The sequence below is a fragment of the Nocardia sp. NPDC049149 genome, assembly GCF_043197455.1.
GTDB lineage: Bacteria > Actinomycetota > Actinomycetes > Mycobacteriales > Mycobacteriaceae > Nocardia.
The window spans coordinates 1-46517 of the sequence record NZ_JBICTD010000002.1 but is presented as its reverse complement, the minus strand read 5'-3'; the positions used below and the strand labels follow the sequence as shown (position 1 = coordinate 46517).

The window sequence follows — 46517 nt, the reverse complement described above, 5'->3', positions numbered from 1 at the left end:
TTTTTTTTGTTTTTTTTTGGTGTTCTGTTTTTTTCTTTATTTTTTTTATTAATTATTTTATGTAAAGCGCCGGCGCGGGGGGGGGGCGCGGCCCCGCCCCCCCCCCCCCCCCACGCCGAGCAGCGATCGGTCTTGGCGACTCGTCACCTGTCACCGCCTGGCGGGGCGGCTGTCGCCGTCGTGTCCTACTCGCCGTTGGATGCGCCCTCGCCGTTGGATGCGCCCTCGCCGGGCGTGCCCTTCTTGTCGCCGGGCGTGGCCTTCTTGTCGGGCGTGCCCTTCTTCTCGGCCTGGTCGCCGGACTTGGGCGTCGTGCTGTCGTCGCACTTCTCGTCCGGTTTAGCCTTGGCGGCTCCGGGGTTCGCGCTGCCGGTATCCAGGCCATCCATCCCCGGCACCTTCGGCATCCCAGGCAGGAGGCCATTGCCACCCGCGGTGCCTTCGGTCTTCGCGCAGTCGGCCGGTGCCTTGACCATCGTCAGGTCGGTCTGTGCCGCGCCTGCGACGCCGGCGAACAACAATGCGGCGGTCAGCCCTGCGGCCGCCGCGGTTCCTATCTTGCCAATCATGTGTGTAGCCCCTTCTTTCATTGAAGTGGTACATGCTGATCAAACGTTCAACACGTTAATGCTGAACTGGGGGAATAGGCGGAACCTGCCGGTAGCGCAGGCAAGTCCACCGCCGGCCGCCGCGGCAGGATGTCACAGTCGCGCGGCCCGCGTCGTCTTGTGAGTGAAGAGCTGTCGAGACGCCGGGGCTGCGAACCCCGGTCCGTGGGAGAGGCGAAAACATGACTGCGACGATTCTGGTCACCGGCGGTACCGGCACCCTTGGCAAGCAGGTGGTGCCCTTGCTGGTGAACGCGGGCGCCAAGGTGCGCCTGCTGAGCCGCAACACGCACGAATCGGCCGATGGCATCGACTACGTGACCGGTGATCTGCTGAAGGGCGATGGCGTGGCCGCCGCGGTCGACGGGGCCGAGCTCGTGCTGCACCTCGCGGGCGGCCCGAAAGGCGACGACGTGGCCACCGGACACCTCGCCGATGCGGCCGCACGGGCCGGGGTGCGGCACCTCGTCTACATCTCGGTGATCGCGGCCGAAAGGATCCCGCTCGGGTATTTCAAGGCCAAGGCCGATTCGGAGCGGATCATCGCCGAGTCGGGCATCCCGTACACGACGCTGCGGGCGGCGCAGTTCCACGATCTCGCGTTCACCGCGGTGCGCACGCTGGCGAAGCTGCCGGTGGTCCCGAACCCCGGCGGCGTGCGTTTGCAACCGGTCGATGTGCGCGACGTCGCGGCCCGGCTCGTCGAACTGACGCTGGACGCGCCGGCCGGGCAGGTGCCCGACCTGGCCGGGCCGATGGTGTACCGGCTCGATGAGCTGGTCCGCAGCTACCTGCAGGCGACCGGGAAGCGGCGGCCGCTGCTGCCGGTGCGGCTGCCGGGCAAGGTGGGCAAGCTGTATCGCGCAGGCGCGAACCTGGCCTTCGACGGCGCCCAGCTCGGCACACGGACCTGGGAGCAGTACCTCGCCGAACGGCTCGGCTGACTCTTCCGTGAGCACCGCTGGATTCGACGGGCGATCTCATGCGCAGGAGTGAGGCGCGGATCAGCCCGGAGAGTGAGGCCACGGTGGCAGCGGGCGGCCCACACTGACTCCTCGTGAGGCTTATCAGTGCGGCCGCCCCGGCCTGGCGAGCCGTCGACGACGCGACCCGGCGGGTGATCGAACGGTTCGAACGCATCCCGCCCGGCGCGGTCGATCTCGTGCTGACCGCCGCGATCACCGTCGCCAGCGTCGGCCCTGCCGTGCTGGCAGGTCACCCGTGGTGGGTGGTGTTGCTCTCGGTCGTCGCGTCGGCGCCGGTGCTGTGGCGCCGGCGCGCACCGGTCGCGACGTTCCTGGTGGTGGGCCCGGCGCTCACCCTGCTCGCCTGTGTGCACGCCATGCCCGCGCTGCCCTACGGCACCGTGGTCTGCGCGTACACCATTGCCGCGTACAGCCCGCCGGTGCGGCGCCGATTCGCCTTCCTGGCAGGTGCTTTCGGCATTCTGCTTTCGTTGGTCATCCCCAACGAGAGCCCCGACTCCTATGGGTACGCTGCCATGTCCTTTCTCACCGCATGGGCACTGGGGACCGGTGTCCGGGCGCGGCGGGCCCAGATCGAGATGCTCCAGGAACGTGCCCGCAGGCTCGACGAAGAGCGGGTCGCCGCCCTGGATCGGGAACGGCTGCGGATCGCCAGGGACATGCACGACATCGTCACCCACTCGATCGGCGCGATGATCGTGCAGGCCGAGGCGGGGCCGCTGCTCATCCGCGCCGACCCGGATCGCGCGGACGCCACCTTCGCGAGCATTGCCGACACCGGTCGCGGTGCGGTGCAACAACTTCGGCGCAGCGTCGGCACGTTGCGCGACGGAGCCGCCGAACCGAGGCACCAGCCGGGCATCGAGGCGATCGCCGACCTGGTCGACCTCGCGCGTCGCGGCGGGCTCGCCGCGACGCTGCACGAGGACGGCCAGCGACGCGCGGTCTCCGACCAGGTGGCGGTCACGGCGTACCGGGTGGTGCAAGAGGCACTGACGAATACCGGCAAGCACGCGTGCGCCACGGGCGTACGGGTTTCGCTTCGTTGGTCGGATCAGGCACTGACGGTGCGAGTTTCGGACGACGGCGGCGGTCCGGCCACCCCACCGCGAGCGCGGATGGCAGGCTGCGCGGGGTATGGGCTGCTCGGCATGCGCGAGCGGGTCACCGCCAGCGGCGGCAGCCTCCAGCACGGTCCCTCGGCGCACGGCTTCGACGTGGCGGCCGAACTTCCACTCGGACAACGGAGTTGAGCGTGCGCGTGCTCGTGGTGGACGACCAGGACCTGTTCCGTGCCGGATTCGGCATGATCCTCGACGCGCAACCGGACCTCGCCGTGGTCGGCGAGGCCGCCGACGGGCTGGAGGCGATCGACAAGGCCGTCGCGCTCGCCCCCGACGTGGTGGTGATGGACGTCAGGATGCCACGCCTCGACGGCGTGGCGGCCACTCGGCGGATCTGCGCCGAAACCTCAGCGAAAGTGTTGGTGCTCACCATGTTCGACCTCGACGAGTATGTCTACGACGCTTTGCGGGCCGGCGCGAGCGGGTTCCTGCTCAAGGACGCGCGCCGCGAAGAACTGGCCGAAGCGGTCCGCGTCGTCGCTGCGGGCGAGGCGCAGCTCGCCCCGACGGTGACCCGTCGCCTGATCGCCGATCTCGCCGACCGCGGCAGGCCGCGGCCCGAGCTGGCCCGTCGCCTCGGCGAGCTCACCGAGCGGGAACGCGACACGTTGCGTCAGCTGGCGCGCGGGTGTTCGAACGCGGAGATCGCCGCGGCCATGACGGTCAGCGAGCACACCGTGAAAACCCATGTCAGCGCGGTTCTTTCGAAGCTCGGCCTGCGGGATCGGGTGCAAGCGGTGGTGTTCGCGTACGAGGCGGGTTTGGTGGTACCGGGCGGCCTCGCCTGACTCGCTCCTGCGGGGGAGTTGCGGTTCCCTCGTTTCGGCGATGTGCTCGGGTGGTCGAGAGTCGAACATCGAAGTGGTGAAACGCTTTGTCCTCGCCGCATCGGTGATCGTGCTCTCTGCTCTGCTGTGGTATTTCGGTACCGGGTTGCGCCCGGTACCCGGGTTGGCCTTACTCGCACCGCTACCGGTGTTGCTGCTCGTTCCACGGGTGTCCGCGCGGACCGCGTTTCTCGCCGGTGCGCTGTCCTGGTCGGTCGGTGAGGTGCGCCTCTGGTTCTACCTCACCGACACCGTGGCACAACCTGTCCCCGTTGCGGTCTCGCTGCTCGGTGGCAGCGCCGTGCTGTTCGGGATGATCGCTGTGCTGATGCGTGCGTTGCTCGCGCGGGGGCGGCCAGGCCTCGCGGTGCTCGCGTTGCCGGTCGGCTGGGTGAGCGCGGAATTCTTGATGTCGGTGGCTGGTCCGTTCGGTGCGTGGTGGAGCATCGCCTACAGCCAGGCGGACGTGCTGCCGCTGATTCAGACGGCTTCGCTCACCGGGGTATGGGGGATTACGTTCGTGCTGATGCTGGTGCCCGCGGCGATCGCGGCGCTGTGTGCACCGGAAGTGACTCGGGTGCAACGCCTTCGGGTAGGTGCGGCGGCCGCCGCGGTGCTGGTCGTGGTCGGTGCGTACGGCGGGTGGCGGCTGACGGTCGGGCCGAAGCGCGAAGCGGTGGCGGTCGGGCTCGTCGCGGTCGCGCAACCGCCGCAGTACGTTCCGGTGGATTCGGCCGAGGGACGGGACATGATCGCGCGGGTCGTCGTCGAGATCGACCGGCTCGCCGACCAGGGCGCGCAGGTGGTGGTGTTGCCGGAAAAGGCATGGCGCGCCGACGATTCCACCTTGTCACTGCTGTCCGGGCCACTGATGGAGATCGCGACGCGACGCGCCGTCCATGTGGTCGCCGGACTGGTCCTCACCACGGGCGGCATCAGCTACAACGCCGCGCTCGACTATCCGTCCGGGGTGCGCTACGCCAAGCACCATCTGATCCCTGGGTTGGAGGACGAGCATCAGCCTGGCACCCAGTGGCAGAACGTCCCCGATCATCCTTGGGCATTGGCGGTCTGCTTCGACCTGGACTTCCCTGACCTGGTCCGGGCGAACCAGCGCAGTGGCGCGACCCTGCTCCTGGTCCCCGCCCTCGATTTCACCGTCGATCGCTGGTTGCACAGTCGGATGGCGGTGCTGCGCGGCGTCGAATTCGGGATGGGCGTCGCGCGGGCGCCGCAACTCGGCGAGCTGGTTGCCAGCGATGCCCGCGGGCGGGTGCTCGCCGCGGCGGTCACCGATTCGACGGTGACGCGGTCGGTGCTCGCCCGAATCCCACTGACGTCAGGCGACACGGTCTATGTCCGATTCGGGAACTGGTTCGGCTGGACCTGCCTGCTGCTGTTCGGCGTCGTGCTCGTCGGATCGGTATGGCGCCGCAGGGATTGACGGACGGCGTTCGTGGCGCAGGAACCGTGGATTCGCGGGGCCGTTACCTAACCGTGACACTCTTCACATTCGCCTACTCCGGTGCAGGTCGCGCCGTATGCCCGGCCGTCTCCCGACCCAGGGGTGGGGTTTGCGCCGCGAGAAACGTGGGTATCGGTCTATTTCGTGCCCGGTCTCTGGTGTCAGGACCCGGAGGAGGCACGAAACATGGTCCGTCCGACGGGCTGGAGAGGAACGTGCACGTGACTGCCGAGGACTCCGAGAGTTTTCCACTACGGCGATCGGTCGCCGCTTCCGCGATGGGCAATGCCACCGAATGGTTCGACTACGGCGTCTACGCGGCGACGGCCACCTACCTGACCGACGCCTTCTTTCCCGGCGACCTCGGCACGCTCGGCACCATGCTCGGCTTTGCTGTCTCGTTCGTGTTGCGCCCGCTCGGCGGCATGGTGTGGGGTCCGCTCGGTGACCGGATCGGCCGGAAAGCGGTGCTGGCCACCACGATTCTGTTGATGGCCGCCGCCACCGGCGCGATCGGCCTGTTGCCGACACACGCCCAGGTCGGGGTGCTCGCGCCGATCCTGCTCATTACTCTGCGTGTCGTGCAGGGCTTTTCGACCGGCGGTGAATACGGCGGCGCCGCAACCTATCTGGCCGAATGCGCGTCCGACAAGAAACGCGGATTCCTCGGCAGTTTCCTCGAATTCGGCACGCTCGCAGGGTTTGTCGGTGGTTCGGCGACCGTGCTCGCCTGTCAGCTGGCGATCGGGTCCGACGCGATGCACGACTGGGGCTGGCGGATCCCGTTCCTGCTCGCGGTCCCGCTCGGCCTGATCGGCTGGTACCTGCGCTCGGCCCTCGACGAGAGTCCGGTGTTCAGCGAGGTCGCCGAGGAGAAGCATCCGCCGGGTGGCCTGCGCGAGCTGGTGACCACCTACCGGCGTGAGCTGCTCACCATGGCCGGGCTGGTTGTCGCCCTCAACGTGGTGAACTACACGCTGCTCACCTATCAGCCGACCTACCTGCAGAAGACCATCGGCTTGGGGGAGTCGGACGCGACCGCGATGATGCTGATCGGCCAGCTGGCGATGATGGTGGTGCTGCCCTTCTTCGGCCGCCTGTCCGACCGGGTCGGGCGCAGGCCGATGTGGCTGTTCTCGCTGGTCGGTCTCGCGGTCCTGGCCATCCCGATGTACTGGCTGATGGGGCAGGGCACCGCATGGGCCATCTTCGGATTCGTCGTGCTCGGCCTGCTGTATGTCCCGCAGTTGTCGACCATCAGCTCCACCTTCCCGGCGATCTTCCCGACGCACGTCCGCTATGCGGGATTCGCCCTCGCCTACAACGTGTCCACCGCGGCCTTCGGCGGCACCGCGCCCCTGGTCAACGAGGCCGCCATCGAATCGACCGGCTGGTCCCTGTTTCCCGCGGCCTATATGGTCGGCGCCAGCCTGATCGGCCTCGTCGCCTGGTGCTTCCTGCGGGAGACCGCGGGCACCTCACTGCGCGGCACCGAGGTCCCCGAGGCAGGCGACGACGCGCCGAACCTCGTCCCCGCCGGAGCGGCGATCGCGCCCTAGCCCGGCGGTTCGGAAAATCTCTTTGCGGACTGCGATGAGTTCTGTGCGGGTGCTCCGTCCTATCTGGTGAACGCGCTACCAACCCGGCGCGACCGACCAGAAGGATCAGAAGATGACCACCGCCAACCCCGCCGCCCACTTCGCCGACGACGCCACCTACCGCCCGGGCAAGATCCGCAACCGCGTCCTGTGGACCCTGCAGATCGTGCTCGGCCTGTTCTTCATCATCGCCTCCGGCGGGCCCAAGCTCGTCATCCCGAACACCTTGATGGACAACGCCCCCGAGAACCTGACCATCCCCTTCGGACTGCTCATCTTCATCGGAATCGTCGAAGTCGCCGGCGGTATCGGGCTGATGGTGCCACGGCTGAGCGCCCTGGCCGCAGCAGGCCTGTCGGTGCTCACCGTGCTCGCCGCAGCCACCCAAGCCTTCATCGCCGACAAGCCCGCAATGGGAATCTTCCCACTGGTGCTGGCCGCGATCTTCGTCTGGATCGCCTACGAACGCCGCGCCACCCTCACCGACCTGCGCAACACACTGACGCGATGACACACCGCTGAGCACGACCGGCGATCGGTGGCCTGGCCGCCGATCGCCCTTCGTGCGTCCCCGGATCGGTCGCCCGTCGGGGTTGGCGGCGACCGATCCCAGCGGCTACCTGGTTCGCGCCAGCCGGGCGTGGACCAGGTAGCCGCAGTTGCGTCCGCCTACCTCTCAATCGGCGGTGCGGCGCGTATCGCAATGCGGTACTGCTGTTTTCGAACGACTATTCGCCCGGCTCGAGGAGCTTGGCCAGCACCATGGTGTCGTGCAGGTAGCGTTCGTACGGGAAGTCGGCTTCGAGCAGGGCGTTGCGTAGCTCGTCGTAGAGCGGTTTGCCGGTGGTGTGGAAGGCGTTGCGGCCGGCTTCGGTGGTGCTGACCAGTCGTCGTCGTCCGTGCGCTGGGTCGGGGTCGACCTGAACCAGTCCGGCTTCTTCCAGCGGGCGCAGCGCCCGGCTGATCGCCGGATCGGACACCGAAAGCGCCTGCGCCAGTTGGTGTTGGGTCACCGGTTGAATGTCCTCCAGCGTCCCGAGCAGCCGCATCTGGCTGTAACTGAGCCCGCCTGCGCTGTCCACGCGCCGCCGTGTTGCTTCCCCGAGCAGGTACACCACCCGATGCAGCAAGTCCGCCAGTCCATCGTCCACCCGTCGAGCATACCCAAGTCTTACCTGGTTAAGACTGCGGGCTAACCGTCGGTGTGCTGGGGCCAGGTCTCCTCGATGATCAGGGTGCCGGTGCGCAACGCCTCCGCGTGGTGCTCGGCGACCACGTCGGGCGGATAGGTGGGCCACAGCGTGATGGCGCCGGTGGCTTTGTCGATGGTGCTCACCGTGCCACCGATGGGTAGTGGGCTTGGGGGAGTGCGGGATTCGGTGGGCGGCGGCGGCACGAAGATGGCGACGACGACGAAACAGCTGTCGAACTCGGTGATCCGGTTGGCGATGCCACGTCCGGCGTCGTCGTCGAAGGAGAGGTAGCGCTCGGCGAGACGCTCCGCTTCGGCGAGGGTCACCGGTGTGGTGCACTCGGTCGGGTAGGCATGGATGTCCATCGTGTCGACGGCGGCCACCGGTGGTGGCGCCAGCTCCTTTCCGCAATCCTGGTGCCCCACTGTGCCGTACGCGCCCGGCGGTTGTTCGCGTTGTCCGGGATTTGCTGTCGGACGGCGGGGTTTGCCGGTTGATCGAAACCTGTCGGATGGTCGTTATTCATGAATTGGTCGACAACACAGGTCGAGCATTCACTGGTTGGTAGACAACACTGGTCAGTCGAACCGGACCGTGGCGAGCATGCGCCTGGCCAGCGTCTCCGGGTCGGCGCCTGCGGCCAGGCTCGAATTGTCCAGTGCGCCTTCCCGCCACAGCGCGGCGAAGCCGTGCACCAGCGACCAGGCGGCCAGCTGGGTGGCCTGCTGCTGTGCGAGATCGCCGGGACGGATGGCGGTCACGCCGGAGCGCAGCGCCGCCGCCGAGGCGAGCCTGGCCGCGTGCAGGCGTGGGTCGTCGGCGCGTAACAGTGTGTGCCGGAACATCACATCGAAATGGCCGGGGTGTTCGCGCGCGAATTGGATGTAGGCGACGGCGACTTCGCGGAAGTCGGGCCCTGCCGCCGTGAGCGCGGCGGCGAGCAGTTCGTATCCCTCGACGGCCAGCGCGGTCAGCACGCCGGCCCGGTCGCCGAAGTGATGGGCCGGTGCCGCGTGCGAGACACCTGCCCTGCGGGCCAGCTCGCGCAGGGACACCGAGTCCACGCCGTCGGTCGCGATCTGGTCGGCGGCCGCGGCCAGGATGGTGGCCCGCAGATCGCCGTGGTGGTAACCGCTTTTCGCCATGCTTCGATGGTGCCCGAGAATCTAGCCATTGACAAGTTGCCGCCACCGGCGCTAATCTTTCCACTGTCAAGATTGCTCGAAACACAGTAGGAGACCCTGATGGCACCGCTGGTTGTACTCACTGTCATCGCCGCTCTGGCCAGGCTCATCGGCTGGCTCGCCGGACCCGAATGGCTCGACTCGTGGCCACACGCCGTCGCGATCGGCCTCGCGGCGATGTTCGTGCTGACCGCGAGCGCACACTTCCTCTCGCCGCGCCGCGAGGCACTGGTGGCGATGGTGCCGCCGAAACTGCCCAACCCGGCCGCGCTGGTCACCCTCACCGGCGTGCTCGAACTGGCAGGCGCCGCCGGACTGCTCATCCCGGCGACCTCGGCCATCGCGGCCGCGGCGCTGATCGCGATGATGGTCTTCATGTTCCCGGCCAATATCCGTGCGGCCAAGGCGGATCTCGGCATCAAGACCATGCCGCTGCCGCTGCGCACCGTCGTCCAGCTGATCTTCATCGGAGCACTCGCTCTTGTGCTCTTCGGCTGACGGCATCCACGGGGTCTGCGACAAAGCCCGCCCGCGCAACGATTTACGTTGCCAGGGCGGGCTTTGTCGGGTGCGCTCAGGCTCCAGCGCGCGCCTTCGCGATGGTGCGCCGCATGAACGGCCGCGCCATGTCCTCCGGCAGGTTCGCCCACGCGAGGAAGAACCTGGTCAGCGGATCCAGCGCGAGGTGATGCCGCCCGCGCTCCAGCCCGCGCACGGCGGCCTCGGCGACGCGCTCGGCCGACATCGGCTCGATCGATCCGGTAATCGCCTTGGTCTCCACCGGTTTACGGACGTTCTCCTTGGCCAGCCCCGGTGTGTCGGTGTCGGCCGGATAGATCACCGTCACCCCGATGCCCGCGGGTTCGGCCTCGTAGCGCAGGCACAGCGCGAACTGCCGAACGCCCGCCTTGGTCGGTCCGTAGCCGCTGTATCCGACGATGCCGAGGAACGCGCTGGTGGAGCTCACGAGAAGGACCTTGCCGCGCGACCTTTCGACCATCCCGGGCAGCACGCAGCGCACCGCGTGCACCGCGCCGAGATAATTGGCGCTCATCTGCATCTCGAACTCGCCCGCCGCGACGTCGAGGAACCGGCCGGGCAGCGTGAGCCCCGCGCAGCAGGCGAGTGCCTCGCACGGCCCGTGCTTGCCCTCCAATTCCGCGATGGCCGAGGCGAGTTGGTCCGGATGCGTGACATCGGCGACGGCCCAGTCGCCGCCGATCCGCTTGGCCGCGTCCCGCAGCGGCACCTTGCGCCGCGCGATCACCGAAACCTGCGCGCCACGCCTGGCGAACGCGGCCGCGACGGCCGCACCGATCCCCTCCGAACCGCCGGTCACGATGACATGCTTACCGACCCACTGCGTTCCGTTGCGACCGGTCATCGCGCAACCCTCAGGTCCGGCTCGCGGTGACGATCTCCGCGATCCGATCGCGCCACCGCAGATAGGTCGCCGAACTGCCGTCGGTGGGCAGGTCGAGCAGCGAATCGTCGATCAGCGCATCGGTTTCCGCGACCGAGTGCCCGCAGAACACCCGTGCCGCCGCCTCGCTGTGCTCGTTGCTGCTTTTGGTCTGCTGCCTGATCTTGGTCACCATCGCGCAGCCCAGCGAGACCTGCGGCCGGTATTGCCCGGCGACCTCCCAGAGTTCCTCCATGTCAACGGGTTCCACGCCGCCGGCGAAGGTCACCGCGATGCCGACCCCGCTCCACAGATCGGCGTGGCGCTGTTCGGCGAAGCCGCCGATGCGTTCGGCCACCGCCTTCGGCGTGCCGCCGCCGATGAACCACAGCGCCCGGCCGAGGCCGTTGTCCGCGATGCGCTGCAAGTTGGCTCGATCACCCATCCACCGCGGGTACCTGGTGTCGACGTGCTGCCGGTCCACATAGCGCGGCTTCTGGAAGAACGCCTTGTAGAAGCCGTACCCGTCCACCGCGAGCCACTTGAACAGCGGATGTTGCGGAAAGAGCTTCTTCCAGCGCTGCTTCGGGATCTTCGCGAGCGCGAGCCCGACCCCGACGACCATGGTGAGGTCGTGCACCTTCGACTCGGGCCCGACGATCAGATCGTGCGCCCGGTGCCCCGGCGAGAGCGAGTCGATGGCGGTGAGTCCGACGGCCGCACCCTCATAGGCGAATCCGCGATACTTCGGCGGCACCTGCGCGAGCTGGGCGACCAGTTCGGCGTTGTTCGAACTGCGCACCGCCTTGTCGATCCCGCCGACCAGGTTCATCGTCACCTGCTCCAGCTCGAGCGCGGCATGCGGGTTCGACTGTTCGAAGCTCTGCATCACCGTGCGCACGCTGGCCGGGCTCGGAACGAATAAGGCCGCGCGCAGCGGGCCCAAAGGTGAAGGCATGACAGGGTTCTCCGTTTCTTCATGGGATGAAGGGCCGATAGCCGCCGTCGTAGAAGGCGAGTGCCCCCGCGGCGGCCAGTGCGGGATCTCGTTCGGCGTGCACGACCTCGCCGATGACGATGCTGTGGTCACCGCAGTCGTGAATCGTGTCGAGCTTGCATTCCAGGCCTGCCACCGTCCGCGCCAGCATCGGCGCGCCGGTGTGCGGCCCCTCGTGCCAGTCCACCTGCCGGAATTGGGCGGAGCCATCGGGTCTCGTCGAATCGGCGAAGTAGCGGGCCAGTGCCTCCTGCTGCGCCGTGAGCACCGAGATGGCGAACGCGCCCGCCTCCTGGATCGCCCGGTGCAGCCTGGCGGTGTGCGCGACGCACACCAGGATCAGCGGGGGATCGAGCGAGACGGACGTGAACGCGTTGGCGGTCATCCCGTGTGGCCGTGGCCATCCGGTGGTGATCACCGTGACACCGGTGGTGAAGGCGCCGAGCACGCGGCGCAGCTCGGCGCTGTCGGTCATGGGCGTGCCGCCTCCTTTTCGAGGTCGGCCGCAGTCGGCGTCGGCTTCGCCGCGACCGCCACCGGCTCGGCAGGCGTACTCGGCGTTGCCGAGCGTTGCTGCCACCATTCGGCGATTCCCCGTGCCCACCAGTACATTCCGCGGGCGCCGCAGACGATGACGAGCGCGAAGAACAGGCCGTAGGAGATGTGCAGCGCGGTGACGATGCCGTACACGATGCCGACCGAGGCGCCGAACATCATCTGCTGCTTCTTGCCCATCGGCGTCGTGCCGGGGTCGGTGACCATGTAGTTGGAGAACAGGACGAAGGCGAGACCGGTGATCACCGAGAACGAGGCGAACATCGAGACTCCCGGCTCGAACAGCCCACGCACCACCGCCTGCAACACGAATGCGCCCACCCAGGCGAAGATCAGCGGCATCTTCAACGTCAGCTTGGCGTTCAGCATGGTGCCGGTGAAGAGCAACACCATGATGATGAGCGCGTCTGCCGGGCCGGTGATGTTCTCCACGAAGTGATAGGGCGGCGCGACCGCGATCATCGGGAAGACCAGGATGGCCACCACGATGCCGAAGTTCGACGGGTTCATGAAGTGCCGCATCTTGCCGTTGATCTTGGCGCGCAACACCCACTTCGCGCCGACGGCGACCGTGACGCCGAAGATGACCGGCCACAACTGATCATGCGCGAAGGTCAGGAAGTTGAATGCGAGACCGGTGATGTGCGCGGGCAGCAGGAACTCGAACATGCCGCGCGGGCCACGCCCCATGAACGCGGGCTTGCGCTGATATGCCCAGGACGCAAGGACTTCCAGCCCGATCTCCACGGTGTACGCGGTGGCCAGCGCGATGAACGGCCACAGGAACGGCTGTTCGAAACCGAGCAGCGGGAAACCGATGAGATTGAAGATGGTGATCGAGATGGCGAAGTTGCGCAGCGCCAGGTAGCGCTTGTCCTTCACGGGCGCAGGCGTTTCCACCCACTCCTTGGCGAACTCGGTGCCCGAGCGCTGCAAGGCGACGATGCGCTCGGTGGTGCTCGGCCCGTGCCCGTCGCCGTTGCCGTCGGAGGCGACTTTGCCTTCGGCACTGCCGTTTCCGGCGGCAGCGACGCTCGGCGGTGATCCGTCGGGTTGTCCGTTGGTCGCGCCGGGATTCGGCTTGTCGTTGTCGCTCATCACTTGACCTCCTGAGCACTGGAAGTGAGGCTCATCGTGTGCCAGCCCGGTGTGAGCTGGATCGTCTGCTCGTGTGGTCCGCCCTTGCTGTCGCGCCAGCACAGCTTGACCTCGAGCGGCGCTTTCGGATCGACGTTGCCGAGGCCGAGATGTACTTCGGTGGCACGCTTTCCGGTGTGGCCGCTGCCGCCGTCGAGATGCGCGGTGTGCACCTTGCCGTCCGGGGTCCGCACCTGCACCTGCGCGTCGATGGCGGGCACGCCGAGCGTGGGCAGTCCGGCGATCGTGGTGGGCGCCGAGCCTTCCTTGGCGGGCTTGACCAGCTTCAGCCCGAGGAACTGACCGTCCTTCGCCCGGTTGTTGTGGTAGAAAACCGGGTCCGCCCACTGCCTCGCGACGGCGAAGCTGAGCGCGCCGCTGCCGGTGCTGTCGCCGACCGCGATGCCGCGCGAGGGGATCGGGGCGTCCATGCCGAGCGCGTGGGTGAGGTTGGCGAACTTGCCGTCGTCACCCTGGCTGAAGAAGCCCATGGGATCGCTGCCGGACAGGTCGGCGCCCTTGGCGATAACCGGCCATGCCACTGGGTATTTCACCAGATCGTCGTTGATGGTGCCGGCTTCCTGGATCTGTGGCCACCGGTTGGTGTCGCCCTTGATCATCCCGGTCGCCTGGATCACCTCGTTGCGGCCGTCGTTGTCGAAGTCGTCGATCTTGGCGTCCCAGCCCCAGGTCTGCCACGCCAATCCGACCTCGGGGGCCCGGTTCTTGAACGGTGCGACGCCGTCGTTGAGCTCGGCGGCGGCATCCGCAGTGTCCTTGGCCGTGTTGTACCAGGCGAAGTGCCCTTCCATCAGCGCGAATCGGGCGGCGATATTGCTGACGAACAGGTCGGGCATGCCGTCGCCGTTGAGGTCGCCGAAGTCGGCGGCCATGCCCTTGTACGAATCATGGCCCATGACATAGGACTTCGGGTCGGTGAGGCCGCGCTCGCCTTCGGCGAAGCCGAAGCGGATGTCACCGGGCTTGGACTTGTTGACGAACATCCGGTCCTTGCCGAAGTCGTTGGACACGTACAGCTCTGGGAGCTGATCGCCGGTGAGATCGGTGGCGGCCGCGGCAAGCACCCACCCGGAGGATTTGCCGATCGGGAACGGCTGGGCCACTTCTCGGTAGTCGACCGTCGGTTCGGGGCCCGCGGTGGCGCCGTTCAGCGTGAAGATGCGGTTACCACCGCCGTTGGCGGCGTTGGAGAACGAGTCGGTCATCCACAGCGCGAGGCGACCGTCCTGCTTCAACGCGTCCATGTCCGGGAAGTAGTTGCCGATGAAGATGTCGGTGGTGCCGTTGCCGTCGAAGTCGGCGATGGCGACGGCGGCGGTGATCCAGCGCTGCCCGTGATAGGTTCCGTCCTCGGTGTCGGGTACCGGAACCAGGTCGACCGGGCGGAATGCCTTGGCGTCCAATGTCTTTGCGTCGGACTTTTGCAGATAAACGATCGGCGTGCGGCCGTAGAAGTGCACGAGCAGATCGGTCCGGCCGTCACTGTTGTAGTCGCCGGGTACGCACCCGGCCGGCACGGCGGCCTCGTCCATCCGCAGCGGCGCCGGGTCGAGGATGAACGGCGCGTACCGGCTGGTGTTGCTGTCCGGGGTGGGGGTGACGTACACCTTGTCCGCCCGGACATCGACCATGCACAGATCGTCGGAGAGCCGGTTGCCGTCGATGTCGTTCATCGCGGCGGCCGCGCCGATCGAGGAGATCCATGCCGCAAGGTGCTCGTACGGGTACCGCACGTCGCGGATCGTGCGATCGCTGCGGACGCCGTCGGGCATGGCGATCGGCATCGGCGTGAAATCGAACCGGCTGGCGATCGGGCCGCCCGCGTTGTCGAAGGTGGGCAGCAGCGAGCTGCGCGCCGGGATGAACAAGGCGCCCATGATCAACAGGGCTACCGCAGGCACCACAGCTTTCCGGAGAACTGATCGACTGAGGGGGATTTTCACGAGTTCTCCTCCTGGAAGAAAGTGGATTGCTGTCCTGCCGTATCGGCGAGTCCGTCGAGCACCTCGCGCAGCGCCTCCAGCGCTTGGTCCAGTTGTTGTTCGGTGTGGCGGCAGTTGATGAAGAAGCGCAACCGCGCCGCACCGGCGGGCACCGTGGGATGGGAGATGGCGTTGACGCTGAAGTCGCGCTGCAACATGGCGACCGCGCCGAGCACCGCGGGTTCGTCGGCGCCGGTGATGATCGGGGTGATCGGGGTGCCTTCCGAAGTGCCGGTGTCGAAGCCGCATTCGTTGGCCCTGCGATGGAAGTACGCGGCGTTGTGGCGCAGCGTGGCGACGCGGTCCGGCTCTTCCCGAAGCACGGCAAGACTTTCCAGCGCCGCTGCGATGGCCGAGGGCGCAGGCGAGGCCGTGTACATGCTCAACCCGCCGGCCACATACTTGAAACCGTCGATCAGCTCCCGATTTCCGGCGAGGTAGCCGCCGACGCTGCCGATCGCCTTGGACAGCGTGCCCATCCAGACATCAACGGCGTCGCCGGGGAGGTCGAACAGCTCGCGCACGCCGAGCCCGTTCGCGCCGAGCACGCCGAACGAATGCGCCTCATCGATCATGATCGAGCAGTTGTATTTGCGGGCCACCTCGATGATTTCGGGCAGCCGGACCACATCGCCGTCCATGCTGTAGAGGCCCTCGATGAGCACGAGCGCCCGGTCGAAGCTGCGCCGCGACATCTTCAGGATCGCCTCGAGCGATTCGGGGTCGTTGTGCCGGAAGTTGACCCGCTTGCACCTGGCCCACTCGGTGCCCGCCACCATGCTGTTGTGGATCAGCGAGTCGCAGACCGCGAGATCGCGCTTGCCGAGCAGGAACCCGATCGCGGCGGCGTTGGTGAGGTAGCCGCTCGCGGTCACGATCGCGGCGTCGGTGTCGTAGAGGCCTGCGATCTCATGCTCGAGCTGGCCGTAGATCGGGAGCTCACCGGCGACGATGCGGACCGCGGCGGCGGAAGTGCCGTATTCGTCGATGGCGTCCTTGGCGGCCTGCTGCACGCGCGGTGACGCGGCCAGGTCCAGGTAGCCGAAGCTGCTGAAGTTGACCACTTCTCGACCTGCCATCCGGGTGACGGCTCCGCTGACACCCTCATGCGGCAGGTAATACGGGTTCTCCAGACCCATCTGGGTGACGAACTCGTCGAAGCGGCCGAAGCGCCGCGCGGCCTCGAGGACGCCGGGGTGGTCCTGGAAGGAGGTCGTCACCCGGTCTGCGGCGGCCTTGCCGTTGCTGCCGACTTCCGTGGTATTCGCTTGTCCGGCAACGGCATTCCCGTCACCGTTGGGGCTCGCGCCGCTGTCCGCGCCGCCGTCGCCGTGTTTGGCCAGCAACGCGCGCGCCAGTTCGCGCGAATCGTTCTGATCGATGGTCATTCCGTCTCGCTCCTCGCCATTCGGTCTTCTTCCTGCGCAATCTGATCGGCGAGCCGGGCGCCGAGCCCGCGCAGCGTCATGCCGATCGCGGCGAGCACCGACATCTGCACGCCGAGTACCTTCGCCACCCTGGCGCCGAATTCCATGCCCATCAGCGAGTCCATGCCGAGCTCGGGCAGCGGGATATCCAGGTCGACCGTCTCCGCGGCGACGCCGAGGACCGAGACGAGCTGCTCGACAAGCAGATACGCCACGACCTCACCGCGCTGCTCGGGCCCGAGCGCCAGAATCTCGGCCCGCAGCGCACCCACCCCCGAGGTGCCGCCCGCCGCGCTGACGAGCTCGCCGAATCGCGGCGTGCGGGCCGAAGGGCGGTGCACAGTGGCCCATTTGCCCCAGTCCACGTCGATCAGCGCGATCTGGGGCAGGCCGATGCGCAGGCATTCGCGCAGGTGCTCGGTCGCGATGTCCATCGGCACCGACCGGTAGCCGGTGAGCTCGGCATAGCGCGCGATGGCATCGAAGTCGGCCATGCCGCCGCCGCGCATGAAGCCCCAGTTCACCGCGAGTGCCGCCGCGCCGCGGGCGCGCCGGGCGCCTGCCAGCGCGTCGAGCACCGAATTGGCTGCGGCATACCCTGTTTGGGGCGTGATGCCGACGAGGCTGCTCGCCGAGGAATACAGCACGAAGTGGTCGAGGTCGATTCCGGCCGCGGTGAGGGCGTTGTCCAGGTGCATGGCCCCCGCGACCTTCGGCCCGAAGATCGCTGCCAGCGATTCGGCGGTGATCTGTGGAACCTCCAGATTGTTGACCACGCCGGCTGCGTGGAAGACGCCGCGCAAGGGGTCGTCCTCGGTGCCACTGCGCTCGATCAGCGCCGCCACCGCGTCGTAATCGGACACGTCGACGCGTTCCTCGACCACGACGACGCCCGCTTCGGTGAAGTCCGCCAGGGCCTCTCGGGCTTCGTCGGTGGTGGCGCCCTGCCTGCCGACCAGCACCAGCCTGCGCGCGCCCTCGCGCACCAGCCAGCGCGCGGTGGCGAGGCCGAAGGCGCCGAAGCCGCCGGTCACCAGGTAGGACCCGGTTGACTTGATCGGCGCCGCAGGCAGTTTCGCCCGCACCATCGGCGCTTCCTGACCCAGATCGAGCACGATTCGGCCGGTGTGGGTGGAGCGGACCACCGTCTCGAAGGCCTTGCTCGCCTCGTCCGGGCCGAATGCCGTGTAGGGCAAGGCCTTATAGATCTCCCTGTCGAGGGCGTCGATCACCTTCCGCGCGGTGGCGCGCACCAGCTCCGGCCGGTTGGCCAGCGCTCGGTCGACATCGACGGCGAAGAACGACAGGTTGCGGTCGAACGGGCGCAGATCGATCGCGCCGCCGCTGTAGATGTCGGCCTTGCCGAGCTCGATGATCCGGCCGAATTCGGCGACCACCCTGAGGTTTTGGTGCAGGATCTCGCCGGGCGATGAGCTGTACACCACGTCGACGCCGCGGCCGCCGGTCACCCGGAGCACGTCGTCGACGAAGCTCACCGACCGTGAGTGGAACACGTCGTGCGCACCGAGGTCGCGTGCGATCGCCCGGCGCTCTTCGGTGCTTGCGGTGGCGATCACCCTGGCGCCCATCCGCCGCGCCACCTGGATCGCCGCCATGCCCATGCCGCCGGCAGCGCCGTGGATGAGCACGGTCTCGCCAGACCGCACCCTCGCCAGCTCCGCCAGCGTGAATTCGGCGGTGAGCAGTGGCAATGCCGAGCTGCAATGGCAGGGATCGAACTCGGTGGTCATCGTCAGGTGCATCGGCTGCGTCGCGCCGTCACCGATCGGGATGGTGAGGAACCGGCTCAGCAGGCCGCGGCTGCACAGTGACATCAGGTCGCCGGGCACCACCTCGGTGACGCCTGCGCCGACCCGCTCGACGACACCGGAGCCCTCCATCCCGAGCTCGGTGCCGAAATAGGTTCCTGTCAGCTCTTTTTCGGTGAGCACGCCGAGGATCTTGAGCGGATCCTTGTAGTTCAAGCCGACCGCGTCCACCCGGATCTCGATTTCGCCAGGACCGGGCGCGACCCGCTCGACCTCGCGCCAGGACAGTTCGGACAGCAGCCGGGAACGCGGAATCTCCAGGCGGAACGACGCTTCGGTGTCGGTGAGTGGTGCGGCGGCATCCCAGGTCGCCAGCTGGTCGCGCAGCGTGTGCCGCAGCTGCATCGCCCAGCACGCTCCCGCGCGCAGTGCGACCTCGTCGGTGCGTCCGGCGACGGCGTCGTCGGCGAGCACCTGCGCGACGACGTCTTCGGCCGGGGTGCCTGCCTCGGCGTCGATCAGTCGCCAACGCGCGTTGGGTAGTTCGTTGAGCAGGGTCCGGCGTGCGCCGGTCAGCGCCGCGTGCGGAATATTGACGAACCGGTCGACCGGCAGGCAGAACGCGTGCTCGGTCACCACGACGGCGCGCACCACAGGTGGGTTGTCGATGTACTCGCCGAGCAGCCTGCTGATCGCCTTGGCGACGAGCACGAGCCCGTACACGTTGTGCACGGCGTCGAGCTCCGAATTCGCCACCAGCACAACCCGGCTGCGCTCGTCGCGTTCGTGGGCTGCGCACAGCAGCTCGAACAACCGGTCCGCCTCGGTGCTGTCCTGGGCGTCGAGGGTGCGTAGCTCGCTGGCGGCGCGCACGGCCGCCAGCTCCTTGGCCCGCTGCGACACCGTGCTGCCGAGGCCGATCACCATGAGGAACTCCGGTGCCGCGCCGTCGTCGATCTCGACCGTCGGCTCGACGTCGTCGACGATCGACCACACCGGCTCGTAGAACACCTGATCCAGCTGGTCGAAGATGTCCTGTCGCCCCGAGATCTCGGCGAAGCGCACGCCGGACATCGTCAGCGCGACATGACCATCCGAGTCGGCGAGGTGGATGTCGGCGAGCAACGGGTCGCCGGACCTCCGCGAAACATGAACCCATGCTTCGTCTTCCGGCAGCGGTCCGACCCAGCGCACCGCCGCCACCGCGGCGGGCACCACGACAACGGGCACATCGCCGGCCGACTGGGCGGACAGGGCCGCGAAACATTGCAGTGCGGCGTCGATGACGGCCGGATGCGCCAGGTGCGGCAGGGCGGGGGCGACGGCAGGCGGCAGGGCCGACAGATCGAGCCGGGCCAGCACCCCGTCCGCTCCGACCCGTGCGACGTCCACCAGCCGGAACGCCGGTCCGTACGCCAGCCCGTGCGCGGCGAGGCCGTCGTACAGCATGGCCGCGGGGATCTCGACCGCATCGGGTGGCGGCGTGATGTCGATGGTCCGTGCGTCCACCTCCGCCTCGATCAGGCGGCCGTAAGCATTGAGGGTCCAGGTGGTTTCGGTCGCCGCTCTGGAGCGCACGGTGAACCGGTGGGTGGTCTCCTCCACGGAGATGCGCACCACCGGCACGTCGTGTTGCCCGACGATCAGCGGCGTCGCGAACTCGACCGCCTCCAGACCGAAGGCGGTACGGCCGGTGCGCACCGCGATGGCGCTGAGCGCGGCGTCCAGGTAGGCGGCGCCCGGCAGCACCACCGACCCCTCCACCACATGGTCGCGCAGCCACGGCAGCGCGGTGATCGACAGCTGCACATCCCATTCGGGCGCGGTGGCGTCGGTACGTTCACCGAGCATGGCGTAACCCGCGGTGGCGCCTGCTCGGTCACGCGCGGTAGCCGGATCCTCGGTCCACAGCACCCGGCGCTGCCACGGGTACGGCGGCAGGTCCAGATGGCCGACCGCGGCAGGCCCTGCCCCTGGTGCCCGCGAAACATCCAACGCGCCTGCGCGATACAGGTCCGCGACGGTCCTGCGCAGGTTGTCCTCGTCCTCGGCGTCGCGCGACAGGGTGCTGATCGCCGCGCCGGAGACCCCGCGCTGCACGAGCGCCTCGCGGATGTTGCCGCTCAGCACCGGGTGCGGACCGACCTCGAGGAAGGCGACGTGCTCCGCGTCGAGCAGGCCGCCGATCGCGGCGGCGAAACGCACCGGCTGGCGCACGTTGCGGCACCAGTACTCGCGCCCCCATTCGGTGCCGTCCAGTTCGGTGCCGGTCACCGTGGACCACAACGGGATTCGGGTTGCACCGGGACGCAGACCGGCCAGCACCGACCGGAGCTCGTCGAGGATCGGGTCCATCAGATGGCTGTGATAAGGCACTTCGACGCGCAGTGGCTTCGCGAAAACACCGTCCTCGGTGAGGGTTTCGCGCAGCGTGCCGAGCACGGCGAGATCACCGGCCAGCGTGACGGCGGACGCGGAGTTGACCGCGGCGACGCAGACGCCCTCGATTCCGGCCAGTCGCTCCAGCACCTGCTCCTCGGGCAGGCCGACCGCGAGCATGCCGCCGCTGCCCGCGGTGGTGGCCTGCAGCCGGGATCGGTGGTAGCTGACCAGCAGCGCGTCGTGCAGCGACAGTGCACCGGAGATGTAGGCCGCGGTCACCTCGCCGACGCTGTGGCCGACCACCGCGGTCGGCAGGATGCCGAGCTCGGCCAGCTCTGCGGTGAGCGCTGCCTGCACCAGGAAGTTCGCCGGCTGGGCGATCGCGGTGCCGGTGATCCGCGAATCCGCCTCGTCGCGAAGCAGTTCCGCCACGATCGACCATTCCGCGATCGGCCGGAACACCGCATCGATCTCGTGCGCGACCGCCGCGAAACGGCCGCCTGCCTGCAGCAGGCCGCGGCCCATGCCCCACCATTGCGGGCCCATGCCGCTGTAGACGAAGACCGGCTTCGGCCCGGCCTCGGACAGGGCGCGCGCCGGGTTCTGGCCACGCCCTTCGGCGAATTCGGCCAGCTGGGCGCGCAGATCGTCGCCGTCGCGGTAGGCGAAGGCGGCCCGCAGCGGATGGTGCGCGCGCCGTGCCCAGACCGACTCGGTCACCGTCGACGGGTCGACCGTCTCGGCGAGGGTACACACGGACGTGGCGAGTTCGCGCAACGCGACCTCGCTGCGTGCGGACAGGGCGAGCACCGGAAATGGTTGCGGCCGTGCGCCATCGACCGAGTCGACGGTGGGCGCCTGCTCCATGATCACGTGCGCGTTGGTGCCGCCGTAGCCGAAGCTGTTGACCGCGATGGCAGTTCGTCCGTCGATGGTCGGCATCGGCTCCGGCGCCAGCGGAACCCGCAGGCGCAGTTCGTCGAAGTGGATCTCCGGGTTCGGGTTGTCCAGCCGCAGCTGCGGCGCGATGGTGCCGTGGTGCAGCGTCAACGCGGCCTTGATGACGCCTGCGACGCCTGCGGCGGCCTCGGTGTGGCCGATGTTGTTCTTCACCGAGCCGACCGGCAGCGTGTCCGTCCTGCCCGCGACGGCGCCGTAAACCGTGCCGAGCGCGTTCATTTCGAGCGGATCACCCACGGCGGTGCCGGTGCCGTGCGCCTCCACGTAGCCGATCTGATACGGCTCGATGCCCGCGATGCGCTGCACCCGGCGCGCGAGTGCCTGCTGAGCGGCCGGGTTCGGCACCGGGATGGCGAGCGTGCGCCCGTCCTGGTTGACGCCGCTGCCGCGCACGACCGCATAGATCCGGTCGCCGGCGCGCTGGGCGGCCTCGAGCGGTTTGACGATGATCGCGCCTGCGCCTTCGCCGCGTCCGTAGCCGTCGGCCGTCACGTCGAAGGTCTTGCACCGGCCGTCGAAGGACAGGAAGCGGCCCTTGCACATCGAGATGAAGGCCTCGGGCCGCAGGATCGCGTTCGCGCCGCCGACGATGGCGGCCTCGCATTCGCCCGCCTCCAGCGCGAGCACCGCCTGATGCAGCGCGACAAGGGACGACGAGCAGGCCGTGTCGATGGTCATGGTCGGGCCGAGCAGGTCGAGCAGGAACGCGATGCGGGCCGAGAGCAGGGTGTGCGACGCGCTGGTCGGGCTGTGGCTGTTGATCGAGGCCCTGGCCAGGGAGCCACTGCGCACCAAGGCGTTGTCGTTCATGAAGCCGCCGACGAACACGCCGACCTCGCGGCCGCTCACCGTGCCCGCCATGCCCGCGTCGTCGAGCGCCTCCCAGGCCACCTCGAGCAGCAGTCGCTGCTGTGGGTCCATGATGGATGCCTCGCGCTGGGAGATACCGAAGAACTCGGCGTCGAACTCCCACAGCGACTGGGTCAGGAATCCGCCGTGCCGCGTGTACATCCGGCCTGGCGCGTCCGGGTCGGGATCGTAGAACTTGGCGACGTTCCATCGGTCGGCAGGTACCTCGATGATGCCGTCGCCCTTGTGCAGGACGAGATCCCAGAAACTGGCGGTATTGTCGATTCCGCCGGGAAATCGGCATCCGATACCGACAATTGCTATTGCAGGCATGCAGAGTCCTCTGGATGTCAGGACATCGAAATCAATGCGCGGGTAGGCTGTTTCGTCGCCGCGCGTTCGAATTGTCTTGGAGAGCACCGTAACCGTGCGCCTGCCGCGTGTGTGATGTGGCCGCGTCGTCCGGTGTGAATTTGGTTCCGTGGTAGGAGGTCTTCGTCCAACCATGGTAGGAGAAAGCTGTGATCAGGGTCAATACGGTTTCCCGAAACCGGTACGTAATCCCTTGTCGCAGCCACCTATTGGTTTGGTATCTGTGCTGCATGACGGCATTATTCTGCTGTTATTACAGGGTTATTGGATTGCGCGCGGGTGGCATCACAGCGTTATTCGTCCGCCATCACAGTGTTATTCACGTCGAATGACATTGTTATACCGGATCGCTGACACGGTTATTGTCGAGATGGTTCGACCCTCAACGATTTTCGCGGCTAGAATCACGTGGCGAATGTTTCCGGCGAAAGGCGTTGGTCGTGGATCCGTACAGCACCGGGCAGTTCCGTATCGAGCCGGAAGCCGAAGTGATCGAGAGCGCGGCGTGGCTCGCCGAGTTCACCGAACGATATATCGCGGGGTGGAACACCGGCGACGGCGCCGCCGTCGCGAAATGTGCTGCCGAGGACACCATCTGGTACGACCCGTCGCTCGGGAAACAAGCGGTCGGGCGGTCCGGCGTCGAGGAGTTCGTCTCCGATACCGTGCGGTCTTTCCCGGATGTGGCCTACACCAACCCTTTTCCGCCACTGCTCGCCGCGGAGGCCAAGGCCGCGGTGGTGCCGTGGCGGATGACCGGCACCCACCTCGGCCTGATCGACCCGCCCGGATTCGCGGCCACCGGCAAGAAGATCGACCTGCTGGTGATCGACATCTGGCAGTTCAAGGGCGGTCTCATCTGGCGCAGCCAGGCGACCTGGGATCTGCAGGAGATGCTGTTGCAGCTCGGGTTGATGCCGCCGCGCGGTAGCACCGCCGAGCGCGCGATGGCGCGGGCTCAGCGGGTGCGTTCCCGGCTGCCGTTCTAGTCGGCCTGCTCGCGGTCGGCGTCCTCGGCCGCGAGCTCCTCGTCCTCGTCGGCGGTGTACCGCTCCATCGCCTGGATCACCGCGACGCCGATGTCGTCGAGCGTGGCCCCCATGCCGACGAGCAGGTTGACGATCGCGGGCACCAGCACCTCGAAGAGGCCGTCGTCACCGAGGTGCCCGGCCATCTCCAGCTGGACGAAGCCGAACAGGCCCATCCAGAGCTGGGCGGCGGCCGAGCGGACATCCGGTGTGTCGATCAGCGCCGCCGCCTGTGCCCTTTGCACCGCGTCCACCACGTGGTCGAAGGTCTCCTGATAGTGCTCGAACTCCGAGTTGTTCTCGGCGGCAAGCACATTGCCGCGATTGATTTTCATGTCGATGCGCTGGGATCCGGTGCCGAACATCAACTGGAACAGCTCGGGTCTGCGCTGCGCTTCGGCGCGGAACACCAACCCGAGCACGAGCAGGTCGGTGATCGGTTCTGCGGTCGGCCCGAATTCGTCCATCCGCGCGGCGAGCAGGGCGAAACCCGCCGAGCCCGCCGCGCGGATGAGACCGGGCATGCCGCCGAAGTTCGAGTAGACGGCCATCGTCGACACCCCGCACATGCTGGACACACGGCGCACCGTCAGTGCGTGCAGGCCCTCGGTCGACACGACCTGGACGGTCGCGTCGATCAGCCGGTCGCGCAGTGCAATGGCCATGGCATCTGCTGATGCCGGCTGCGGCGCGGTTAGTTCGGTGATCCCCCCGGTGGTGCTTTCGCTCATCGCTTCCGTTCGGCAGGTCGCGGATCAGGCGGCCACGCGTAGTTTCTCGGCGGTGCTTTCCTGGAATGGGCGGCACTGGGGCTGAGCCAGGGCAGCGCTGCCCGCGACGGTCGTGCGACTGGTGCCGATGCTGCCAGTCCGGTGCATGACGGTCGCCAATCCTGTACCCCGAGAAAGGATTCGCGTTGGATGGACGATCACGCGCTGACCGTGCCTCGTCCGGTATATCGGGAAGTGTGTGGTGGTGTCGAGAACGGCGGCGGAAAATTCACGCCAGGCGTGCAGGCGATGTCTGCTGACGGTCGAGCGAGATTCGCTGTCGGATTGCTCGATCGATCTATCGAGATGTCGTTCGTCACGCACAGTCATCTCCGGTCCTTGCCGTACCAACAGCGGACGTTACGGGAAGAGTGGAGCCGCGTTCGCAGGCTACGAAGAGGAGTAGCACCCGGTGGGGCGCATGTCGGAAGCCGAAATGTCGTCACTGAATCTCTTTGTGACAAAGTGTAACATCCACACTGGTTACTCGAGATGCTTTGGCGCATTCCATAATTCGCTCTTCACCCACCCTCGCTGTGACACATGACAACGAGGTAGGTGACGAACCGTGGTCCGTCACAGCGGGTGAACCGATACGCCCTGCCCCCATGGCAACGATGCCGCGTTCGGTAGCTGCCGACAACTACCTGCTCCGCCTGCCGCTGCCGCGGCGGCCGTCCCTCACATCCTCTGCCGATCAACCCATTACCTGAATACTGGTCGGTAGCGTACCGGGAGCGATCACGATCCGTTCGCAGAACGAAAGATCTTGTGACAGAAGAGCGTCCGTCACCCGGGTGACGGACGCTTGCGGCGCTGGCGAACTACAGCACCGCCTGGGTTTGGGTCACCTTGGCGACGAGCTTGCCCGCGTCGTCGCGAATCTCGGTCTCCACCACGATGAACGAGCGGCCCGCGTGCAGCGGCGTCGACGTGGCGGTGGCATAGCCCGCCCGGACCGCGCGCACGAAGTTCGTCTTGGACTCGACCGTGGTGGTGCCCTGCTTGCCCTCAGGCAGATTGAGGTACGCGCACACGGCCCCGTTCGCGTCCGCCAGCGACATCAGCACGCCGCCGTGCACGACACCGCCGAGCGTGCACAGGGATTCGTCCCATGCGATGCAGCTGCGCACCGACGCGGGCCCGTGCTCGAGCACCTCGACACCGAGCCGCTCAGTGAAGGGCATGGACTGGTGGAAAAGCTTGGTGCCTACGTCATCGCTCATGACTGCGCCTCGCTGGCGCTCGGCTCCGTCACGAGCGATTGCTCGGCTGTGCCCATTGTTCGCTCACTTCGTTCGCTCATGACTGCGCCTCGCTGGCGCTCGGCTCCGTCACGAGCGATTGCTCGGCTGTGCCCATTGTTCGCTCACTTCGTTCGCTCATGACTGCGATCATGCCCACCACGCGGTGTCGAGTCGATTACCCGTCAGGTAATAGTCACCGTTCCGGCCAGGCGTGCCTGCGGGCATGAAACGACACCGCGACGAGCACGAGCACTGCGGTGAGACCGCCGAGGAACAGCACCGTTGTCGGCGAACTCCGATCGACCACAACCCCGCCCGCCAGCGCGCCGAGCGACAACGTCGCCTGAAACGCGGCGGTGAACAGGACCGAGGCCGCCTCGGGCGCGTCCGGCGCCGCCCTGACGAACCAGGCTTGGGTGGCCACCGGGACGGCGCCGTACCCGATGCCCCACACCACGAGCAGCACCAGCGCGCCCGGCTCGCACCGGCCGAGCACCGGCAGCAGCAGCGTCGCCGCCACCACCATGGTCGCGGCGCAGCCGAGGGTGGTGTGCGGCCGCCGCACGACGGCGGCGCCGCCGAGGAAATTGCCGAGTATGCCTGCGGCGCCGTAGATCAGGAGCAGCAGGGTGATCTTGCCAGGCCCGAGGTGGGTCACCTGCTCGAGGAACGGCGTGACGTACGTATAGGCGCCGAAATGCGCGAGGACGACGAGAAAGGTTGCCAGCACCGCGAATCGGGTGTGCACCCCGCGAAGTAGCCCGCGCAGCAAGGACACCCGGGTGACCTGACGCACGGGTAGCGGCGGCAGGAACGCGGCAAGCATGCCGAGCACCACCGCGGCGAGCACCGCCATTACCACGAATGTGGTTCGCCAGCCCGCGATCTCGCCGAGCAGGGTGCCTGCGGGCACGCCGAGCACGGAGCCGAGCGGCACCGAGGAGAAGATCACCGCGTTGGCCCGAGCCACCGAGGGCACGGGCACGAGTCGTTCAGCAAGCCCTGCCGCGATCGACCAGAAGCCGCCGATGGTAACGCCGACCAGCACCCTGGACACCAGCACCACCGCATAGACGGGCGCGGCGGCCACCATCACATTGGCGAGCACGAGCAGAAACATGAACAGGCACAACATGGCTCGCCGGTCCATGCGCCCGGTGGCGACGGTCACCACCGGCGCGGCCACAGCGGCGATCAGGCCAGGCATGGTCATCATCAGCCCCGCCGTGCCGTCGGAGACGGTGAAGTCGGCGCCGATCACGGTGAGCAGCCCGATCGGCAGGATCTCGGTGGTGACGACGGCGAAGATCGCGGTCGTCACGGCGGCAACGGCGAGCCAGCCGGTCAGCGTGCCGCGGGGTGGCGCGGGGGGAGCGGGCGCGAGAATTGTGGTCACGCCGCCAGTTCAGCAAGCGGCGGGCGGCGCCTCCGGCGGATTTTCGCCGGGACCGTATCGAGGGCGAAAAGCCGCTCAGCGGCGCCCGGCGCGCATCGGCGCGAGGAATTCGGCGTTCGTCTCGGTCTTGCGCAGGCCCTCGAGCAGCAGGTCGATGGCCTGCTGGTCGTCGAGGGCGGCCAGGGTCTTGCGCAGCGTGTGGGTCGCGGCCAGTTCGTCGGGCGCGAGCAGCAGCTCGTCCTTGCGGGTGCTCGACTTGGCGATGTCGACCGCGGGGAACACCCGACGGCTCGCGGTGGCGCGATCCAGCTTGAGCTCGGCGTTGCCGGTGCCCTTGTACTCCTCGAAGATCACCGTGTCGGCCAGCGAGCCGGTCTCGACCAGCGCGGTGGCGACGATGGTGAGCGAGCCGCCGCCCTCGATATTGCGGGCGGCGCCGAGGAAGCGCTTGGGCGGGGCGAGGGCGGTGGCCTCGACACCACCGGACAGCACGCGGCCGGAGGCCGGGCTCGCGAGGTTGTAGGCGCGGGCGAGCCTGGTCAGCGAATCGAGCAGCACCACGACGTCGCGGCCCATCTCGACCAGGCGCTTGGCGTGTTCGATGGCGAGCTCGGCGACCGCGATGTGGTCGCGGGCGGGCAGGTCGAAGGTGGCCGCGGCGACGTCGGCGGGCACCGCCCTGGTCAGGTCGGTGACCTCCTCGGGGCGTTCGCCGACGAGCACAAGCATCAGCTCGCATTCCGGGTTGTTCTTCGCGATGCCGTGCGCGATCGCTTGCAGCACAGAGGTTTTGCCTGCCTTCGGCGGCGCGACGATCAGCGCGCGCTGGCCCTTGCCGATCGGCATCACCAGGTCGGTGACCCGGGTGATCATCGCGTGCTGTTCGGTTTCCAGCCGCAGCCGCTCGTTGGGGTAGATCGGCACCAGATCGGCGAAGACCGGCCGGTGTGCGAGCTTGTCGGGATGCTGCCCGTTGACGGTGCCGACGGACAGCAGCGTGGCGAGTTTGTCGTTCTTGCCCGCCGGGTCAGCGGGCACGGATCGTGTTGTGCCGGTGAGGAAGTCGCCGCGGCGCAGGCGGAGCTCGCGAACGAGGCGCTGCGGGACGGCGAGGTCGCTCGGACCGGGGAGGTAACCGTCGACGCGCAGGGTGCCGCGGTTGCCGGTGAGGTCGAGGATGCCGGTGACCGTGCGGGTCGCCGGTTGGTCGGTTCGACCGTCGGTTTCGTGGATTGTGTTGTTGTTCATGGGATTTCTTTCAGTGAGTGAGTTTCGTGGACCTGCGGAGAGCGGGTTTCGTTGGATCGGCGAACGGCCGGGAAGACGGCGACCGAGGGCGCGCCGCTGAGTGGGATCCACCGGGTATTCCGGAACGGTTCTCGAGACCGGTTCGGTGGGGATCTCGGAATTCTCGTGGGAGGAGCTACCTACATCCACAAGGAGAAGACGTCGCCGAGAGTACCTCGTCGATGTGCGCCGCGCAATGATGCCGGTCACCGCCGCGCTGCGGCGGTCGGCTCGGGCGCTGTGCAGGCTGGTCGGAGAAACGCCGATGCCCGGCAGGTGACGTCGGACGTCACCTGCCGGGCATCGGCGGTGGTAGCGGGGTCTATTTCACCCCCACGGGCGAGTTACCCGTAGACGGAGCTGAAGAACTGGATCGCGCTGGCGATGCCGACCGGGACGCCGAGCAGGATCATGCCCGCCGCGGCGCCGAGGGCGATGCCGACGCCCGCGCCTGCGATGCACAGACCGATCGGGCCCGCGAAGAACGTCGGGACCACCAGCGGCGCACCGATGATCGCGCCGGCCACGCAGCCGAGCGCGCCGCCGACGATGGTGCCGACCAGGGTGCCGATCGCCGTGGCCAGGCCGAACTGGGTGGCCGCGGTGCTGAGCGCGGTGTTGAAGTCGACGCCGCCGATCTCCTTGGCGTCGACCGGCTTCAGCATGGTCGCCGGACGGGCATCCGCCGCGTCGGTGCTCGGCGTGAAGGTGGCGGTATTACCGTCGATCTGGGCGGCGATCGGCCATTCCATGCCGTCCTTGAGGTAGGTCAACGGCATTCCGGCAACCAGGTGACCTTGATTGTCGAGAACCTGGAATTGCGTGCCCTGGGTTGTCAGCGATCCGGCATCGGTTCGCAGCACCACCGATTTGTCGACTACATTTGCGGTGTAGTGAATACCGGGCAGCACGTCGGTTTGCACGGTCGATCCCGGTGCGGGCGCCGAGGCGGCGGGCTCCGCGTACGCGGTACCGCTTGTGATCCCGACGGCCGCGATGACCAGTGCAGACGTGGCGGCGAACTTCTTGACCTTCATGTATTTCAAACACTTTCCTCAGCAGGAGCACCCTCGCCCCCGGCGGGGGGCTGAGCCGGCACGGCCCATAAATACGAACCTCCGCAAAGGGTCGTAGGACTTTGTTTCGGGGAGGTAACAGAACCTGCTAAGGAAACGTCAATTAGAAGTGATTCATGTTAAAGAATCATAAATTCGGACATTTGGTTAACTCTCAGCATTCAATAATGTGGCCCAGCGCACAATAAATCGAGAAATGCAGGCGCCTGCGGCATCAGCCGAGGCGCGCGACGACAGCGCCGGGCAGCAACGGCAGCACCGCATCGATCAGCCGCCACGGCCACCCCGGCACGCAGGCCCGTCGCTGTTCCTTCTCGATCGCGCCGACCATCGCGGCGACGCCCTTGTCCAGTGGCGCCACCATCCGCGCGTCGCCCGCCTTGGCTGCCATGTCGGTGGCGATGAACCCCGGCAGCAGCGTGGTGACCGCGATCGGCGACTTCGCCAGCTCGATCGCGAGCGCCTCGCCGAGCGCGGCCAGGCCCGCCTTGCTCGCCGAGTAGGCGGCCTTCTTGCCCGGCAGTCCACGCACCGCGCTCATCGAGGACACCAGAACCAGGTGCCCCGAGTTCTGTGCGCGGAAAATCTCCAACGCCGCCTCGGCCTGGGCGAGGGCGCTGACGAAGTTGGTGGTGGCCGTGGCGATATTGGCGTCGGCCCGGCCGCTGCCGAGCACCGCGCCCTTGCCGAGGCCCGCGTTGACGATCACCCGGTCCAGCCCGCCGAGTTCGTCGCGCAGCTCGTCGAACACCCTCGGCACCGCGGGATGGTCGTCGACGTCGAGCGCGCGAACCGCGACCGTGATCCCGGGATGGGCCGCGACCAACTCCGCACGCAGCGCCTCGAGCGCGGGCAGCCGCCGCGCGCACAACGCGACATCGCGGCCCTTGCTCGCGAAGTCGCGCGCCATCGCGGCACCGAGCCCAGCGCTCGCGCCGGTGATCAGAATCTTGGTCCTCGTCATGTGCCTGACCTTAACCAGGCGACGGGGTCAGCGGCCTGCGGATCCGGTGGGTGGCTTCGGCGGCAGCAGGCGCCATGCGCCGCAGTTGACGGACTTGAAGGCCAGATCGGTCGGTTCGATTTCCGCGCGGATCGGACCGAGCTTGGTGAGGTTGTTGCCGATGATGTTGCTCATGTTGGTGTTGTCCCCCTCCAGCTTCCACAGCCTGCTCCAATCGCAGTTGTGCGCCGGATCGACCGGGCCCGCCGATTCCCAGATGCCGGGGACGATATCGACGCCGACCAGGTAGACGCCGTCGCCCGGCATCGTGGTCGCGGGCTGGGCCGCCGCGGTCCCGGCGCCGAGCAGGGTCATCGCGGATGACATGGCACCCGCGATCAGGAGCGTGCTTGCGCGCATCGCGATGTTCTCCTCGAATCGTGCTTTCACCGCCGCGGAGCGGCTGACCTGGGAGATCCCCGAATCTCCGGGGCCAAGATCTACCAGACACCTCGCGTGAATGTGCCGTATTCCACTTTTCTTGTTTCAGTGCATGACTAAATCGCGCACGATGTTGTCATCCGTCCGGTGTGCCGCGATATCCGAGGTATGACATGTGCTCAGCTCGGGTCCGGCCGGTCGATACGGAGGTCGGTGTCGTGTGGCGCGCACTGCGCGGGATTGTGCACCGACGACGGGCTGGCCGCGGTGCTGGCGACGGACCGGGCCTTGCTGCACTGGCGGGCCGTGCGCGCCCTCGGTGACAGCGGGCTTGCCGAGCAGGCGGTGCAGGAGTCGCTGCTGCGGGCGTGGCGCTCGTGTGCGTTCTTCGACGACAACAAGGGCAGCGTTCGGACTTGGCTGATGGCGATTCTGCGCAACGTCATCATCGACATGGCTCGCGCGCGGGCGGCGCGGCCGGGGGACACCGGCTGGGACGAGGTCGAGACGCTCAGCGACATCCGCTACGCGCATCCCGATTTCACCGACGGGTTGATCGATGGCTTGCTGGTCGCGGAGCTGTTGGCCAGGCTGCCCGAGTCGCAGCGCGAGGCTGTGGTCGAGGTGATCCTGCGTGACCGCGCCTATCAAGAGGTCGCCGACGAGATCGGCGTTCCGGTCGGCACGGTCAAGACGCGCGTGCACTATGCCCTGCGTTCGCTGCGCAAGCTGCCGCAGAGCGCTTGACGCGCTTTTGATCGATAGCCAACTAATCGCCATGGGCTGCTATCGGCAGCGAATTCGCCGATAGCTGTTGGATCACTAATCCTTGCCAATGGGACACCATCAATCTAATGTCTCGGGTGAGACATAATTGATCTAGTGTCTCAACCCTTCTACTGGCACGCGAAGCGAGGTTCGACCAATGGGTGCACAAGATGGATTCGATTGGGACTGGGCGAACAGCACTGGTGGAAAGCTCGATCGGCGGCAGGTCGGCAAGCTCCTCCTGGTCGCCGCCTCGATGACGCCTGGCGTCCTGAGTGGCGATTTGCTATCCGTCCTCGGTGTCCAGGGTCCGGCACAGTTGGACGAGATGGAAATGAAGATTCCGGATACTGCGCTCGCCAAGGCGGCCGACCAGCACGCGCGCGAGGAATTGAGTCCGTGGGTGCTGGAGCATTCCTACCGGGTCTACTACTTCGGTAAGGCGCTCGCGAAGGCGGACAACGTGCACATCGATGACGAATTGTTCTTCATCACATCGATGCTGCACGACATGGAATTCGAGCATCCCGTACCCGGCCGGTGTTTCGCCGTGCGCGGCGCCGAGGATGCCGAACGCTTCCTCACCGACCAGGGAGCGTCCCGCGGAAAGGTAGTGCTGGTCCGCAACGGCATCAGTGGGCATATCACCTTCGGCGTCGAAAATGATCTGTCCGATCTGGCCGGTGCGGTCTCGGCGGGATGCGAAGTCGATCTGGCCGGAAAGCGGGTCCAGGACATGCGGCGCGCATGGTTCGACGCGGTAGTTGCCGCGCACCCTCGCCTCGATTTCAAGCGAAAAGTCATCGAAGCGGTCCGCCGGGAAGCCGAGGCCGTCCCCGAGGGGCGCACCGCGTTGATGCGGGACGTCGGATTCGAGATGGGCGTGCTGAATTCCCCCTTTGCCGAGTAGGGATTTGGCGGTCACGCGGTGCGTCGCGACGATATCCGCAGGTTTCGCATCGCGTATCGAACGCTTCCGTGTGAGACACTGCTCCGGTGATGTTTCAGGGGCAAGAACCGCCCGCTCCATTCCCACCCGACGATCCTGTGCTGGCGGTAGCGCTGGCGATGTTCATCCAGGACGGGTGGATCGACGTGCGCAAGTTGAGCACGGAAGCCGGCGTGAGTCGCGCAACGCTGTACCGACGCTACGTCGATCGTGACCGCATTCTCGGTGAAGTGGTGTGGTCACAAGCCAGCGCCGACCTGGTCGCTTTGCGCGCCCGCTACCGAGGCAAAGGTGCGGATGGCATCGCGCAGACTGTGGACGGTCTGCTGCGGCTCAGCGCCGAACGCTCCTCGATGCGAACCTTTCTCGCCGAACACACCGAAGTCGCATTGCGGGTGCTGGCCTCTCAGCACGGCGTGGTGCAGCGGCGGATCATCGACAGCGTTGCCGAGTGGATTACCGAGGAGATCGGCGCGCCTGCCGATATCGACATCGAGACTTTGGCCTACGCCGTCGTGCGTCTCGGCGAATCGTTCTATTACCGCGAATACATCACCGGCGAACCGGGCGATCTCTCCGCCGCCGCCGTCATCATCGGCAGGCTCTTGCGTTAGCGCGCCTGCGCCTCGACCGTCAGTTCCCCCAGCGGCCGTGCGTGGTGGTTGCGCGTTCCATCCAGGTCATGTGATCGGGCGCGAGTTGGCGTTCGTTCAGCAAAACCGCGGCCGCCGAGAACGGCGGCGCCTTGTCCGGGTAGGCGTCGGCCTGCCCGACCACGGCGTTCACCAGCGAGGTCACCATGGAATGCCGTGGATAGGCTTCGTGAATCGCCGCGCCTTGCGCGTCGGAGATGAATTCCGAGGGTGGGCCGAAGTCGAGGTTGATCCCGGATCGGGTCAGGTAGCACAGGGTGTTGCGGTGCTCGGCGATGTGCGGGGAGGTGTGCAGCGCGATGGCTTGCCACACGGCATCCACGTCGGCCGCAGGCACGGCACGTTCGGTGAGGAAAAGCGCGGCCATCTCGGCACTTTCGACTTCGAAGCGCACCTGGGTGCTCGCCGAGCGGCCGAGTCCGATGTCATGCAGAACGCACGCGATGAACAACAGCTCCTGATCGTAGTCGTCGCCAGGTTTCGCCTGGATATGGTCGGCGAACAGACGCGCGAACAAATAACTGCGGATGCTGTGATTGGCGATCGCGCGCGACTCTTCGAGTACCGCAAGCGCGAGGCATTGGTTAGCCACCCTGGTGTCCGGAAGTGCCGGAAGTGTCAGCAGTGGCGTTGTCGCGACAGTCATTGCGAACTCCTCTTCGTAGCGCCATTCCGCTAATCCGTGAGACACCCATGCAATGGTGTCTCGCCTTTCGGGAGACACTACACTTGTGATGTCTCACCAGCAATGGTTTGCGTGCCGAACAGTGTGGAAATCCGGCGGAACAGCCCTCCGGCGTTTCGGTCGACTCATCCGGGTGTTGGTGCACTACGCTCTGTGTTCGCTGCGCGGCTGCCGCGCGACGTCTGATTCCCCTTGAACACGCTGCGTTTGCGATAACGGTTGAATAACTGATGTTGCTATGCTGGTGCTCGCGTTGCGAGAGTGAACCACTGGGTTTGGTGTTACTAATGGGAAGGGAGGGGTGTCCTGTTCCAGGGGCACCGACCGAAACATGAAGCCAAGCATCGTCAAGGCGGGACTCTGTTCCGCCGTCACGGCCGCGGTCACAGTGACGCTGACCGGGCTGGTCCCGGCCACCGCGCTGGCCGGTCCGGCCTTCCCGCAGATGGCGACCAAGCTCGCCGGCAAGACCGTGTTCCTCGATCCGGGCCATCAGGGATCCGGGCACAGCCAAGACGTGGCCAAGCAGGTCAGCGACGGTCGCGGCGGCATGAAGGACTGCCAGACCACCGGCATGACCACGGTGCACGGCGTCCCTGAGCACACCATCAACTGGAACGTGGCCCAGCTCGTGCAGACCGCGCTGGAGAGTCTCGGCGCGAAGGTCGTGCTCAGCCGCCCGGACGATCAGGGCTGGGGCGGCTGCATCGACGAGCGGGCCAAGGCAGCCAACCAGTCCGGCGCGGACGTCGCCGTCAGCATCCACGCCGACAGTGCGCCCGCCGACCAGCGTGGCTTCCACTTGATCGTGCCCGAGCTGCCGATCCCCGACCCCACGATCGATAAGGTCCAGTCGGGTGCGGGCCGCGCCGCCTCGACCGCGGTGCGCGACGCGTACCTGCAGGCCGGATTCCTTCCGGCGAAGTATGCGAGCCAGGACGGCTTGCAGCCGCGCAGCGACATCGCAGGCCCCGCGCTCACCGCGGTGCCGGATGTGTTCATCGAGATGGGCAACGGCGCGAACGCCGAGGACGCCGCGCTGCTGGAGGGCCAGGAAGGTCAGCTCAAGCACGCCATCGCCATCACCACCGGGTTGGCGAGCTATCTGCTCGGTGATCAGTCGGCGAACGCGGGTGCCGCGGCAGGTCAGCCTGCTGCCAGTCCCGCACCGCAGCCGGTGCCTGCCCCGCTCGAGCCGCAGTCCGGCTCGGCGGCGGAGCCACAGCCCGCGCCGAAGCCGGTGCACGAGCCGCAGGACGGGCTTGTGCCACAGCCACATCCGGCCTCGACGGAGCCGCCCGCGGGCATGGCCCCGCAGCCGCAGGCCGTGCCTGCGCCGGAGCCGGCGTTCGCGCCGCAAGCCGGGCTGACACCGCAAACCGGGCTGGCGCCGCAGGCAGGTTTCCCGCCGCAGGCGCAGACGGCACCCCCGCTGCAGACCGCGCCCGGCACGTTGCCGTGGCCGGGCACGCAGGAGACCTCGCCGGGCACCGCGCCATGGTCTGCCACACAGGAGACCTCGCCGGGCACCGCGCCATGGCCCGCCACCCCGGGTGCTCAGACATCACCGGGCACCGCGCCGTGGCCCGCCACCCCGGGCGCTCAGACGTCGCCGGGGACCTCGCCGTGGCCCGCCACACCCGGCACCCAGGCGTCGCCGGGCATGCCGGGCGCAAAGACGTCCCCCGAGTCGCAGACCGAGATGGCGGCCATCCGCCCGATCGTCGACATGGCGCTGACCATGCTCGTGCCCATGGCCAAGGCGCTCGGCATGGACAACAACATGGTCACCATGGAGATGATCAACCTCGCCTACACGCTGGCGGCGAAGTTCCTCGCGCCCGCCAAATAGCAGGCACCGACCCACCGAACGCCGCCCGCTCGCGGGCGGCGTTCGGCCTTTCCTGGGGAGTTGCCCCGCCAAGTAGGGTGGTCCGCGTGGCTGACCGGATTCCTGTTGTGATCGTCGCGGGGTTTCTCGGTTCCGGGAAAACAACGCTGCTCAACCATCTGCTGCGCAACAGCCGCGGCACTCGGATCGGCGTGGTCGTCAACGACTTCGGCGCGATCAACATCGACTCGATGCTGGTCGCCGGGCAGGTCGACGCGATGGTTTCGCTCGGCAACGGATGCGTCTGCTGCGCGGTCGATGTCAGCGAATTAGACGATCTGTTCACCAGGCTCGCGCAGCCGCGCGCCAAGATCGACGTGATCGTGGTCGAGGCGAGCGGCCTCGCCGAGCCACGCAACCTGATCCGGATGGTGGTCGGCAGCGACAACCCGCGCATCCGCTACGGCGGCCTGGTCGAGGTGGTCGACGCCGAGCAGTTCCCGGCGAGCAGCGCGCGCCACCCCGAGCTGACCACGCATCTGCGGCTGGCCGATCTGGTGGTGGTGAACAAGGCCGACCGGGTGCCCGCCGCGCAGTTGAGTCAACTGCGGCAGGACATTTCGGATCTCATCGGGCAGGTCCCGGTCTACGCGACCACGCACGGCAGGCTGGAGCCAGGCCTGCTCTTCGACGAGCCGTTGCGCGAAGCACCGCGAGTCGCTGAACAATTGAGCTTCGACGAGCTGCTCGATCACCACGATCACGACCACACCGAGCATCGGCATCTGCACGACGACTACCTCAGCGTCTCCTTCACCAGCGACCAGGAACTCGACCCGCGCCGGTTGATCGGCTTCCTGGAGGACCCGCCGCCGGGCCTGTTCCGCGCGAAGGGCTTTGCCGCGTTCGCCGTCGCGGACGAGCGGCGCAAGTTCGTGCTGCACCTGGTCGGCCGTCACCTGGTGTTCGAACCTGAGCAGTGGGCGCGCGGCGAATCCCGCACCACGCAGCTGGTGCTGATCGGCGCGGGCATGGACGCCGAGGTGACGCGGAAACGCTTGCACGACACCGTGCACACCGACGCCGAACCGCTCGATCCGTCATCGCTCCTCGGAGTCTGGCGCTACACGCCGCACTGAGGGGCACGGCAGAGTAGGCCCTTTGGCGCGGTCGGTGACGCTGATCGGCGAGATTGGCGCGTTCGGTTACGACATGGCGCGTTCGGTGCTAGCGGCGGCGTCGAGCGGACAGGAGACTGTCCTGGTGCCGCCCTATCGGCACGTGCGCACCGGAGCGAACATGCCGGGCGCCGTGTCTGTTCGGCGCACCGATCCACGAAGGAAGCAATTCGTTCTGCGACCGATGGGAGTTTTCCGTGTCAGATAATGTGGAGAGCGCCACCGCGTACGTGATCGCAGTGCTCGAGGCCAAAGGCACGGCCACGCGCTACGACTTCGACGTGCCAGGCATCGTCGCCGAATCACACGCGATCGCCAACGGCTGGGATTTTCGGGCGATCGAGGACGCCACGTTCTGGGCGATCGTGGCGCGATTCCTCAAGGACTGACCTCAGGCGGGGCATTCAGTCGAGCCGGGCGGAGAGCCGTCCGTGCGCCGTGACGGACCACCGCCGCGCCGCACGCCGCATCGAGCCCGCATCGGAGTAGCCGAGGAGTTCGGCCTGGCGTGACCTGCTCACCGGACCGCCCGCGGTGACTTTGTCGAGGCGCGCCGTGCGCGCACGATCCAATTCCTGCCGCCACGTGGTGCCCGCCTCCATCAGCCTGCGCTGCAGCGTGCGCGGACTGGTCGCCAGCCTGCGCGCCACCCGGTCGAGCGAGACGTCGCCCGTTTCCAGCGCCTCGGCCAGCGCCGCGGCGACCCGCGACGGCCAGGCGGAGGACAGTGGCGGCGGTGGCGGCAGCGCCTCGGCGAGCGGGCGCAGCACCGCGGCGAGCACCGGATCGCTGGTGGTGAGCGGCAGCTCCATGTCGCTGGCGCGGAAGACCATCGCGTCCACCGGCGCGCCGAACTCGATCGCCGTGGTGCCGAACACCTCGACGAACGCGCCCGTGGTGGTCGGCGCCTGCTGGCGCAGGGACACCCGCAAGGGCGCCACCGGCTCGCGCACCACCCGCCTGGCCCGGCTGAGCACCGCGGCCAGGCCCCACAGCTGGGTGAGGTCACGACCGCGGCCCTCGCCCTTGATCATGTCCAGGTAGAGGGTCACTTCCCCCTCGTTCTCGGCGACCAGGTCGAAACGGTGGTTGGTGGTGACCGCGGTGACGTACGGTCCGCAGGTCGCCAGGCCAGCACCGAGCGTCGGCGCGGTGGAGAACAGGTAGTCGTAGAGGCCGAGGCTGGGCAGTTGATAGCGGCGGGCCACGTTCAGCGACACGTTCGGATCGCCGAGCGCGTGTTCCCCGAGCTCCCACAGCCGGGAGAAGGTCTGGCTCGGCAGATGTACGTCGTCACCGGCCATCGTCCACTCGGGCAGCCCGGTCTCGCGGATGAGCCGCTCGCGATCGAGACCGGCCGCGGTGAGCTGAGAGATGACGAATCGGTGCAGCAAAACTTGATCGGTGCCCATCGCGTCCTCCCGTGTTCCGGCGAACTGCGTGTCGGGTCACGCTACGCCGGGGTAGTGATTCGTCATAGGATTTACGTCACGCCTCAACTATCCGCAGGCATTGACCCATTCCGATAGCCCGTCGGCGAAGAGCTGACGTTTCCAGATCGGCACCTCGTGCTTGATCCGGTCCACCAACTCGGCGCACACGGTGAAGGCCTCCGCCCGGTGCGCGGCGGCGACCGCAACGACGATCGCGCAGTCGCCGATGGTCAGCGCGCCGACGCGATGCACGGCGGCGACGGGCACGCCAGCGGAGTCGGCCAGCTCGGCGCAGACCTGATGCAGGAAGCGTTCGGCTTGCGGGTGCGCCGAGTACTCCAGTGCCGAAACCGGTTGTCCGCCATCGTGATCGCGGACCTTGCCGGTGAACACCACGACCGCGCCGTAGTGCGACCCCGTCACCGCGGCCTCGACCTCGGCGGCGTCGAGCGGCTGGTCGCTGATGCGGGCGAGCCGGACGGTGGGTTCAGTTGTCGTCATGGTTGCCGCCTCCGGCTACTTGCGCGAGCAGATGATCGAGCAGCGGCTCCAGCACCGCGATGCCGTCCTTGACGCCGCCGGGGGAGCCGGGCAGGTTCACCACCACGGTCCGGCCCGCCAGCCCGGCTACGCCGCGGCTCAGTGCGGCCAGCGGGAACTTCGCGGTGCCGCGCTGGCGGATCGCCTCGGCGACGCCGGGTAGTTCGCGGTCGAGCGCGGCGAGGGTGGCCTCCGGGGTGGCGTCGGTGGGGGAGGCGCCGGTGCCGCCGGTGCTGATCACCAGCGCAGGCGCGAAGCGCAGTGCGTCGGCCAGCCCGGCAGCGATCTCGGCGTCCGGGTAGACCAGCGGGCCACGCACCGAAAAGCCGAGACCGGCAAGCCATTCGGTGAGGACCGGGCCGGTGGTGTCGACTCGGGTGCCCGCGGCCGCGCCGGTCGAGGCGACGAGGACGACCGCGGATCGGGCATCGTCGGCCGCCTGATCGGCTTCGGCAACCGCGGATTCCGTTGCCGGAGAAGCAGAATGCTCCTGCTCCCGCGCGGGCCGCTGCCAATGTCCGTGCTTTCCGCCCTCTTTCGTGAGCAGCCGCACCCCGGTGAGCTCGGCGGCGGGATCGACCGCCTTCACCATGTCGTGCAAGGTCAGCCCGGCCACCGCGACGGCGGTCAGCGCCTCCATCTCGACGCCGGTCGGCCCCTTGGTTTTCGCGGTCGCCTCGATGGTGATGGCGGTGTCGGTGAAGCCGAACTCGACCTTGACCGAGGACAGCGCCAGCTGATGGCACAGCGGGATCAGCTCCGAGGTCTTCTTCGCCCCGGCAATGCCCGCGATCCGCGCGGTGGACAGCACGTCGGCCTTCGGCAGGTCGTCGGCCCGCACCAGCGCCACCACCTCGGCGGTGGTGCGCAGCTCACCGGCGGCCACCGCGACCCGGGTGGTGTCGGCCTTGGCGCTCACATCGACCATGCGGGCCCGGCCCTCGCCGTCCACATGGGACAACCCACTCATCTACCGCTCCTAGCCAATTCAGCCGCACGCATCACAGTGCCCACACTCGCACAACCGCCCCGACGGGCAGCGAGGTGACCTCGGCGGGGATATCGATCAGCACGTCCGCCCACGCCATGCTCGCGACGAGATGCGAACCGGGCCCGGACACCACCTCCACCGCCTCCGGATGCCGGTGCAACGCGGGCAGATCGGCGGAGGTCGCACGAATCAGCTTGCCGCGCAAGAACTGCCGCTTGCCCTGTGGTGACCGCGCCACCTCGTTGCGCAGCGGCAACTCGTAGATCTCGACCGCGGGCAGCCCGGCCAGGCGGCGCAGCATCGGCCGGGCGAAGACCTCGAACGACACCATCGTGCTGACCGGATTGCCGGGGAAACTGAGCACAGGGACACCGTCGACGACGGTCAAGCCCTGCGGTCCGCCTGGTTGCACGGCGACCGAGCCGAACTGTCCGCCCAGCGGCGCGAGCACGTCCTTGACCACCTCGAAGTCGCCCTTGGACACCCCGCCCGAGGTGAACACGACATCGGCCGACTCGGTCGCGGCCGCAAGCAGCTTGCGAAACTCGGCGGGGTCGTCGGTGCTGTGCGCGACCGAGACCACGTTGATCCCGTTCGCGGCGAGCGCGGCGGCCAGGGCGATGCCGTTCGAGTTGTAGATCTGGCCGGGGCGCAGCGTGCTGCCCGCCGCGACGAGTTCGTCGCCGGTCGTGATCACCGCGGCCCGCACCGCACGGAACACCGGGACGTCCGGCAAGCCGACCGCCGCGAGCGCCGCGATGTGCCGGGGCGCGAGCGTGGTGCCCGCGCGGGCAAGCAGGTCGCCCGCGTGCACGTCGGTGCCCGGCTCGCGGACGAATTCGCCTGCGCTGCGGCCGCGTTCGATGGTGATCGTGCCCACGCCCGCGCGCACGTCCTCCACCGGAACCACGCAGTCCGCGCCGGGCGGGATCGGTGCGCCCGTCATCACCTTCATCGCGGCGCCGGGCGGCAACGGTGTCTGTCCGGCCTGGCCCGCGGCGACGACGCCGGCCAGCGGCAGCGTCACCGGCGCCACCACGACCGAGCTGGCCCGCACCGCGTACCCGTCCATCGCCGAATTGCGGAACACCGGCAGGTCGACCGGCGCGCGGACGTCATCGGCCAGCTGGCGCCCCACTGCGAGCGGCACCAAGACATGCTCGACCGGACGCGCGGCCAGCGGCCGCAACAGCTGCTCGATGCTGTCGCGGTAATCGTCGACGGGCCTGGCCGAAACGCTGGAGGGCCGAGGGTTCATGCCAGCCAGCCTAGTGGGCGTCCGCCGGTAGCCATCGCCCGTCGGGCTTGTGTGAAGCTCAGAATCCGGGCGGGCACCCCGGGGCCGATTCCGTACCTTCTGCGGCTGACCAAAAGTCGCAGGAGGTCATAATGGACAGGTGACTCTGGTCGAAATGGGGATACCTGCCGTGCGTTCCGGGCGTCCCTCGCTCGACGGGCGCCCGGACACGCCGTTGCTGCTCGACCGATTCGGGCGAGTCGCCCGCGATCTTCGCGTCTCGATCACCGAGAAGTGTTCGCTGCGCTGCACCTACTGCATGCCGGAGGAAGGCCTGCCGCCGATACCGCAGCACGAGTTGCTGAGCGTCGACGAGATCGTGCGCCTGGTCCGTCTCGCGGTGCGTGAGCTCGGGGTGCAGGAGGTCCGGTTCACCGGCGGTGAGCCGTTGATGCGGCGCGATCTCGAAAAGATCATCGCGGGCTGCCACGAGCAGGTGCCGGACACGCCGCTGGCGATGACGACCAACGGCGTCGGGCTCGCACACCGCGCGAAGGCGCTGGCCGCCGCCGGACTGCACCGGGTGAACGTCTCGCTGGACACCGTCGACCGCGCCGCGTTCGCCAGGCTTACCCGCCGCGACCGGCTCGATTCCGCGCTGGCAGGCATCCGTGCCGCCCGCGACGCAGGCCTGGCCCCGGTCAAGGTGAATGCCGTGCTGATGCGCGAAACCCTCTCCGGCGCATCGGATCTGCTCCAGTGGTGCCTGGACGAGGCGTGCGAGCTGCGGTTCATCGAGGAGATGCCGCTCGACGCCGACCACGAGTGGGCGCGCACCAATATGGTCACCGCCGCCGAACTGCTCGAGGTGCTCGGCGCGCGCTTCGATCTCACCGCGGCGGGCCGGTCCGACCCATCGGCGCCGGCCGAGACGTGGCTGGTGAACGGCGGCCCCGCGACCGTCGGCATCATCGCCTCGGTGACCCGCAAGTTCTGCGACACCTGCGACCGCACCCGGCTCACCGCCGACGGCATGCTGCGCTCCTGCCTGTTCAGCGATCAGGAGTACGACCTGCGCCAGGTGCTGCGGTCCGGCGCCGACGACGCCGAGCTCGCCACACTGTGGCGCGGCGCCATGTGGAACAAGTGGGCAGGTCACGGCATCGACGCCGAGGGGTTCGTCCCGCCGGAACGCACGATGGGAGCCATCGGTGGTTGAGATCCGCTACTTCGCCGCGATTGCCGATGCGGTCGGCAAGGATCGGGAAACACTCGACTTCCCGGCCGGGGCTACGGTCGCTGACCTGCGCTCCACCCTGTCCGCCTCATACGGTCCCGGCCTCGACAAGATGCTGTCGGTCTGCGCGTACCTGGTCGGCGACGAGCTCACCAGGGACCCGCACGCCGCGCTGACACCGCGGGTCGATGTATTGCCGCCGTTCGCGGGCGGCTGAGCGGTCGTTCCGCCGATGTAGCGATCGCGGTGCGGTGTTCGTCGCCTGAATAGAGGGGTACCAGACCCTTCGATGAAGGAAGGATGGCGATCATGCACTACTTGGCGACATTGGTCGGCCCGACGGACGCGCCGTACGCCGAACCGGGAACACCGGAGTTCGAGGCCGAGGTGGCGAAGTATGCGGACTTCGAGGCGAAGGCCGCCGCCGCGATCGCGGGCGGCGTTGCCTTGCATCCGGCGGACACCGCGGTCGAGATCAGGCACACCGGCGGTCGGCTGCTGCTGAGCAACGGACCGTTCGTCGAGCACACCGAGGTGGTCGGCGGATTCCTCGTGTTCGACTGCGCTGACCTCGACGAGGCCATCGAGCTCGCCCGCCGTGCCCCCGCCGCGGCAGACGGCGCGGTCGAACTGCGGCCGATGGTCCAGTGGGCGCCGCACGACGAGCCTGGCCCGGACTGGTGGCTCGCGCTGCTCTGGGAGGCGCCGGGCGCGGTGATCGCACCGGATTCGCCGGACTGGGATGCCGCGGTCGCCCTGCATCAGCGGTTCGGCGAGGAGTTCGGTGCGGCAATCCGCGGCGGCGGCGCGGTGCAGCCGCCGACGACCGCGACCACCGTGCGGGTGCGGTCCGGGCAGTTGACGCTCACCGATGGGCCGTTCGACGAGTCGGCGGACGTCATCGATGGCCTCTATCTGTTCGTCGCGCCGGATCAGGATGCGGCGACCGGGATCGCGGCACGGATTCCGTGTGGCGAAAAGGGACATGTGGAGCTGCGTCGGGTTGTCGAACTCGACGCATGACCGCCGGGGCCCGGCTGGGTTCGACGGATTCCGTCGAAGCCAGCCGGGCCCTTTGTCGTTCGCGCCGCCCCGCCCGTACTGGACGAGTAGAAAAGGTGCACAGCGGGTGTAGAGAAACCCACGCGGTGTTCGTCGTCTGGGTAGGGAAGGGTATCGGGCCCGTCCATTCGAGGAAGGTTGGCGACCATGCACTACTTGGCCACGATTGTCAGCGGCGAGACGGAACAGGCCATGACGCCTGGTACCCCGGAGTTCGGCGCAGGCGTGGTGAAATACGCGCAGTTCCAGGAACAGGCCGGCGCGGCGATCGCGGGTGGTGCGGCGCTGCATCGCTCGGCCACCGCGATCAACGTGCGGCGCAACGGTGACGAAACGCTGATCACCGATGGGCCGTTCACCGAACTCAACGAGGTGGTCACCGGCTTCTATGTGCTGGACTGCCCGAGCATGGACGAGGCTGTCGAGCTGGCCAGGAAGATTCCCGCGGCGTCGAAGGGTGCGGTGGAGGTGCGGCCGATGGTGATGTGGATGCCGCACTCGACGCCGGGCGCCGACTGGTGGACCGCGCTGCTGTGGTCGCCGCAGGGCGACCTGTTCGCGCCGGATACGCCCGAGTGGCAGGCGATGGCCGTTGCGCATCAACAGTTCGCGGAGCGGATCGGCGCGGCGATCAAGGGCGGCGGGGCGCTGCAACCGCCGGAGACGGCGCGCATCGTCCGCGAGCGCGCCGATGGGCTGATGCTGACCGACGGTCCGTTCATCGAGGGCGCCGAGGTGATCGACGGTCTCTACGTGTTCACCGCGGCGAACGCGGCGCAGGCTACCGAGATCGTGCGCCAGATTCCGCGGGCAGAGAAGGGCCGCACCGAGCTTCGCCAGATCATCGACGTGGGCTTCTGATCGTGCGCGGCGGCCGGGGCGAAGCGATCGACGGCATCTATCGTGCCGAATTCGGTCGCGCCCTGGCTACCGTCGCCCGGCTGATCGGCGATATCGGCCTGGCCGAGGACGCGGTGCACGAGGCGTTCGCCGACGCGCTGCGCAGTTGGCCGGACCGCGGACTGCCGTCGAATCCCGGCGCCTGGATCACCACCGCGGCGCGTAATCGCGCTTTGGACCGGTTGCGGCGTGAATCGGCCAGGGGCGCCAAAGAACAGGACGCCGTCCTGCTGACCGTGCCGAACGAGGAGCCCGAGGTGACGCCGGTACCCGACGATCAACTGCGGATGATCTTCACCTGCTGCCATCCCGCGCTGTCCATCGAGTCGCAGGTCGCTTTGACGTTGCGACTGGTGTGTGGATTGCGGACCATCGAGATCGCCAGAGCCTTTCTGCAACCGGAACACACTGTGGCGCAACGTCTCACCCGGGCGAAGGCGAAGATTCGGGCCGCGGGCATCCCGCTGCGGGTGCCGCCCGCCCACCTATTGCCCGAGCGGGTGCCCGCGGTGCTCGCGTGCGTGTATCTGGTGTTTACGGAAGGGTATTCCGCCACCTCGGGGTCCACCGCCATTCGAGACGAGTTGTGTGACGAGGCAATTCGTCTCGGCAAGCTGCTCTGTGCGCTGCTGCCCGAGGAGCCGGAGGCGCGGGCCCTGCTCGCCCTGATGCTGCTCAACGACAGTCGGCGAGGCCAACGCCGTTGTGCGGACGGCGAATTGGTGCCGATCGAAGACCAGGACCGCACCGGATGGAACCGCGCCGAGATCGAGTCCGGTCTGCGCTGCTTGATCTCGGCGGCGGACGGATCCGGACCGTACCTGATCCAGGCGCGCATCGCAGCTGCCCACGCCACGGCGCGGACTTGGGAGGAAACAGATTGGGGTGCAATCGTTTCCGCCTACGACGAGCTGCGAATGCACTCCAGCTCACCGGTGATCGCGGTGAATCGCGCCGTCGCCGTCGGCTTTCTGCACGGTTTCGACGCGGGGCTCGCCGCGTTGGACGAGGTCGCTGACCATCCGCGCTTGGCCGCCTCCCATCTCGTCCCCGCCGCCCGTGCCGATCTGCTGCGGCGTTCCTGCCGGTACGCGGAGTCCGCGACGCAGTACCGCGAAGCACTGAGCCGAGCGAGCAACGAGCAGGTGCTCCAGTTCCTGGCGAGTCGCCTTGCCCAGGTGGAAGCCGCTGCGGAGCAAGATCTTACGCAAGCATAGACGCATGCGCACTTCGCTATGTATGGTGGGCGACGACACAGGGAAAGGGGAGTGCGATGGCTGTCAGCGCACTGATTCTGTCGCTCATCTTCGCCGCGGCGGCGTTCGGTTGGCGGACGTGGTGGCAGTGGCATCGCACCGGAACGACCGGATTCCACGGCATCTCCGGACAGCCCGGCTCACTGGAGTGGTTGGTCGGCGTGGGGTTGGTCGTCGTGCTCGTCGTCGAGCTCGCCGCACCGATCCTGCAACTGGCCGGCATCGTGGCGCCGATTCCCTTGCTGGACAGGCCGATCGTGCAGTGGCCGGGACTGATCATCGCGCTCGCCGGAATCGGCGGCACCCTCTACGCACAGCACGCGATGGGTGAGTCCTGGCGGATCGGCGTCGACAAAGCCGAACACACCACCCTGGTGCGCTCCGGCGTCTTCGGCATGGTACGCAACCCGATCTACACAGGCATGTTCACCTTCGCCGCAGGCATCACTGCCATAGCACCCAATCCCGTTGCAGTACCGGGCTTCCTGCTACTCATCACAGTAATAGAGCTCCAGGTACGAATCGTCGAGGAACCGTACCTCCGCACAGAACACGGCACCGACTACCGCAACTACGCCGCCGAGGTCGGCCGGTTCGTCCCCGCTGTGGGCCGGGGTTAGCCCGATGCCGAGAAGTCGAGAGAAGTAGCTATCGAGCCCCATCGGCGGGAGTCAAATGGTTGCCGAGCCGTTGACGGGAGTGAAATGGTTGCTACCCCTCATTGACGGGAGTCCAATGGTGGCAAGACGAGCCGAAACGCCCACCATAGGA

The 46517-nt window shown here is 67.7% G+C and carries 43 protein-coding genes and 1 pseudogene; 20 read left to right on the top strand and 24 right to left on the bottom strand.

Annotated elements, in window-relative coordinates; genetic code table 11:
• Positions 1–185: 185 nt before the first annotated feature.
• Positions 186–569: a hypothetical protein gene (locus tag ACGFNJ_RS05915; RefSeq protein WP_393443891.1), complete on the bottom strand. Its 384-nt coding sequence runs from the start codon at positions 567–569 to the stop codon at positions 186–188.
• 221 nt (positions 570–790) lie between these two features.
• On the opposite strand from ACGFNJ_RS05915, the gene ACGFNJ_RS05910 reads away from it, so the two are divergent.
• The 6 genes from ACGFNJ_RS05910 (at position 791) to ACGFNJ_RS05885 (ending at position 7119) form a co-directional block, all read left to right on the top strand.
• Entirely contained in the window at positions 791–1552 is a 762-nt protein-coding gene (locus tag ACGFNJ_RS05910) for an SDR family oxidoreductase (RefSeq protein WP_393443889.1), read from the top strand.
• 113 nt (positions 1553–1665) lie between these two features.
• Positions 1666–2847 (top strand): sensor histidine kinase, encoded by a 1182-nt coding sequence (locus ACGFNJ_RS05905; protein WP_393443887.1) that lies wholly within the window; start codon positions 1666–1668, stop codon positions 2845–2847.
• Positions 2844–3506 carry a response regulator gene (locus ACGFNJ_RS05900; RefSeq protein ID WP_393443885.1) on the top strand — a complete coding sequence of 221 codons (663 nt, stop codon included), beginning with the start codon at positions 2844–2846 and terminating at the stop codon, positions 3504–3506. The genes ACGFNJ_RS05905 and ACGFNJ_RS05900 overlap by 4 nt, the downstream gene beginning before the upstream one ends.
• 76 nt (positions 3507–3582) lie before the next feature.
• Positions 3583–4989, top strand: a complete 1407-nt coding sequence (locus tag ACGFNJ_RS05895; RefSeq protein ID WP_393443883.1) for a nitrilase-related carbon-nitrogen hydrolase — start codon at positions 3583–3585, stop codon at positions 4987–4989.
• Between the two features lie 299 nt (positions 4990–5288).
• Positions 5289–6569: an MFS transporter gene (locus ACGFNJ_RS05890; RefSeq protein ID WP_393445871.1), complete on the top strand. Its 1281-nt coding sequence runs from the start codon at positions 5289–5291 to the stop codon at positions 6567–6569.
• Between the two features lie 112 nt (positions 6570–6681).
• Positions 6682–7119, top strand: coding sequence for a DoxX family protein (locus ACGFNJ_RS05885; protein ID WP_393443881.1), 438 nt, complete (start codon positions 6682–6684; stop codon positions 7117–7119).
• 217 nt (positions 7120–7336) lie between these two features.
• Here ACGFNJ_RS05885 and ACGFNJ_RS05880 read toward each other — a convergent pair whose 3' ends face one another.
• The 3 genes from ACGFNJ_RS05880 to ACGFNJ_RS05870 form a co-directional block, all read right to left on the bottom strand.
• Positions 7337–7759, bottom strand: a complete 423-nt coding sequence (locus ACGFNJ_RS05880) for a MarR family winged helix-turn-helix transcriptional regulator (protein ID WP_393443878.1) — start codon at positions 7757–7759, stop codon at positions 7337–7339.
• 41 nt (positions 7760–7800) lie between these two features.
• A complete protein-coding gene (locus ACGFNJ_RS05875) occupies positions 7801–8226 on the bottom strand; it encodes a hypothetical protein (protein ID WP_393443876.1) in 426 nt (141 codons plus the stop codon).
• A 153-nt stretch (positions 8227–8379) separates the two neighbouring features.
• On the bottom strand, positions 8380–8946 hold the full coding sequence (locus ACGFNJ_RS05870; RefSeq protein ID WP_393443874.1) for a TetR/AcrR family transcriptional regulator: 567 nt from the start codon (positions 8944–8946) through the stop codon (positions 8380–8382).
• 99 nt (positions 8947–9045) lie between these two features.
• Here ACGFNJ_RS05870 and ACGFNJ_RS05865 point away from each other — a divergent pair, with 99 nt between their 5' ends.
• Complete coding sequence (locus ACGFNJ_RS05865) at positions 9046–9483, top strand: DoxX family protein (RefSeq protein ID WP_393443872.1); 438 nt, start codon at positions 9046–9048, stop codon at positions 9481–9483.
• Positions 9484–9559: 76 nt separating this feature from the next.
• Here ACGFNJ_RS05865 and ACGFNJ_RS05860 read toward each other — a convergent pair whose 3' ends face one another.
• The 7 genes from ACGFNJ_RS05860 to ACGFNJ_RS05830 are packed head-to-tail and all read right to left on the bottom strand — an operon-like array spanning position 9560 to position 22799.
• On the bottom strand, positions 9560–10369 hold the full coding sequence (locus ACGFNJ_RS05860; protein WP_393443870.1) for an SDR family NAD(P)-dependent oxidoreductase: 810 nt from the start codon (positions 10367–10369) through the stop codon (positions 9560–9562).
• Between the two features lie 10 nt (positions 10370–10379).
• Positions 10380–11345, bottom strand: coding sequence for a DUF1702 family protein (locus tag ACGFNJ_RS05855; RefSeq protein WP_393443868.1), 966 nt, complete (start codon positions 11343–11345; stop codon positions 10380–10382).
• A 19-nt stretch (positions 11346–11364) separates the two neighbouring features.
• Positions 11365–11859: a flavin reductase family protein gene (locus ACGFNJ_RS05850; protein WP_069161545.1), complete on the bottom strand. Its 495-nt coding sequence runs from the start codon at positions 11857–11859 to the stop codon at positions 11365–11367.
• Positions 11856–13037 carry an enediyne biosynthesis protein gene (locus ACGFNJ_RS05845; RefSeq protein ID WP_393443866.1) on the bottom strand — a complete coding sequence of 394 codons (1182 nt, stop codon included), beginning with the start codon at positions 13035–13037 and terminating at the stop codon, positions 11856–11858. Before ACGFNJ_RS05845 ends, ACGFNJ_RS05850 begins: the two co-directional genes overlap by 4 nt.
• On the bottom strand, positions 13037–15040 hold the full coding sequence (locus ACGFNJ_RS05840) for a CRTAC1 family protein (protein WP_393443864.1): 2004 nt from the start codon (positions 15038–15040) through the stop codon (positions 13037–13039). Before ACGFNJ_RS05840 ends, ACGFNJ_RS05845 begins: the two co-directional genes overlap by 1 nt.
• Positions 15037–16467, bottom strand: coding sequence for an aminotransferase class I/II-fold pyridoxal phosphate-dependent enzyme (locus tag ACGFNJ_RS05835; RefSeq protein WP_393443862.1), 1431 nt, complete (start codon positions 16465–16467; stop codon positions 15037–15039). The genes ACGFNJ_RS05840 and ACGFNJ_RS05835 overlap by 4 nt, the downstream gene beginning before the upstream one ends.
• Complete coding sequence (locus tag ACGFNJ_RS05830; RefSeq protein WP_393443860.1) at positions 16464–22799, bottom strand: SDR family NAD(P)-dependent oxidoreductase; 6336 nt, start codon at positions 22797–22799, stop codon at positions 16464–16466. The genes ACGFNJ_RS05835 and ACGFNJ_RS05830 overlap by 4 nt, the downstream gene beginning before the upstream one ends.
• Before the next feature lie 479 nt (positions 22800–23278).
• On the opposite strand from ACGFNJ_RS05830, the gene ACGFNJ_RS05825 reads away from it, so the two are divergent.
• Complete coding sequence (locus ACGFNJ_RS05825) at positions 23279–23827, top strand: ester cyclase (protein WP_393443857.1); 549 nt, start codon at positions 23279–23281, stop codon at positions 23825–23827.
• On the opposite strand, the gene ACGFNJ_RS05820 is transcribed toward ACGFNJ_RS05825, so the two are convergent.
• The 8 genes and pseudogenes from ACGFNJ_RS05820 to ACGFNJ_RS05785 all read right to left on the bottom strand — a co-directional run bounded on the left by ACGFNJ_RS05820 (position 23824) and on the right by ACGFNJ_RS05785 (position 31005).
• Positions 23824–24531, bottom strand: coding sequence for a TetR/AcrR family transcriptional regulator (locus ACGFNJ_RS05820; RefSeq protein ID WP_393443855.1), 708 nt, complete (start codon positions 24529–24531; stop codon positions 23824–23826). The genes ACGFNJ_RS05825 and ACGFNJ_RS05820 overlap by 4 nt on opposite strands.
• Before the next feature lie 90 nt (positions 24532–24621).
• Complete coding sequence (locus ACGFNJ_RS05815; protein ID WP_393443852.1) at positions 24622–24966, bottom strand: hypothetical protein; 345 nt, start codon at positions 24964–24966, stop codon at positions 24622–24624.
• Between the two features lie 494 nt (positions 24967–25460).
• Positions 25461–25862: a PaaI family thioesterase gene (locus ACGFNJ_RS05810; RefSeq protein WP_393443849.1), complete on the bottom strand. Its 402-nt coding sequence runs from the start codon at positions 25860–25862 to the stop codon at positions 25461–25463.
• A 214-nt stretch (positions 25863–26076) separates the two neighbouring features.
• Positions 26077–27279: an MFS transporter gene (locus ACGFNJ_RS05805; protein ID WP_393443847.1), complete on the bottom strand. Its 1203-nt coding sequence runs from the start codon at positions 27277–27279 to the stop codon at positions 26077–26079.
• 75 nt (positions 27280–27354) lie between these two features.
• A pseudogene (locus ACGFNJ_RS05800) lies at positions 27355–28518 on the bottom strand (transcription termination factor Rho, short form); the annotation flags it as partial.
• 392 nt (positions 28519–28910) lie between these two features.
• Positions 28911–29612: a hypothetical protein gene (locus tag ACGFNJ_RS05795; RefSeq protein ID WP_393443845.1), complete on the bottom strand. Its 702-nt coding sequence runs from the start codon at positions 29610–29612 to the stop codon at positions 28911–28913.
• A gap of 244 nt (positions 29613–29856) precedes the next feature.
• Complete coding sequence (locus ACGFNJ_RS05790; RefSeq protein ID WP_393443842.1) at positions 29857–30606, bottom strand: SDR family oxidoreductase; 750 nt, start codon at positions 30604–30606, stop codon at positions 29857–29859.
• A gap of 27 nt (positions 30607–30633) precedes the next feature.
• Positions 30634–31005 (bottom strand): hypothetical protein, encoded by a 372-nt coding sequence (locus ACGFNJ_RS05785; protein ID WP_393443839.1) that lies wholly within the window; start codon positions 31003–31005, stop codon positions 30634–30636.
• 234 nt (positions 31006–31239) lie between these two features.
• On the opposite strand from ACGFNJ_RS05785, the gene ACGFNJ_RS05780 reads away from it, so the two are divergent.
• From ACGFNJ_RS05780 to ACGFNJ_RS05770, 3 genes are all read left to right on the top strand, one after another.
• Positions 31240–31773, top strand: coding sequence for a sigma-70 family RNA polymerase sigma factor (locus ACGFNJ_RS05780; RefSeq protein ID WP_393443837.1), 534 nt, complete (start codon positions 31240–31242; stop codon positions 31771–31773).
• Positions 31774–31951: 178 nt separating this feature from the next.
• Positions 31952–32704, top strand: a complete 753-nt coding sequence (locus ACGFNJ_RS05775; RefSeq protein ID WP_393443835.1) for a phosphohydrolase — start codon at positions 31952–31954, stop codon at positions 32702–32704.
• An 89-nt stretch (positions 32705–32793) separates the two neighbouring features.
• Complete coding sequence (locus ACGFNJ_RS05770; RefSeq protein WP_393445869.1) at positions 32794–33357, top strand: QsdR family transcriptional regulator; 564 nt, start codon at positions 32794–32796, stop codon at positions 33355–33357.
• A 19-nt stretch (positions 33358–33376) separates the two neighbouring features.
• Here ACGFNJ_RS05770 and ACGFNJ_RS05765 read toward each other — a convergent pair whose 3' ends face one another.
• On the bottom strand, positions 33377–34042 hold the full coding sequence (locus ACGFNJ_RS05765) for an HD domain-containing protein (protein ID WP_393443833.1): 666 nt from the start codon (positions 34040–34042) through the stop codon (positions 33377–33379).
• 370 nt (positions 34043–34412) lie between these two features.
• Between ACGFNJ_RS05765 and ACGFNJ_RS05760 the strand changes: the two genes are divergently transcribed.
• From ACGFNJ_RS05760 to ACGFNJ_RS05750, 3 genes are all read left to right on the top strand, one after another.
• Entirely contained in the window at positions 34413–35933 is a 1521-nt protein-coding gene (locus ACGFNJ_RS05760; protein ID WP_393443830.1) for an N-acetylmuramoyl-L-alanine amidase, read from the top strand.
• A gap of 86 nt (positions 35934–36019) precedes the next feature.
• A complete protein-coding gene (locus ACGFNJ_RS05755; protein ID WP_393443827.1) occupies positions 36020–37051 on the top strand; it encodes a CobW family GTP-binding protein in 1032 nt (343 codons plus the stop codon).
• A gap of 236 nt (positions 37052–37287) precedes the next feature.
• Complete coding sequence (locus ACGFNJ_RS05750; protein WP_393443825.1) at positions 37288–37479, top strand: hypothetical protein; 192 nt, start codon at positions 37288–37290, stop codon at positions 37477–37479.
• Between the two features lie 15 nt (positions 37480–37494).
• On the opposite strand, the gene ACGFNJ_RS05745 is transcribed toward ACGFNJ_RS05750, so the two are convergent.
• The 4 genes from ACGFNJ_RS05745 to glp all read right to left on the bottom strand — a co-directional run bounded on the left by ACGFNJ_RS05745 (position 37495) and on the right by glp (position 41312).
• Positions 37495–38502 (bottom strand): AraC family transcriptional regulator ligand-binding domain-containing protein, encoded by a 1008-nt coding sequence (locus ACGFNJ_RS05745; protein WP_393443823.1) that lies wholly within the window; start codon positions 38500–38502, stop codon positions 37495–37497.
• 87 nt (positions 38503–38589) lie between these two features.
• Positions 38590–39024 (bottom strand): molybdenum cofactor biosynthesis protein MoaE, encoded by a 435-nt coding sequence (locus ACGFNJ_RS05740; protein ID WP_393443820.1) that lies wholly within the window; start codon positions 39022–39024, stop codon positions 38590–38592.
• Entirely contained in the window at positions 39011–40033 is a 1023-nt protein-coding gene (gene moaCB, locus ACGFNJ_RS05735) for a bifunctional molybdenum cofactor biosynthesis protein MoaC/MoaB (protein ID WP_393443818.1), read from the bottom strand. The genes ACGFNJ_RS05740 and moaCB overlap by 14 nt, the downstream gene beginning before the upstream one ends.
• Before the next feature lie 31 nt (positions 40034–40064).
• The gene (glp, locus tag ACGFNJ_RS05730; protein WP_393443816.1) at positions 40065–41312 is read right to left on the bottom strand and encodes a gephyrin-like molybdotransferase Glp; all 1248 of its coding nucleotides are present in this window, start codon (positions 41310–41312) and stop codon (positions 40065–40067) included.
• Between the two features lie 139 nt (positions 41313–41451).
• On the opposite strand from glp, the gene moaA reads away from it, so the two are divergent.
• From moaA to ACGFNJ_RS05700, 6 genes are all read left to right on the top strand, one after another.
• Positions 41452–42510, top strand: a complete 1059-nt coding sequence (gene moaA, locus ACGFNJ_RS05725; protein ID WP_393443813.1) for a GTP 3',8-cyclase MoaA — start codon at positions 41452–41454, stop codon at positions 42508–42510.
• The gene (locus tag ACGFNJ_RS05720) at positions 42503–42745 is read left to right on the top strand and encodes a MoaD/ThiS family protein (protein ID WP_393443811.1); all 243 of its coding nucleotides are present in this window, start codon (positions 42503–42505) and stop codon (positions 42743–42745) included. Before moaA ends, ACGFNJ_RS05720 begins: the two co-directional genes overlap by 8 nt.
• A 92-nt stretch (positions 42746–42837) precedes the next feature.
• Positions 42838–43551, top strand: coding sequence for a YciI family protein (locus tag ACGFNJ_RS05715; protein WP_393443808.1), 714 nt, complete (start codon positions 42838–42840; stop codon positions 43549–43551).
• 186 nt (positions 43552–43737) lie between these two features.
• Positions 43738–44451 carry a YciI family protein gene (locus tag ACGFNJ_RS05710; protein ID WP_393443806.1) on the top strand — a complete coding sequence of 238 codons (714 nt, stop codon included), beginning with the start codon at positions 43738–43740 and terminating at the stop codon, positions 44449–44451.
• A 2-nt stretch (positions 44452–44453) separates the two neighbouring features.
• Positions 44454–45707, top strand: coding sequence for an RNA polymerase sigma factor (locus ACGFNJ_RS05705; protein WP_393443803.1), 1254 nt, complete (start codon positions 44454–44456; stop codon positions 45705–45707).
• A 56-nt stretch (positions 45708–45763) separates the two neighbouring features.
• A complete protein-coding gene (locus ACGFNJ_RS05700) occupies positions 45764–46366 on the top strand; it encodes a methyltransferase family protein (protein ID WP_393443801.1) in 603 nt (200 codons plus the stop codon).
• Positions 46367–46517: the final 151 nt, after the last annotated feature.

Bases quoted from the DNA above. Each gene is read 5' to 3' on its own strand.
- ACGFNJ_RS05890 (WP_393445871.1), top strand. From the start codon at position 5,289: ATGGGCAATGCCACCGAATGGTTCGACTACGGCGTCTACGCGGCGACG.
- ACGFNJ_RS05855 (WP_393443868.1), bottom strand. From the start codon at position 11,345: ATGCCTTCACCTTTGGGCCCGCTGCGCGCGGCCTTATTCGTTCCGAGC.
- ACGFNJ_RS05760 (WP_393443830.1), top strand. From the start codon at position 34,413: ATGAAGCCAAGCATCGTCAAGGCGGGACTCTGTTCCGCCGTCACGGCC.
- glp (WP_393443816.1), bottom strand. From the start codon at position 41,312: ATGAACCCTCGGCCCTCCAGCGTTTCGGCCAGGCCCGTCGACGATTAC.
- ACGFNJ_RS05835 (WP_393443862.1), bottom strand. From the start codon at position 16,467: ATGACCATCGATCAGAACGATTCGCGCGAACTGGCGCGCGCGTTGCTG.
- ACGFNJ_RS05830 (WP_393443860.1), bottom strand. From the start codon at position 22,799: ATGCCTGCAATAGCAATTGTCGGTATCGGATGCCGATTTCCCGGCGGA.
- ACGFNJ_RS05815 (WP_393443852.1), bottom strand. From the start codon at position 24,966: ATGACTGTGCGTGACGAACGACATCTCGATAGATCGATCGAGCAATCC.
- ACGFNJ_RS05865 (WP_393443872.1), top strand. From the start codon at position 9,046: ATGGCACCGCTGGTTGTACTCACTGTCATCGCCGCTCTGGCCAGGCTC.
- ACGFNJ_RS05770 (WP_393445869.1), top strand. From the start codon at position 32,794: ATGTTTCAGGGGCAAGAACCGCCCGCTCCATTCCCACCCGACGATCCT.
- ACGFNJ_RS05700 (WP_393443801.1), top strand. From the start codon at position 45,764: ATGGCTGTCAGCGCACTGATTCTGTCGCTCATCTTCGCCGCGGCGGCG.
- ACGFNJ_RS05845 (WP_393443866.1), bottom strand. From the start codon at position 13,037: ATGAGCGACAACGACAAGCCGAATCCCGGCGCGACCAACGGACAACCC.
- ACGFNJ_RS05810 (WP_393443849.1), bottom strand. From the start codon at position 25,862: ATGAGCGATGACGTAGGCACCAAGCTTTTCCACCAGTCCATGCCCTTC.
- ACGFNJ_RS05870 (WP_393443874.1), bottom strand. From the start codon at position 8,946: ATGGCGAAAAGCGGTTACCACCACGGCGATCTGCGGGCCACCATCCTG.
- moaCB (WP_393443818.1), bottom strand. From the start codon at position 40,033: ATGAGTGGGTTGTCCCATGTGGACGGCGAGGGCCGGGCCCGCATGGTC.
- ACGFNJ_RS05775 (WP_393443835.1), top strand. From the start codon at position 31,952: ATGGGTGCACAAGATGGATTCGATTGGGACTGGGCGAACAGCACTGGT.
- ACGFNJ_RS05715 (WP_393443808.1), top strand. From the start codon at position 42,838: ATGCACTACTTGGCGACATTGGTCGGCCCGACGGACGCGCCGTACGCC.
- ACGFNJ_RS05745 (WP_393443823.1), bottom strand. From the start codon at position 38,502: ATGGGCACCGATCAAGTTTTGCTGCACCGATTCGTCATCTCTCAGCTC.
- ACGFNJ_RS05785 (WP_393443839.1), bottom strand. From the start codon at position 31,005: ATGCGCGCAAGCACGCTCCTGATCGCGGGTGCCATGTCATCCGCGATG.
- ACGFNJ_RS05740 (WP_393443820.1), bottom strand. From the start codon at position 39,024: ATGACGACAACTGAACCCACCGTCCGGCTCGCCCGCATCAGCGACCAG.
- ACGFNJ_RS05860 (WP_393443870.1), bottom strand. From the start codon at position 10,369: ATGACCGGTCGCAACGGAACGCAGTGGGTCGGTAAGCATGTCATCGTG.
- ACGFNJ_RS05820 (WP_393443855.1), bottom strand. From the start codon at position 24,531: ATGGCCATTGCACTGCGCGACCGGCTGATCGACGCGACCGTCCAGGTC.
- ACGFNJ_RS05885 (WP_393443881.1), top strand. From the start codon at position 6,682: ATGACCACCGCCAACCCCGCCGCCCACTTCGCCGACGACGCCACCTAC.
- ACGFNJ_RS05915 (WP_393443891.1), bottom strand. From the start codon at position 569: ATGATTGGCAAGATAGGAACCGCGGCGGCCGCAGGGCTGACCGCCGCA.
- ACGFNJ_RS05790 (WP_393443842.1), bottom strand. From the start codon at position 30,606: ATGACGAGGACCAAGATTCTGATCACCGGCGCGAGCGCTGGGCTCGGT.
- ACGFNJ_RS05910 (WP_393443889.1), top strand. From the start codon at position 791: ATGACTGCGACGATTCTGGTCACCGGCGGTACCGGCACCCTTGGCAAG.
- ACGFNJ_RS05765 (WP_393443833.1), bottom strand. From the start codon at position 34,042: ATGACTGTCGCGACAACGCCACTGCTGACACTTCCGGCACTTCCGGAC.
- ACGFNJ_RS05710 (WP_393443806.1), top strand. From the start codon at position 43,738: ATGCACTACTTGGCCACGATTGTCAGCGGCGAGACGGAACAGGCCATG.
- ACGFNJ_RS05850 (WP_069161545.1), bottom strand. From the start codon at position 11,859: ATGACCGACAGCGCCGAGCTGCGCCGCGTGCTCGGCGCCTTCACCACC.